The 57411-nt window shown below is 61.7% G+C and carries 52 protein-coding genes and 1 pseudogene (1 of these 53 cut by a window edge); 28 read left to right on the plus strand and 25 right to left on the minus strand.

Annotated elements, in window-relative coordinates:
- A protein-coding gene (kstD, locus tag AC1Q6C_RS23580; protein WP_197523639.1) for a 3-oxosteroid 1-dehydrogenase crosses the window boundary here: on the minus strand, nucleotides 1–1570 show its 5' portion. 155 nt of this gene lie to the left of the window's left edge; only the first 1570 of its 1725 coding nucleotides appear in the window; its start codon is at nucleotides 1568–1570; its stop codon lies off the left edge, out of view.
- Between the two features lie 115 nt (nucleotides 1571–1685).
- Between kstD and AC1Q6C_RS23585 the strand changes: the two genes are divergently transcribed.
- Genes AC1Q6C_RS23585 through AC1Q6C_RS23610 form a run of 6 tightly spaced genes read left to right on the plus strand, consistent with a single transcriptional unit; the run spans nucleotide 1686 to nucleotide 7265 of the window.
- Nucleotides 1686–3284, plus strand: a complete 1599-nt coding sequence (locus AC1Q6C_RS23585; RefSeq protein WP_064443102.1) for an FAD-binding protein — start codon at nucleotides 1686–1688, stop codon at nucleotides 3282–3284.
- Between the two features lie 3 nt (nucleotides 3285–3287).
- On the plus strand, nucleotides 3288–4073 hold the full coding sequence (locus AC1Q6C_RS23590; protein ID WP_042449395.1) for a 2-keto-4-pentenoate hydratase: 786 nt from the start codon (nucleotides 3288–3290) through the stop codon (nucleotides 4071–4073).
- A gap of 8 nt (nucleotides 4074–4081) precedes the next feature.
- The gene (locus tag AC1Q6C_RS23595) at nucleotides 4082–4984 is read left to right on the plus strand and encodes an acetaldehyde dehydrogenase (acetylating) (RefSeq protein WP_050655875.1); all 903 of its coding nucleotides are present in this window, start codon (nucleotides 4082–4084) and stop codon (nucleotides 4982–4984) included.
- Nucleotides 4981–6024, plus strand: a complete 1044-nt coding sequence (gene dmpG, locus AC1Q6C_RS23600; RefSeq protein WP_230359494.1) for a 4-hydroxy-2-oxovalerate aldolase — start codon at nucleotides 4981–4983, stop codon at nucleotides 6022–6024. The genes AC1Q6C_RS23595 and dmpG overlap by 4 nt, the downstream gene beginning before the upstream one ends.
- A 3-nt stretch (nucleotides 6025–6027) precedes the next feature.
- Nucleotides 6028–6780, plus strand: a complete 753-nt coding sequence (locus AC1Q6C_RS23605) for an SDR family NAD(P)-dependent oxidoreductase (protein WP_003945607.1) — start codon at nucleotides 6028–6030, stop codon at nucleotides 6778–6780.
- Entirely contained in the window at nucleotides 6777–7265 is a 489-nt protein-coding gene (locus AC1Q6C_RS23610) for a VOC family protein (RefSeq protein WP_007734086.1), read from the plus strand. Before AC1Q6C_RS23605 ends, AC1Q6C_RS23610 begins: the two co-directional genes overlap by 4 nt.
- Here AC1Q6C_RS23610 and AC1Q6C_RS23615 read toward each other — a convergent pair.
- Entirely contained in the window at nucleotides 7252–8859 is a 1608-nt protein-coding gene (locus tag AC1Q6C_RS23615; RefSeq protein WP_492666864.1) for an FAD-dependent monooxygenase, read from the minus strand. The genes AC1Q6C_RS23610 and AC1Q6C_RS23615 overlap by 14 nt on opposite strands.
- A 140-nt stretch (nucleotides 8860–8999) precedes the next feature.
- Between AC1Q6C_RS23615 and AC1Q6C_RS23620 the strand changes: the two genes are divergently transcribed.
- From AC1Q6C_RS23620 to AC1Q6C_RS23650, 7 genes are all read left to right on the plus strand, one after another.
- The gene (locus AC1Q6C_RS23620; RefSeq protein ID WP_162113958.1) at nucleotides 9000–9476 is read left to right on the plus strand and encodes an HIT family protein; all 477 of its coding nucleotides are present in this window, start codon (nucleotides 9000–9002) and stop codon (nucleotides 9474–9476) included.
- 171 nt (nucleotides 9477–9647) lie between these two features.
- Nucleotides 9648–10823, plus strand: a complete 1176-nt coding sequence (locus AC1Q6C_RS23625; RefSeq protein WP_003945652.1) for an alkane 1-monooxygenase — start codon at nucleotides 9648–9650, stop codon at nucleotides 10821–10823.
- Nucleotides 10820–10990: a rubredoxin gene (locus AC1Q6C_RS23630; protein ID WP_007734092.1), complete on the plus strand. Its 171-nt coding sequence runs from the start codon at nucleotides 10820–10822 to the stop codon at nucleotides 10988–10990. The genes AC1Q6C_RS23625 and AC1Q6C_RS23630 overlap by 4 nt, the downstream gene beginning before the upstream one ends.
- Nucleotides 10991–11020: 30 nt before the next feature.
- Entirely contained in the window at nucleotides 11021–11212 is a 192-nt protein-coding gene (locus AC1Q6C_RS23635; RefSeq protein ID WP_050655879.1) for a rubredoxin, read from the plus strand.
- The gene (locus AC1Q6C_RS23640) at nucleotides 11212–12468 is read left to right on the plus strand and encodes an NAD(P)/FAD-dependent oxidoreductase (RefSeq protein WP_058227280.1); all 1257 of its coding nucleotides are present in this window, start codon (nucleotides 11212–11214) and stop codon (nucleotides 12466–12468) included. Before AC1Q6C_RS23635 ends, AC1Q6C_RS23640 begins: the two co-directional genes overlap by 1 nt.
- Before the next feature lie 74 nt (nucleotides 12469–12542).
- A complete protein-coding gene (locus AC1Q6C_RS23645; protein ID WP_007734097.1) occupies nucleotides 12543–13169 on the plus strand; it encodes a TetR/AcrR family transcriptional regulator in 627 nt (208 codons plus the stop codon).
- A gap of 197 nt (nucleotides 13170–13366) precedes the next feature.
- Nucleotides 13367–14200 (plus strand): hypothetical protein, encoded by an 834-nt coding sequence (locus AC1Q6C_RS23650; protein WP_003945441.1) that lies wholly within the window; start codon nucleotides 13367–13369, stop codon nucleotides 14198–14200.
- Nucleotides 14201–14270: 70 nt separating this feature from the next.
- Here AC1Q6C_RS23650 and AC1Q6C_RS23655 read toward each other — a convergent pair whose 3' ends face one another.
- Both AC1Q6C_RS23655 and AC1Q6C_RS23660 read right to left on the minus strand, forming a co-directional pair.
- On the minus strand, nucleotides 14271–14642 hold the full coding sequence (locus AC1Q6C_RS23655) for a hypothetical protein (protein ID WP_003945499.1): 372 nt from the start codon (nucleotides 14640–14642) through the stop codon (nucleotides 14271–14273).
- A 2-nt stretch (nucleotides 14643–14644) separates the two neighbouring features.
- Nucleotides 14645–15805 (minus strand): 3-ketosteroid-9-alpha-monooxygenase, oxygenase component, encoded by a 1161-nt coding sequence (locus AC1Q6C_RS23660; protein ID WP_003945847.1) that lies wholly within the window; start codon nucleotides 15803–15805, stop codon nucleotides 14645–14647.
- A gap of 195 nt (nucleotides 15806–16000) precedes the next feature.
- Between AC1Q6C_RS23660 and hsaA the strand changes: the two genes are divergently transcribed.
- The 4 genes from hsaA to hsaB are packed head-to-tail and all read left to right on the plus strand — an operon-like array spanning nucleotide 16001 to nucleotide 19548.
- On the plus strand, nucleotides 16001–17176 hold the full coding sequence (hsaA, locus tag AC1Q6C_RS23665) for a 3-hydroxy-9,10-secoandrosta-1,3,5(10)-triene-9,17-dione monooxygenase oxygenase subunit (protein WP_039973406.1): 1176 nt from the start codon (nucleotides 16001–16003) through the stop codon (nucleotides 17174–17176).
- A gap of 10 nt (nucleotides 17177–17186) precedes the next feature.
- The gene (gene hsaD / locus AC1Q6C_RS23670) at nucleotides 17187–18065 is read left to right on the plus strand and encodes a 4,5:9,10-diseco-3-hydroxy-5,9,17-trioxoandrosta-1(10),2-diene-4-oate hydrolase (protein ID WP_003945808.1); all 879 of its coding nucleotides are present in this window, start codon (nucleotides 17187–17189) and stop codon (nucleotides 18063–18065) included.
- Entirely contained in the window at nucleotides 18065–18967 is a 903-nt protein-coding gene (gene hsaC / locus AC1Q6C_RS23675) for an iron-dependent extradiol dioxygenase HsaC (RefSeq protein ID WP_003945585.1), read from the plus strand. Before hsaD ends, hsaC begins: the two co-directional genes overlap by 1 nt.
- Entirely contained in the window at nucleotides 18964–19548 is a 585-nt protein-coding gene (hsaB, locus tag AC1Q6C_RS23680; RefSeq protein WP_003945677.1) for a 3-hydroxy-9,10-secoandrosta-1,3,5(10)-triene-9,17-dione monooxygenase reductase subunit, read from the plus strand. Before hsaC ends, hsaB begins: the two co-directional genes overlap by 4 nt.
- A 67-nt stretch (nucleotides 19549–19615) precedes the next feature.
- Here the strand turns inward: hsaB and AC1Q6C_RS23685 are convergent, their stop codons facing one another.
- Nucleotides 19616–20440, minus strand: a complete 825-nt coding sequence (locus tag AC1Q6C_RS23685) for an Abi-alpha family protein (RefSeq protein WP_003945623.1) — start codon at nucleotides 20438–20440, stop codon at nucleotides 19616–19618.
- A 2-nt stretch (nucleotides 20441–20442) separates the two neighbouring features.
- The gene (locus AC1Q6C_RS23690; protein ID WP_003945674.1) at nucleotides 20443–21717 is read right to left on the minus strand and encodes a DUF445 domain-containing protein; all 1275 of its coding nucleotides are present in this window, start codon (nucleotides 21715–21717) and stop codon (nucleotides 20443–20445) included.
- Between the two features lie 330 nt (nucleotides 21718–22047).
- Between AC1Q6C_RS23690 and AC1Q6C_RS23695 the strand changes: the two genes are divergently transcribed.
- A complete protein-coding gene (locus AC1Q6C_RS23695) occupies nucleotides 22048–22677 on the plus strand; it encodes an aminoacyl--tRNA ligase-related protein (protein ID WP_492666838.1) in 630 nt (209 codons plus the stop codon).
- Nucleotides 22678–22697: 20 nt separating this feature from the next.
- A complete protein-coding gene (locus tag AC1Q6C_RS23700; protein WP_492666839.1) occupies nucleotides 22698–23267 on the plus strand; it encodes an aminoacyl--tRNA ligase-related protein in 570 nt (189 codons plus the stop codon).
- Here the strand turns inward: AC1Q6C_RS23700 and AC1Q6C_RS23705 are convergent.
- Nucleotides 23264–23710: a MarR family winged helix-turn-helix transcriptional regulator gene (locus AC1Q6C_RS23705; protein ID WP_003945852.1), complete on the minus strand. Its 447-nt coding sequence runs from the start codon at nucleotides 23708–23710 to the stop codon at nucleotides 23264–23266. The genes AC1Q6C_RS23700 and AC1Q6C_RS23705 overlap by 4 nt on opposite strands.
- A 143-nt stretch (nucleotides 23711–23853) precedes the next feature.
- Here AC1Q6C_RS23705 and AC1Q6C_RS23710 point away from each other — a divergent pair, with 143 nt between their 5' ends.
- Complete coding sequence (locus AC1Q6C_RS23710) at nucleotides 23854–25050, plus strand: MFS transporter (RefSeq protein WP_492666840.1); 1197 nt, start codon at nucleotides 23854–23856, stop codon at nucleotides 25048–25050.
- A gap of 81 nt (nucleotides 25051–25131) precedes the next feature.
- Here AC1Q6C_RS23710 and AC1Q6C_RS23715 read toward each other — a convergent pair whose 3' ends face one another.
- The 3 genes from AC1Q6C_RS23715 to AC1Q6C_RS23725 form a co-directional block, all read right to left on the minus strand.
- The gene (locus AC1Q6C_RS23715; protein ID WP_492666841.1) at nucleotides 25132–27189 is read right to left on the minus strand and encodes a neutral/alkaline ceramidase; all 2058 of its coding nucleotides are present in this window, start codon (nucleotides 27187–27189) and stop codon (nucleotides 25132–25134) included.
- Nucleotides 27190–27284: 95 nt separating this feature from the next.
- A complete protein-coding gene (locus AC1Q6C_RS23720) occupies nucleotides 27285–28013 on the minus strand; it encodes an acetoacetate decarboxylase family protein (RefSeq protein ID WP_003945787.1) in 729 nt (242 codons plus the stop codon).
- A complete protein-coding gene (locus AC1Q6C_RS23725) occupies nucleotides 28010–28870 on the minus strand; it encodes an SDR family oxidoreductase (protein ID WP_492666842.1) in 861 nt (286 codons plus the stop codon). Before AC1Q6C_RS23725 ends, AC1Q6C_RS23720 begins: the two co-directional genes overlap by 4 nt.
- 139 nt (nucleotides 28871–29009) lie before the next feature.
- On the opposite strand from AC1Q6C_RS23725, the gene AC1Q6C_RS23730 reads away from it, so the two are divergent.
- Entirely contained in the window at nucleotides 29010–30215 is a 1206-nt protein-coding gene (locus AC1Q6C_RS23730) for a cytochrome P450 (RefSeq protein ID WP_007734124.1), read from the plus strand.
- On the opposite strand, the gene AC1Q6C_RS23735 is transcribed toward AC1Q6C_RS23730, so the two are convergent.
- Entirely contained in the window at nucleotides 30204–30638 is a 435-nt protein-coding gene (locus tag AC1Q6C_RS23735) for a cupin domain-containing protein (protein ID WP_003945598.1), read from the minus strand. The genes AC1Q6C_RS23730 and AC1Q6C_RS23735 overlap by 12 nt on opposite strands.
- A 125-nt stretch (nucleotides 30639–30763) precedes the next feature.
- Here AC1Q6C_RS23735 and AC1Q6C_RS23740 point away from each other — a divergent pair, with 125 nt between their 5' ends.
- Nucleotides 30764–30910 carry a hypothetical protein gene (locus AC1Q6C_RS23740; RefSeq protein ID WP_251014658.1) on the plus strand — a complete coding sequence of 49 codons (147 nt, stop codon included), beginning with the start codon at nucleotides 30764–30766 and terminating at the stop codon, nucleotides 30908–30910.
- On the opposite strand, the gene AC1Q6C_RS23745 is transcribed toward AC1Q6C_RS23740, so the two are convergent.
- The gene (locus AC1Q6C_RS23745; RefSeq protein WP_234550838.1) at nucleotides 30900–31079 is read right to left on the minus strand and encodes a hypothetical protein; all 180 of its coding nucleotides are present in this window, start codon (nucleotides 31077–31079) and stop codon (nucleotides 30900–30902) included. The two genes, AC1Q6C_RS23740 and AC1Q6C_RS23745, sit on opposite strands and share 11 nt — an antisense overlap.
- A 57-nt stretch (nucleotides 31080–31136) precedes the next feature.
- On the minus strand, nucleotides 31137–32081 hold the full coding sequence (locus AC1Q6C_RS23750) for an alpha/beta hydrolase family protein (RefSeq protein ID WP_492666843.1): 945 nt from the start codon (nucleotides 32079–32081) through the stop codon (nucleotides 31137–31139).
- Between the two features lie 118 nt (nucleotides 32082–32199).
- Between AC1Q6C_RS23750 and AC1Q6C_RS23755 the strand changes: the two genes are divergently transcribed.
- Nucleotides 32200–32799: a TetR/AcrR family transcriptional regulator gene (locus AC1Q6C_RS23755; RefSeq protein ID WP_007734129.1), complete on the plus strand. Its 600-nt coding sequence runs from the start codon at nucleotides 32200–32202 to the stop codon at nucleotides 32797–32799.
- Nucleotides 32800–32809: 10 nt separating this feature from the next.
- Here AC1Q6C_RS23755 and AC1Q6C_RS23760 read toward each other — a convergent pair.
- The 8 genes and pseudogenes from AC1Q6C_RS23760 to AC1Q6C_RS23795 all read right to left on the minus strand — a co-directional run.
- Nucleotides 32810–33049, minus strand: a pseudogene (locus AC1Q6C_RS23760) (ABC transporter substrate-binding protein); the annotation flags it as partial.
- 142 nt (nucleotides 33050–33191) lie between these two features.
- Entirely contained in the window at nucleotides 33192–34829 is a 1638-nt protein-coding gene (locus AC1Q6C_RS23765; RefSeq protein ID WP_492666844.1) for an amidase, read from the minus strand.
- Between the two features lie 236 nt (nucleotides 34830–35065).
- Nucleotides 35066–36406: a serine hydrolase domain-containing protein gene (locus tag AC1Q6C_RS23770; protein WP_256933402.1), complete on the minus strand. Its 1341-nt coding sequence runs from the start codon at nucleotides 36404–36406 to the stop codon at nucleotides 35066–35068.
- A 181-nt stretch (nucleotides 36407–36587) separates the two neighbouring features.
- Entirely contained in the window at nucleotides 36588–38195 is a 1608-nt protein-coding gene (locus tag AC1Q6C_RS23775) for an ABC transporter substrate-binding protein (RefSeq protein WP_218695538.1), read from the minus strand.
- A gap of 168 nt (nucleotides 38196–38363) precedes the next feature.
- Nucleotides 38364–39446, minus strand: coding sequence for an ABC transporter substrate-binding protein (locus AC1Q6C_RS23780; RefSeq protein ID WP_031332841.1), 1083 nt, complete (start codon nucleotides 39444–39446; stop codon nucleotides 38364–38366).
- Nucleotides 39447–39524: 78 nt separating this feature from the next.
- Entirely contained in the window at nucleotides 39525–40322 is a 798-nt protein-coding gene (locus tag AC1Q6C_RS23785; RefSeq protein ID WP_003945590.1) for an ABC transporter permease, read from the minus strand.
- On the minus strand, nucleotides 40319–41149 hold the full coding sequence (locus AC1Q6C_RS23790) for an ABC transporter permease (RefSeq protein WP_063315027.1): 831 nt from the start codon (nucleotides 41147–41149) through the stop codon (nucleotides 40319–40321). Before AC1Q6C_RS23790 ends, AC1Q6C_RS23785 begins: the two co-directional genes overlap by 4 nt.
- Entirely contained in the window at nucleotides 41146–41979 is an 834-nt protein-coding gene (locus tag AC1Q6C_RS23795; RefSeq protein WP_063315026.1) for an ABC transporter ATP-binding protein, read from the minus strand. Before AC1Q6C_RS23795 ends, AC1Q6C_RS23790 begins: the two co-directional genes overlap by 4 nt.
- Nucleotides 41980–42076: 97 nt before the next feature.
- On the opposite strand from AC1Q6C_RS23795, the gene recC reads away from it, so the two are divergent.
- The 3 genes from recC to recD are packed head-to-tail and all read left to right on the plus strand — an operon-like array spanning nucleotide 42077 to nucleotide 50544.
- Nucleotides 42077–45358, plus strand: a complete 3282-nt coding sequence (recC, locus tag AC1Q6C_RS23800) for an exodeoxyribonuclease V subunit gamma (RefSeq protein ID WP_492666845.1) — start codon at nucleotides 42077–42079, stop codon at nucleotides 45356–45358.
- A gap of 3 nt (nucleotides 45359–45361) precedes the next feature.
- Nucleotides 45362–48679 carry a UvrD-helicase domain-containing protein gene (locus AC1Q6C_RS23805; protein WP_492666846.1) on the plus strand — a complete coding sequence of 1106 codons (3318 nt, stop codon included), beginning with the start codon at nucleotides 45362–45364 and terminating at the stop codon, nucleotides 48677–48679.
- The gene (recD, locus tag AC1Q6C_RS23810) at nucleotides 48676–50544 is read left to right on the plus strand and encodes an exodeoxyribonuclease V subunit alpha (RefSeq protein WP_069146985.1); all 1869 of its coding nucleotides are present in this window, start codon (nucleotides 48676–48678) and stop codon (nucleotides 50542–50544) included. Before AC1Q6C_RS23805 ends, recD begins: the two co-directional genes overlap by 4 nt.
- A gap of 26 nt (nucleotides 50545–50570) precedes the next feature.
- Here the strand turns inward: recD and AC1Q6C_RS23815 are convergent, their stop codons facing one another.
- Nucleotides 50571–50939, minus strand: a complete 369-nt coding sequence (locus AC1Q6C_RS23815; protein WP_058039220.1) for a cupin domain-containing protein — start codon at nucleotides 50937–50939, stop codon at nucleotides 50571–50573.
- Between the two features lie 250 nt (nucleotides 50940–51189).
- Nucleotides 51190–51753: a TetR/AcrR family transcriptional regulator gene (locus AC1Q6C_RS23820; RefSeq protein ID WP_492666847.1), complete on the minus strand. Its 564-nt coding sequence runs from the start codon at nucleotides 51751–51753 to the stop codon at nucleotides 51190–51192.
- Between the two features lie 98 nt (nucleotides 51754–51851).
- Here AC1Q6C_RS23820 and AC1Q6C_RS23825 point away from each other — a divergent pair, with 98 nt between their 5' ends.
- Both AC1Q6C_RS23825 and AC1Q6C_RS23830 read left to right on the plus strand, forming a co-directional pair.
- Nucleotides 51852–53078, plus strand: a complete 1227-nt coding sequence (locus AC1Q6C_RS23825; protein ID WP_492666848.1) for a metal-dependent hydrolase family protein — start codon at nucleotides 51852–51854, stop codon at nucleotides 53076–53078.
- Nucleotides 53075–53947: an alpha/beta hydrolase gene (locus AC1Q6C_RS23830; RefSeq protein WP_020906257.1), complete on the plus strand. Its 873-nt coding sequence runs from the start codon at nucleotides 53075–53077 to the stop codon at nucleotides 53945–53947. The genes AC1Q6C_RS23825 and AC1Q6C_RS23830 overlap by 4 nt, the downstream gene beginning before the upstream one ends.
- A gap of 163 nt (nucleotides 53948–54110) precedes the next feature.
- Here the strand turns inward: AC1Q6C_RS23830 and AC1Q6C_RS23835 are convergent, their stop codons facing one another.
- A complete protein-coding gene (locus AC1Q6C_RS23835) occupies nucleotides 54111–55421 on the minus strand; it encodes an NAD(P)/FAD-dependent oxidoreductase (RefSeq protein ID WP_042920484.1) in 1311 nt (436 codons plus the stop codon).
- Nucleotides 55422–55678: 257 nt separating this feature from the next.
- Complete coding sequence (locus AC1Q6C_RS23840) at nucleotides 55679–57019, minus strand: MFS transporter (RefSeq protein ID WP_042920482.1); 1341 nt, start codon at nucleotides 57017–57019, stop codon at nucleotides 55679–55681.
- Nucleotides 57020–57411: the final 392 nt, after the last annotated feature.

Raw genomic sequence — 57411 nt, forward strand, 5'->3', positions numbered from 1 at the left:
CCGGAGCGCTCGCGTTGCCAGCCGCGTAGAGGCCGTCGATGACGCTTCCGTCTTCGCGTAGTGCTCGGCCGTTGACGTCGGTGCAGATTCCGCCCTTGGTGCCGAGGTCACCCGGAACCATCTTGATGGCGTAGAACGGAGCCTTGCTGATTTCGGCGAGGCTGGGGTTCTTCAGTCGGGGATCGCCGTAGTAAGCGTCGTAACCACTGTCACCGCGTCCGAAGTCCTCGTCCTTGCCGTTGCGTGCGAAGCCGTTGAACCGGTCGACGGTTTCGGTCAGCGATGCGACGGGAAGCCCTGTCTTCTCTGCCAATTCGGCGATGGTTCCCGCCTTGACCACGATGCCGGCCTTGAGCCAGCGGCCGGGGAAGGGGGAGCGGGGAGTGATACCGGCAAACGTGTAGCGGTTGCGGTAGCGCTGATCGAGAATCATCCACGTCGGGATGTTCTCGCCGGGGCCCTCGCCCTGACCGTACTCACCGCCGTACATCGCATGGGTTGCCTCGACGTACGGAGCCGCCTCGTTGCCGAAGCGCTTGCCCGACATGTTGACCATCATGCAGCCCGGGAGGGTGCGCTCGGAGAGAGCGAACCACGGTCCGCCGGTCAGCGGAATGGACGGGCCCCACCAGGCGTCGTCCATGAAATCGACTGCAGCGCCCACTTCTTGGCCTGCGCGGATACCGTCGCCGGTGTTTGCCTTCGCGCCGACGGTCCATTCGGTGCCGATAGGTGCGCGCTGGTACTTCTCACGCATTTCCTTGTTGTGCTCGAATCCGCCGGATCCCAACACGACTCCGTGGCGAGCGCGGATGACCTGATCCTCGCCGTCGACGATGACGTTGACGCCGCGAACTGCGCCGTCTTCGGTGTACAGGGAGGTCAGCGGGGTGTTCAGCAGGATGGGTACTCCGGCGGACTGAAGTCCGAGTCGAATACCGGCGACCAGTGCCTGGCCGCGAACCAGCAGATCCTTCTTGGTGGCCTTCGCTGCGAGGAATCGCATGCCGACCTTCATGGCGCGCAGGGGTCCGCGAGGATTGCGCATCAGCAGGTTGAGCCACTTGTAGTCGGCCTGGGTGATGACGAAGTTCTTGGGGGCCTTGACGTAGTCGGGCTCGAGGTTCTTGCGGTCGGCGCCCAACTTGTTGCCGTCGAACGGGGTGGGCTCGACACTGCGGCCACCGAGGCGTCCGCCGGGTGCTTCCGGGTAGTAGTCGGAGTAGCCGGGAACCCACTGCAGCTCGAGCGGGCTGTTCTTCAACACGAACGAGAGCATCTCGGGACCGCGCTCGAGATAGGTGTCGATGCGTTCGGGAGCGACAACGTCGCCGATGATGCTGTGCAGGTAGGAACGTGCGGCCTCCGGTGTATCGGTGACACCGTCCGCTTGAAGTGCCTCGTTGTTGGGGATCCAGACCCCACCACCGGAACGGGCGGTCGATCCGCCGTAGTGGGCGGCTTTCTCCACGATGACCACACTCAAGCCCTGGTGGGCTGCGGTCAAGGCCGCTGTCATACCTGCGGCACCACTGCCGACGACGACGATGTCGTATTCCTGCTTGCTCATGTAGAACACGTTATAGAATGATGGGGGTGTCAGTCCATGCTTTCTGCCAGGAAGTATTTCCGGACGTTGTCATTGATAACGAAACACGTTGCAGTGAGATTGAGGATGGTGCGGTGTGACCTGGGATACTTCGGTTGACGTCCTTGTGGTCGGGTTCGGTGTGGCGGGCGCCAGTGCGGCGCTCGAAGCGGTAGCGGCCGGTTCGTCGGTTTTGGCAATCGACCGAGCACTCGGTGGTGGTGCCAGCACGATTTCCGGAGGAATCTACTACGCCGGCGGCGGCACCGTGATTCAAAAGGAAGCCGGTGTCGAGGACAGTCCCGAAGCCATGCTCGCCTACCTGAACCGCGAGGTCGGTGACGCGGTGACGCCGCAGACTCTGCGCCGGTTCGTCGACGAGAGCCCGGCGTCGATCGACTGGCTGCGCAGTCACGGCGTGCCGTTCGAGGCCTCACTCTGTCCGTACAAGACGTCGTACCCGAGCAACAAGCACTACCTCTACTTCTCGGGTAGCGAATCGGCCGGCGGGTTCCGTGACATCGCAAAACCTGCTCCGCGTGGTCATCGCGCCAAGGGGCGTGGCACGTCGGGAAAGATGCTGTACGGCCCGCTCGCGAAGTCCGCGGAGGCGAAGGGCGTCCAGTTGCTCGGCCAGACGCGAGCGGACCGGCTGATCATCGAGGACGGCCGGGTGATCGGCGTCGAAGCACTGACGCTGCGTGACGCACCCGCCGGAGTTCGTCGCCGTCACGCGACGCTCGGGTCCTTGTCCTCCAAGCCCGGCGTCTACGCACCGCAGTTGCGCACGATTCTCGACGCACTGATCGCGAAGATCGAGAAGAAGCACGCCAAGCGGATTCGTATCCAGGCACGCGGCGGCGTGATCCTCAGCGCCGGCGGCTTCGTGTCCAATCGCGAGATGATGCGTACCCATGCTCCCGCCTACAAGGGCGGTATCCCGCTCGGCACCTCCGGGGACGATGGCAAAGGCATCAACCTCGGTGTCGAAGCCGGGGGAGCCACCGACAAGCTCGGCAATGTGTCCGCCTGGCGATTCATCGTCCCGCCGAGTGCTTTTCTCGGTTCCATTTTGGTGGGTGAATCCGGTGCGCGAATCGTCGACGAGTCCCGTTACGGTGCCGCTCTCGGTCAGGCGATGGCGGAGAAGAGCAGCGGAATCGGTTGGCTGCTGGCAGATTCCGAACTCGTTCGCGAAGCGAAATCGCAGATAAGTGACCAGTCGATGTGGTTCCAGCGGGTACAGACCACCGGAATGATGCGTACTGCATTGCGTGGCAACACCATTGCCGAGGTCGCCCGCAAAGCGGGGATAGACGTCGCCGGCCTTCAAGCCACCGTCGACGCGCACAACTCCGCTGCCGCTGCCGGACAACCTGATCCGATGGGTAAACCGTCGGACTTCGTCAGGCCGATACTGTCTGCGCCGTTCACGATGTACGACGTCTCGATCAAGCCCAACATGATGAATCCGTGCCCGATGCTCACGCTCGGTGGATTGGTGGTCGACGAATCGTCCGGCATGGTGAAAAACGAGGCCGGGGAGGGTATCCCTGGTCTGTACGCCGCCGGCCGTACCGCGGTCGGTATCTGTTCCAACTCGTATGTGAGCGGCTTGTCGCTCGCCGACTGCGTATTCTCCGGACGACGAGCCGGTCAGCACGCAGCCGCATTCTCCACAGTCGGAAAGGCCTGAACGATGCTCTCGACGCAGATCCGCGGCGAACTTGCCGACCATCTTGATTCGGCGGAACGGGATCGCGCTCCGATCAGCCCGCTGATCGCCACGTATCCGGACATCGACGTCGTCGACGCCTACGAGATCCAGCTCATCAACATCCGGCGTCGTGTTGCCGGTGGCGCAAAGGTGGTCGGACACAAGGTCGGACTCTCGTCACTGGCGATGCAGCAGATGATGGGCGTAGACGAGCCAGATTACGGTCACCTGCTCGCCGAGATGGAAGAGTTCGAGAACCGTCCGGTCGACACGTCGCGCTTCTGCTTCCCGCGCGTCGAGGTGGAGGTCGCCTTCATTCTGGGAGCAGATCTGCCGGGCGCCGGGTGCACCGAACAAGACGTCATCGACGCTACTGTCGCCTATGCGCCGTCCATCGAGTTGATCGACAGCCGGATCAAGGACTGGAAGATCGGCCTCTCGGACACCATCGCGGACAACGCGTCCTCCGCCGGGTTCATCCTCGGCAAGGAACGAGTTCGCCCGTCGGACATCGACATCAAGGCCATCGACGCGGTGCTGACCTGCAACGGGGAGCGGATTGCGGAGGGGCGCAGCGATGCGGTTCTCGGTAACCCGGTCACCGCTGTCGCGTGGTTGGCGCAGAAGGTCGACACGTTCGGAGTTCGGCTCAAGGCCGGCGACATCGTTCTGCCGGGTTCGTGCACGCGAGCGATCGACGCTCATCCAGGCGACAACTTCCGAGCCGAGTTCAGCGGCCTCGGTTCCGTCTCTCTTCAGTTCACGTAGGAGTAGTCATGACCAAGGCAAGTGTGGCGATCGTCGGATCGGGAAACATCAGTACCGATCTGTTGTACAAATTGCAGCGTTCCGAGTGGCTCGAACCGCGATGGATGATCGGAATCGATCCCGAGAGTGAAGGATTGGCGCGCGCCCGCAAGATGGGACTCGAGACCTCCGCCGAGGGCGTCGACTGGTTGCTCAGCCAGGCGGAGAAACCGGACCTGGTCTTCGAGGCGACGTCGGCATACGTGCACCGCGAGGCAGCACCACGCTACGAGGCCGCCGGTATCCGTGCCATCGACCTGACGCCGGCCGCGGTCGGCCCGGCTGTGGTTCCGCCCGCGAACCTGCGTGAGCACCTGGACGCACCCAACGTCAACATGATCACCTGCGGTGGGCAGGCAACCATTCCGATCGTCTACGCGGTATCACGTGTCGTCGACGTGGCGTACGCCGAGATCGTCGCCTCCGTTGCATCGTTGTCCGCCGGCCCGGGAACTCGCGCGAACATCGATGAGTTCACCAAGACCACCAGCCGCGGTATCGAGACCATCGGCGGCGCACAGCGCGGCAAGGCGATCATCATCCTCAACCCCGCGGACCCGCCGATGATCATGCGCGACACAATCTTCTGCGCTATCCCCGAAGACGCCGATCAGGCCGCGATCACCGACTCCATTCACCGCGTCGTCAAGGACATCCAGCAGTACGTGCCCGGCTACCGGTTGCTCAACGAACCGCAGTTCGACGAACCGAGCGTCGTTTCCGGTGGCTATGCAACGGTCACCACGTTCGTCGAGGTCGAAGGCGCAGGCGATTTCCTGCCGCCGTACGCGGGCAACCTCGACATCATGACGGCAGCAGCCACCAAGGTGGGCGAGGAAATCGCCCAGAAGCTTCTGAGTGTGAAGGCATGAGCGACATGATTCATTTCGATTCGAGCTGGGACATCCGCGTCACCGACACATCGCTGCGCGACGGCTCCCACCACAAGCGTCATCAGTTCACCGTCGACGAAGTACGAGCCATCGTCGGTGCCCTCGACGGAGCCGGAGTGCCGGTCATCGAGGTCACTCACGGCGACGGTCTCGGCGGATCCTCCTTCAACTACGGCTTCTCGAAGACTCCCGAGCAGGAACTGATCAAAGCTGCAGTCGAGACGGCGACCAACGCGAAGATCGCCTTCCTGATGCTGCCCGGGTTGGGCATCAAGGACGACATCGTCATCGCACAGGACAACGGTGCGTCCATCTGCCGCATTGCAACTCACTGCACCGAGGCAGACGTATCCATCCAGCACTTCGGCCTCGCGCGTGAGCGTGGACTCGAAACAGTCGGATTCCTCATGATGGCTCACTCGATTCCGCCGGAGAAGCTGGCCAAGCAGGCTCGCATCATGGCCGACGCGGGTTGCCAGTGTGTGTACGTGGTCGACTCGGCCGGCGCGCTGGTACTCGAGCAGGTATCCGATCGCGTCGAGGCGCTGGTTCAGGAACTCGGCAACAACGCTCAGGTCGGCTTCCACGGCCACGAGAACCTGGGCCTGGGCGTCGCCAATTCCATTGCGGCAGTTCGTGCGGGAGCCAAGCAGATCGACGGTAGTACCCGTCGGTTCGGTGCCGGCGCCGGCAACGCCCCGGTCGAGGCGTTTGTCGGTGTTTGCGACAAGATCGGCGTCAAGACCGGTATCGACTTCTTCGCCATCGCCGATGCAGCCGAAGATGTTGTGCGCCCGGCAATGCCGCAGGAATGCCTGCTCGATCGTCAAGCACTGATGATGGGCTACGCCGGCGTGTACTCGAGCTTCCTCAAGCATGCCGAGCGTCAGGCCGAGCGGTACGGAGTGTCGTCCGCGGAGCTGTTGGTGCGCGCAGGTAAGCGCAAGTTGGTCGGCGGACAGGAAGATCAGTTGATCGACATCGCGCTGGAACTCCAGCGCGAAGCAGCGGCTTCCTAGGTCATGGCAGACGTACTGGCCGGAAAAGTGGCCTTGGTGACCGGCGCGTCCTCAGGGTTGGGGCGCGCGGTGGCCGAGATACTCCACCGCAGGGGCGCACAGGTTTTCGGTATCGCCCGCGACAAGGAAAAGCTGCGACAGTCGATGGTCGAGGTGGTCGGCGCGGATGGAGAGCGTCGTTTCGCGGCGACGGACGTCTCGGATTCCGCTCAGTGTGATGCGGCCGTGCAGGCGTGCGTCGACGAACTCGGTGGTATCGACATCCTCGTCAACGTGGCGGGATCGCACTCGCTTCGTCATACGGCGGATATTGCGGATTCCGAATGGGCACATGACCTTGCGGTCAATCTGAACGGACCGTTCTTCCTTTCCCGAGCAGCACTGCCGCACTTGCTGGAACGGGGCGGCAACATCGTCAACGTCTCCTCGATCGCGGGACTGGAAGGGCAGGCGTACTCGGCTGGATACTGTGCTGCCAAGCACGGACTCATCGGACTGACCCGAGCGATGGCGATGGAGTTCACCGGAAAGTCTCTGCGTGTCAACGCAATCTGCCCCGGCGGCATGATGACTCCTCAAGTCACCGGATTCACCTTCCCCGACGGAGTCGACTTCGACCTCGTCATGAAGGTTGCCTCGCCGCGTGGCTTGATGGAAGCCGAGGACGTTGCGAAGATGGTGGCTTTCGTCGCCTCCGACGACGCCTCGGCGATACACGGGGCCGTCTACTCGGTGGACAACGGAAAAATGGCATGACCCCGTTGGTCTCGGGACCGATCTTCCAGATCTGCTGGGTGGTCGAGGAGATCGAGGCCGCCGAACAGGAGTTCACTCGGCAGTGGGGAGTGGAGCGATGGCTACGTATGCCAGACATCGCCTTTGGTCCCGAGACCACAACGTATCGAGGTGAGCCCGCGGACTATGTCGTTCACGTGTCGATCGGATATGCGGGCAGCCAACAGCTCGAGTTGATCCAACCAGTGTCCGGACGCAACCTGTACACGGAGTTCCTGGAGACTCACGGCGTCGGAGTTCATCACCTGGCTTGGGTTCCAGGCGATTACGAGGCGACGTTGCTCGAGGCCGAGCGTCGCGGAATGTCGGTGGTGCAACAAGGTCGGGTAGAGGGCGTCGGCATGGAGTTCTCCTACCTCGATGCCGGGCCGTTGGGTGGATACGTCGAGTTGATGAAGCTCTCGCCCGAGATTCGGTTGATGTTCGCTTCGCTCATTCCTGATTGACGGCAAATACTTTCGTGAAGTAGTCGGAAACGTTCTCCGGGTGACCACGGAATCCGAGGTAGCCGTCGGGGCGAATGACCAGCGCCGCCGTACCTTCGACCCCATACGCGGCGCACAGTTGCGAGGCGTTGTCCTCGATGATCGGCACCAGCGAGTCGACGGTCACGGTTCCCGGTGGCACTATCGCGTAGACGTCCAGCAAGCCGTGCGCTGATCGAATTGCGGCGTCGGCGACCTTCTCCAAGCTGTTGATGCTCTCCGCGGATCCGTCCGAAGTCAGCAGTAACGTGTGGTCGACTCCGGACAGCAAGTCGAACAACCGAATTGGATACTGCACACCGTCTCGGCGCATTCCGCGTGCATCGGGTGCACGCTCGCCCGGTTGAACGTGTGGACTCGAAGAATTACGCCCGGTGTTCAGCGGACTCTCCGAGTAGTCGATCAACAATTGAGCCTGGCGCCGCATTGCCGTGTCGATGGAGGACTCTCCCGAACCGATTCCTTCTCGAGCATTTCGGACCGTCATTCCGACGACTTCTTCACCGACCGGCCGCCTTTCGGCGTCGTAGGTCTCGAGAAGATCCGCTTTCGCAACACCTTTGACGGCGAGCGCTATCTTCCACGCAAGATTGTGGGCGTCCTGGATCCCGGTGTTCATGCCCTGCGCGCCAGTCGGGGGATGGATGTGCGCGGCGTCGCCGGCGACAAAAACCCGTCCGCGACCGTAAGCGTCGACGATGCGGTGGCTGATGCGGAAGACCGAGGACCATCGCAGCATCGAGGCGGTTGTCGGTTCTGGGGACAGTCTGTCGAGCACGGCCTGGATGTGATGGAGTTCCGGTGTCTTGCCGGTTGAAAAACCGTGTTGTACAGCGGCTTTGTTCGACGATTCGTCCGGCATCAAATCGTCCGGAACGAGCATCGACATGCGGTACCGCTTGTGTCCGGGAAGTGGGATGCAGACGAGTAGATCGTCGGTGGTTCCGTCGTCGGTGGTGTGGTTGGCGCGGACGGAGTAGCCGCTGGGGATCGACCAGTCGACTTCGACGTCACCGAGCATGTAGCTTTCCGCAAACGCGCCGCCCTCGAAGCTCAGGCCAAGCCCTTTGCGGACCACGCTGTGCGCGCCGTCGGAACCCACCAGGTACCGGGCTGTCACAGTGCTGCCGTCGCTGAGGGTGCAGGTGACGGCGTCGTCGGACTGTTCGAATGCGGTGAGGCCGACTCCGCGTTCGACGGTTGTTCCCAACTCGGTGAGGCGCTCGGTGAGGATGCGCTCCGTCGAGTACTGAGGCAGGCAGAGAAACCAGTAAGGAACGTCGTCGGGGAGGGTGAGGTCGACGCGGCCGACCTCGACGCCGTTCGTGTACATGATCTGACCGCGCATCAATGTCGAGGCGTCGAGTGCCTGGCGGAGCACCCCCATGTTCTCGAAGAGTTCGAGAGTGCGTGGCTGAATCCCGACGGCTTTCGCGTATTGCCGCGGTTCGTCGAGGGGGTCGACTATTCGACAGGAGATACCGCGTCTGCGCAGCTCGATCGCGGTGGTCAATCCGATCGGGCCGGCGCCCGCTACCAATACGTCGGTATCCATGAGGACCCACTCACGTCGGGGACAGTCGGTCATTTCAGTATGGGTACGCGAACTTTTGTTTTGGGGAAATTCGCGCAGATCGGGCATTTTGGGGCTTTCCACACGGGTCGCAGACGTTGAGGTCGTGGGAAGATCGCGACGTGAAGGCAGGCGAGTTGCATCATGAGCCGCCGGGGTACCGGTGCCCGTTCTGTCGCTTCGCGCTGGGCGAGTTCGACGAGCACAACGCGTCGACCGACCTGGTTGCTCGAACCGACCACGCAATCGCTCGGATTTCCCCGAAGTGGTGGCCGGGCAACCCCGGCCACGTACTTGTGTCACCGATCGAACACTTCGAGAATCTCTACACTCTGCCGACGGCTGTCGGGCACTCGGTGTTCGACTTGGTTCAGGCTGTGGCTGTTGCAATTCGTGAAGCCTACGGCTGCGACGGCGTCTCGACCCGGCAGCACAACGAACCGGCGGGCAACCAGGACGTCTGGCACCACCACGTCCACGTATTTCCGCGATACGAGGACGACCACCTGTATTCCCGGCATGGCGAGGCGGCCTACGTTCCGCCTGAGGCGCGAGCGCCTTTCGGCGCACTTTTGCGCCCTCGATTCCTTGAACGCTGATCTGCCGCCACATCCTAGTGATGTACAAATCTGCGTGTTTGTAAAACTTTTACCTCAAAAATCGTTGACAAAACGCCATCATTTGTCCACCCTCTATACATAGATGTTGCTCGTGTCGCGGATTACCGCGCAGGACGCACTCACTGATCCGAACGAGAACTGGAGAATTCGATGGCGGCGTTGGTGTACACCGAGCCAGATGGTCGGCTCGCAACTTGGAGAGACCGGAAACGCTACTTGTGGCTGCTGGCGCTGATTCCGTCATCGGCAACTTTCATCGCCGTGGGGCTTGTTACCGCCACCGGATGGAATGTCTTCTGGTGGACCGGCCCACTGATCGCTTTTGCTCTCATTCCCGTCATCGACATCCTGGCGGGTGAGGACGGGAAGAATCCGCCCGACGAGGTGATCGACGAACTCGAGAACGACCGCTTCTACCGGTGGTGCACCTACGCCTATCTGCCGCTGCAATACACGGCCTTCTTCCTGTCCTGCTACATCTGGGCGCGTTGGGATTTGAGCGTTCTCTCCAATATCGGACTCGCAGTGACGATCGGTGTGACGGCCGGAATCGGCATCAACACCGCCCACGAACTCGGGCACAAGAAGGAGAGCGTCGAGCGCTGGTTGTCCAAAATCGTTCTCGCGCAGAGCGCTTACGGTCACTTCTACCTAGAGCACAACCGTGGCCACCATGTGCGAGTGTCGACTCCGGAAGATCCGGCGACCTCGCGCTTCGGTGAGACCCTCTACGGTTTCTGGCCGCGCAGCGTCGGCGGGGGATTGAAGTCGGCGTGGCATCTCGAGAAGACCCGCTTCGAGCGTTTGGGCACCACGCACTGGAGCATCAAGAACGACGTGCTCAACGCCTGGCTCATGTCGGTTGTTCTGTTCGGTGTCGCGCTTGCAGTATTCGGGATCGGCATCGCGCCGTACCTCGTGATCCAGGCGTTCATCGGGTTTTCGCTGCTCGAAGCGATCAACTACCTCGAGCACTACGGACTCCTGCGTCAGAAAACCGCAAGCGGACGGTACGAGCGATGCACGCCGGCGCACAGCTGGAACAGTGATCGCATCTGCACCAACGTCTTCCTTTATCACTTGCAGCGGCACAGCGATCATCATGCGAATCCGACACGGCGCTACCAGGCGCTTCGCAGTATGGAAGAGGCCCCTCAGCTCCCGAGCGGCTACGCCAGCATGATCATGCTCGCCACAGTTCCGCCCCTGTGGCGCAAGGTGATGGACCACCGCGTTCTCGAGCACTACCGAGGTGACATCACCCAGGTCAACATCGCGCCGAAGAAGCGGGCCAAGATCCTCGCAGCCTACGGGGTGAACGCATGAACGCCTACATCTGCCCGATCTGCGACTACACGTACACCGAATCGACAGGTGCTGCGCGAGAAGGCTTTCCGCCCGGCACGCCGTGGTCGAGTATCCCGGACGACTGGTGCTGCCCCGACTGCGGCGTCCGCGAGAAGGTCGACTTCACCCTCGTCACGCAATCCTGATCGAAATACCCACCGGTGAAAGGAAAACCGATGTCCGAGACTGCCACTGCTTACAAATTGTTCCGCTGCCTCCAGTGCGGGTTCGAATACGACGAAGCGATCGGCTGGCCCGACGACGGTATCGAGCCGGGTACTCGCTGGGACGAGATTCCCGAAGACTGGTCCTGCCCTGATTGTGGTGCCGCCAAAGTCGATTTCGAAATGGTGGAGGTGAACCGCTGATGACAGCGGTCAGCGAGCCCGACACACGCACCGTCGTGATCGTGGGCACGGGCATCGCCGGTTCCGGTGCCGCGCAGGCCCTGCGCAAGGAAGGGTTCGGCGGCAGCATCATCCTGATCGGCAGCGAACCTGAGGAGCCGTACCGCCGCCCGGCGCTGTCGAAGGAGCTACTGTCCGGGAAAGCGTCGTTCGATCGGGTTCGGTTGCGGCCGTCGACTTTCTGGACCGAGCAGAGTATCGATCTTCGGATCGGCGCAACTGTCACGAGTATCGACACAGATTCCCGCACAGTACTTTTAGCCGACGGTGACAGCATCGACTACGACGTTCTGATTCTTGCCACGGGTGGACGGTCCCGACGGTTGGAGAACGAAGATTCCGAGCGTGTTCACTATCTTCGAGATATCGCAGACATGCGACGCTTGCAATCCCAGCTGATCGAAGGATCCTCGCTTTTGGTGGTCGGCGGTGGCTTGATCGGATCGGAGGTGGCGTCAACGGCACGCGACTTGGGTTGCAGTGTGCAGGTTCTCGAAGCGCAACCGTTGCCCCTGTCCAGGCTGCTTCCACCGTCGATAGCGGAGAAGATCGCCGCGCTGCACGCCTTGGCGGGCGTCGACTTGCAGACGGGAGTCGACCTCGAGACGCTGACGACAGGTGCCGACGGTGTCACCGCACGCGCGCGTGACGGACGCGAGTGGACAGCGGACTTGGCCGTCGTCGCAATCGGATCCTTGCCCGATACCGATGTGGCTGCTGCGGCGGGTATTGCGGTGGACAACGGGATTTCGGTAGACCGATACCTCCGGACCTCCGTCGTTGATGTGTACGCGATCGGCGATGTGGCCAACGTGCCCAACGGTTTTCTCGGCGGCATGCACCGTGGTGAGCACTGGAACACCGCGCAGGACCACGCAGTTGCAGTTGCCAAGACCATCGTCGGGAAGGAAGAACCCTTCGAATCCGTCCCTTGGAGTTGGTCGAACCAATTCGGCCGCAACATTCAAGTAGCTGGTTGGCCAGGCGCGGACGACACCGTAATAGTTCGAGGAGACTTGGACTCCTATGACTTCACTGCGATCTGCATGCGCGACGGAAATATCGTCGGTGCTGTGAGCGTGGGCCGGCCGAAGGACATTCGTGCCGTGCGAACCCTTATCGAACGCTCCCCGGACATCAGCGCCGACGTACTCGCCGATACAAACAGGGATCTGACCGAACTTGCGGCGGGTCTTGTCGCCTCACCGGTGCTCTGAGTGCACTCGTGACTTCTGTGGCTTGCGTGTCCACCGTTTTGACACCGAGCACGGGCGATGGAAATCTTCCCGATATGTCCACCGCTCGTGCCCGTGTCCCGTACCACGAGGCAGCTCGTCAACTCCTCCGTGCGTCAGCGCTCGACGCCACACGCGAACTCTTGACCGAGAAATCGTGGAACGACATCACGATGGCGCATATCGCGGAAGCTGCGGGCATGAGCCGGCAGACGTTGTACAAGGAGTTCACGTCCCGCCAGGGATTGGCGTCCGGATACCTCATCCGTTTCGTTGACGAGTTCCTCGAAGAGGTGGAACGCGAAGTAACGCTCCATCATTCGGATCCGCGGGGCGCGGTCTCGGCAGCCTTCCGTGCCTTCTTCGACGCCGGTGCCCGGGATCCGATGGTGGTCAGCATTGTCGGTCCCCGGCCGCAGCACGACCTGCTGAGCTTGGTCACCACTGACGGGACTCCGCTGCTCGAACATGCGAGCGCGAGGTTGGCCGAGATCTTCATGACCAGTTGGGCGAACGTCGACCGCATCCATGCCGAGATGTTCGGCAGCACGATAGTGCGTCTGGCGATCAGTCACGTGACGTTGTCTTTCGGTACCCCCGATCAGATCGCCGAGAACCTGGGGGAGATGTTCGGGCCGTTCCTCGATCAGGTCATCGGTTCGGGCACAGTCGAACCGAACTGAGCCGACAGGATCGATACGGTTTCCGGGCTAGGACGGAAGTTCGATCGAGCGTGATCGCCGTAGTTCTTTGGTGGGAAATATCGTCGTTATGTGTGAATCCGCGTCTCACTTCTCGGTAGCGTGCCGGGCGTAGATCGAGGTGCGATCCGCAGGGGGTGGCTCTCGTGAATTTCCGTCAACGGTGGAGGAATTCGAAGATGAAGAGCCGCAACAAATCTCGAGTGATGTCGACAGTCGCGCTAGTTGCAACATTTGTCATGGCCGGTGCAGGTGTGGCAATTGCCGACGAATCATCGTCAGGGTCTTCCGGCAGCGGATCGCTCGGTTCCTCCGGTGCGGCAGCGGTTGATCCGTTGACCTTCGACGGTTGGGGCACGTGCCCGATCGAGGATCTCGAGGTGACGACGTGCGCCAGCGTCGTAGTTCGCGGAGGGACCATGAAATTGGGCGCACTTTCGGTGCCGATCCCGGACGGAAGCCTCAAGGTTGCGGGCGGAGTGAAATACGCGACCCAGCCGGACAACAGTTTCATCGAGACGTTCGTCGCCAAGCAGGACGGGTCCAACGGGGTCTATTCCAATCCGATTTCGGTACCGGGAGGTGCTCTCGGGATCGATACTCCGCTGGGACTGACTCAGATCAGCGCGACGGTGGAATCGGTGGGAGTGCCGGATCTGAAGGTTCTCGAGCAGGAACTCACCATGCCTGTTCGATTGAAACTGTCTAATCCCTTGCTCGGTGACGATTGCTACATCGGTTCGGTTTCGAATCCGATCAACCTTCACCTGACCACAACCGGAAACCCTCCGTCGGAACCTATCGGTGAGTTCCCCGGTGCAGTGTTCCCGGCAGTCCCACATTCGGATGCGGTGTTTGCGGCGCCGGGAGCCAGCGGGTGTGGACCGCTGGGTGCGCTCAACTGGGCCGTGAATCTACGCGGGGGAGTGCCGGCGGCCAGCGGAAAGAACTCTCTCACCACGTCGAGCGACGTCTACGCGGTGGCTGCACGAAAGGTGCGACCGCCTGCCTGACGGACGCGCGGGCGCTGGAACGTAAAACGAGGGCCGACCCGTGGGTCGGCCCTCGTTCTACACAATCAGGTCAGCTGACCTCGGGATCACGCACCGTGATGGTGCCGTCCCTAACCGCGTCGGCGATGCTGTCGTGCAGTTTCGGGCATCCGTCTTTCAATGCCGACGACTGCCCGGAAGCAATTGCCTCTTTGAAGGTGTGGCAACGCAGCGCCGGGTCGGAAGTCCACTGAACGCTGGTGTGTTTGTACGTGTTCTTGCGAACCAGTACGCACGCGCCGCATGCCTTGCAGTCGACTTCCTGCAGACCCGAGTCGAGGTATTCGTGCTTGTCCTCGATCGTCTGGGCCGCGATCGCCTCGAGCCGTTCCGTTTGCCCGGCAAAGTCCGGTGCCTTGGCCCAACGAGCCCACCGTGCGTCGGTTCCGATCGAGGCGCTCACGACTAGACCTCTGCTTCCTTCTTTGCCGCTTCTGCTGCAGCTTCCTTCTCGGCCTTCTGGCGTGCGAGGTTTTCCTCGACCTCGGCGTGCCAGGCTTCGTTTGCCTTGGTGGTGTCCACCTCGAACTCGAAGCGCTGCGTCATCTTCTCGGTGACGTCGGCCTTGTCCACGTAGAACTGCTCGTACCAGCGTCGTAGCTGGTAGACGGGGCCGTCTTCTTCGCAGAGAAGGGGATTCTCGATCTTGGTCTTGTTCTTCCAGATCGCGACGTCCTGCAGGAATCCCTCGCTGATGCCCTCGGTGAACTTGCCGGCCAACTTGTCGGCCATCTCGTCGGAGACACCCGTCGGCTTCTTCACCGTCACGCCCCACTGCAGCACGAACGAGTCCGGGCTGATCGGGTAGTGGCAGTTGATCAGAACACTCTCGACCTCGTATCCGCTGTAGCTGTTCCACAGGGGATTGACCATGTACGACGGTCCGTAATACGCAGCTTCGGAGCGAAGCAGCGTGTCGCCGCCGTACTGGGAGGCCATTCCGATGTCGGGACGGCCCGTGGTGTTGAGGTACTGAGTGGCGATCTCACCTTCGAAGACGTTCTTGAAGTACGTCGGGAAGGCGTAGTGGATGTAGTAGAAGTGCGCCATGTCGACCACGTTGTCGATGATCTCGCGGCAGTTGGACCCCTCGATGACCATGGAGTTCCAGGTCCAGTCGGTCCATTCGTCGCTGTACGCGCCCTCGATACGAGGAATCACGATCTCTTCGGGCGGCGGATTGCCCTCGGGGTCGTTCCAGACGAAGAGCTGACCGTTCTGCTCGAGGGTCGTCCACGCGCGGGTGCGTGCGAGCGGAGGCACGCGGCGGGCATAAGGAATGCCGGTGCACTTGCCGTTGCCGCCCCAGCGCCAGTCGTGGAAGGGGCAGGCGATGGAATCGCCCTTGACCTCGCCTTGTGTGAGGTCACCACCCATATGACGGCAGTATCCGTCGAGAACTTTGATGTCGCCCTTGCTGTCGGCGAACACCACGAGCTTCGTACCGAAAGCCTCGATCGCGTGCGGTTTGCCGTCCTTGAAGGTCTTCAGTAGACCCAGGCAGTGCCAACCGCGGGCGAAACGAGTTTGCACCGTTCCGACGTCGATCTCGCGAATCTGCGCCATTGTGACCTCACATCCCTTCTAGCTGTTAGTAGAACACGTTATAGAACTCGATCCGGTTCCGCCAGATTTTGGGGGCACTTGTTACAGCATTGCGGCCACAAACGGGACCTTTGTCAGCGTCTCGACAGAAAAGAGAACGTGTTCTAGTCTCAAGTGTAAGTGAACCAACCGATCGAGGAAGACGGGAGCGTCGAAGTGGGTAACCATGACAGCCACGAGGTGATGCAGAGGCTCGACGCACTACTGCCGGCACTGCGCGAGCGCGCACAGGAGACCGAGGATCTGCGTCGTATCCCCGACGAGTCCATCAAGGCTCTTCAGGAAACAGGTTTCTTCCGCTTGCTGCAGCCGAAGCAGTGGGGCGGATACGAAGCCGATCCGGTGCTGTTCTACTCCGCGGTCAAGAAGATCGCCAGCGCGTGTGGTTCCACAGGGTGGGTCTCCTCGATCATCGGGGTACACAACTGGCACCTCGCCCTATTCTCTCAGCAGGCACAGGAAGACGTGTGGGGCAACGACACTGACGTTCGCATCTCGTCCTCTTACGCCCCGATGGGTATGGGTGAAGTAGTCGAGGGTGGATACAAAGTCAACGGTGCGTGGGCGTGGTCTTCGGGTTGTGACCACGCCAGCTGGGCCGTTCTCGGTGGTCCGGTGTTCAAGGACGGCCGCGCAGTCGATTTCGTGAGCTACCTGATTCCTCGCGAGGACTACCAGATCGACGACGTGTGGAATGTGGTCGGTCTGCGTGGAACCGGCTCCAATACCGTCGTGGTCAAGGATGTTTTTGTTCCCAAGCATCGCGTTCTGAGCTTCCGGGCGATGAGCGAACTGACCGCCCCGGGCCTCGAGAACAACACCGCGCCGGTCTACAAGATGCCGTGGGGAACCATTCACCCCACGACGATCTCGGCACCGATCGTCGGAATGGCTTACGGAGCTTACGAAGCGCACGTCGAGCACCAGGGCAAGCGTGTGCGCGCTGCGTTCGCCGGCGAGAAGTCGAAGGACGATCCGTTTGCCAAGGTGCGCATCGCCGAGGCGTCCAGCGACATCGACGCCGCGTGGCGTCAGCTCTCCGGCAACGTCGCCGACGAGTACGCGTTGATCCTTGCGGGCGAAGAGGTTCCGATGGAACTGCGGCTGCGCGCTCGACGTGACCAGGTGCGCGCCACGGGCCGCGCGATCGCCTCGATCGACAAGCTCTTCGAGAACTCCGGCGCCACGGCGCTGCAGAACGGCACTCCTATCCAGCGTTTCTGGCGCGATGCTCACGCTGGTCGCGTCCACGCCGCCAACGATCCCGAACGCGCCTACGTCATGTTCGGAACCGGCGAATTCGGTCTGCCGATCACCGACACGATGGTCTAGAGGAGGCTCAGTGACAACCACCGAAGAAGCCCTCACCTACGAGTCCACTTCACGGTTCGCGCAAGTGCGCCCCGATCTGAAACTGCACTTCCACGAGGCGGGCGTCGGAAACGACAAGACCATCGTGCTGCTGCACGGCGGTGGCCCAGGCGCGTCGTCGTGGTCTAACTTCGCCCGCAACATTCCGGTGTTGGCGAAGAGCTTTCACGTCATCGCGGTCGATCAGCCCGGTTACGGGCAGTCCGACAAGCCGACGGAGCATCCGCAGTACTTCGTGCACAGTGCGTCGGCGCTCAATGATCTCCTGGACACGCTCGAGATCACCGGTCGCGTTGATCTGCTGGGCAATTCGCTCGGTGGTGGCGCTGCTGTTCGCTTTGCGCTCGACTACCCGGACCGTGCGGGTCGCCTCGTTCTGATGGGCCCCGGCGGTCTGAGTGTCAACCTGTTTGCGCCGGACCCCACCGAGGGCGTCAAGAACCTCGGAAAGTTCAGCTACCAGCCCACCCGAGAAAACCTCGAAGCATTCCTGCGGATCATGGTCTTCGATCAGAAGCTGATCACGCCGGAACTCGTCGACGAACGTTTTGCTGCCGCCAGCACTCCCGAGTCGCTGGCTGCGGCCAAGGCGATGGGTAAGTCCTTCTCCAGCGGTGACTTCGAGCTCGGCATGCTCTGGCGCGAGGCGTACAAGCTTCGTCAGCGTGTGTTGCTGATCTGGGGCCGTGAGGATCGGGTCAACCCTCTCGACGGCGCACTGGTCGCGCTCAAGATGATCCCGCGCGCGCAGCTCCACGTCTTCGGCGGTTGCGGTCACTGGGCGCAGCTCGAGAAGTTCGACGAATTCAACCGGCTCGCAACCGACTTCCTGCTCGACGGAGGTAAATGATGGGTATTCGATCTCTGGCGTACATGCGCATCGGGGCCACCGACATGGCTGCGTGGCGCGAATACGGACTCAAGATCCTCGGAATGATCGAGGGCAAGGGCGTCGACGCGGAATCGCTGTATCTGCGTATGGACGACTTCCCGGCGCGTCTTGTCATCGTTCCGAACGACACGGACCGTCTGCTCGTCTCGGGTTGGGAAACCGCGAATGCCGCTGAGCTGCAGGATATCCGTGACAGGTTGTCGGCAGCCGGTGTTCCGTTCAAGGAAGGCACGGCGGAGCAGCTCAAGGACCGTCGCGTCGTCGAGATGATCGCGTTCGAGGACACCTCGGGCAACTCCCTCGAGGTGTTCCACGGAGCTGCTCTCGAACACCGCCGGATCGTGAGCCCGTACGGGCACAGGTTCGTGACGGGTGAGCAGGGCCTCGGCCACGTCGTGCTCACCACCGATGACGACGATGCTTCGCTGCGGTTCTACCGCGACGTACTCGGATTCAAGCTTCGCGACTCGATGCGTCTGCCTCCGCAGATGGTCGGCCGGCCCGCGGACGGCGACCCGGCGTGGCTGAGGTTCCTCGGCTGCAACCCGCGTCACCACAGCTTGGCGTTCCTGCCGTTGCCCAACCCGACGGGCATCGTGCACCTGATGCTCGAAGTGGAGAACTCCGACGACGTCGGACTGTGCCTCGACCGGGCACTGCGCAAGAAGGTCAAGATGTCGGCGACTCTCGGTCGCCACGTCAACGACGAGATGCTCTCGTTCTACATGAAGACTCCAGGCGGGTTCGACATCGAATTCGGTTGTGAGGGGCTAGAGGTCGAGGACGAAAACTGGATCGCGAGGGAAAGCACGGCCGTGAGCCTGTGGGGTCACGACTTCACGGTGGGAATGAAGCCGTGAGTTCGCCCGACGCGTCGGTGAGTGCGGAGCAGGCGATCGATCCACGCCAGTTCCGCACGGTTCTCGGGCAATTCTGCACGGGCATCACCATCATCACGACAGTCGACGACGGTGAGCCTGTCGGGTTCGCATGTCAGTCTTTCGCGGCCCTGTCACTCGACCCGCCTTTGGTGTTGTTCTGCCCCACCAAGGGTTCTCGGTCGTGGGCGGCAATCGAGCGGACCGGTAAGTTCGCCGTCAACGTGTTGGCGGAGGAACAGCAGGCGGTGTGTGCTCGTTTCGGGTCACGTGAGCCGGACAAGTTCGCGGGCATCGATTGGACGCCATCGCCTCTGGGCTCGCCGATCATCGACAAGTCCCTTGCACACATCGACTGCACGGTGGAAACCGTCCACGACGGCGGCGATCACTACGTCGTCTTCGGTCGGGTGTCGTCGATGAGTGAGATCAAGACCGAACGCCCGCTGCTCTTCTATCGCGGGCAGTACACGGGCATCGAGCCGGACAAGACTGTTCCGGCTACCTGGCGTGACGATCTGGAAGCGTTCCTGACGACCACGACAGAAGATACCTGGCTGTAGGGGGCAAGCCCCCTGTGCGCCTTTTTGGTAGTGGTAACTACCAAAAAGGCGCACAGGGCCGGAGGCCCTACAGAGAAAAACAGGTATGACAGAAGTCGTCACCGAACGGCGTCAACAGGATGCTACGACGCACTATCTTGTTCGATCGCCCGGCGCGCTTGACCGCCTCGATCACCGACGGCTGCACCTCGACCACCTGGTACCGGTCGGCCTCGACGGGCTCGCGTGAGAACGCCACCAAACCGAGCCGATGCAGGTTGTTCAGGTAGGCGCTGATGCGGTCCAGATGTCGACATCCCGCCAGTTCTCCGATCATCGACAGACCCTCGTCGATCATCTCCGAGCCGACTCCGAACGGCCGCGCCGTGCGCACGTCGACGCTCGGTTGTGCGCCGGAGGTGGCCAGCAACCGAAGAATTCGAGCTTCGTCTGGTGCGATCTCGTCGAGGATCCGGTCGTAAGCCGGGTGCAGATCGTCGCGATCGGTCACGTCCGCGGAACGATCCAGCAACCTGTCGCCACGTGCCCGCAGCGCCGCGAGAGTGGCCTCCACGCTCTGCTTGCGATTGGTACGAGTTGCCATTGCTGCCCGTAGGTTCTCGGTCCGCGAGCCGTCTCCGTTGGAGTTCTCGGCCCGACGTTCGGATTGAACATTGGCCGATTCAGCGGCCTCTGCCGCGGCTTCGGCGGCAGCCTGAACGATCTGCCGCGTCGCCTCCTTCGCCGTTCCGAAAGCCCACCCTGTCAGCTTGATCGACGTGAGCGTCGTCGTGGCGGTCAGCCCGACGAGGCTACGGATCAGACGCTTTTCGACGGATTCGACCGGCGTGATGTCCGCAGCCCAGTCGTACGATTCCGCTTCGACGATCATGCGATGGTCGTGCTCACTCATGCTCATACTCCGAATATTGCGAGGTGTAGGAAACCGGCAAACGAGCCCAGCACGGCCCCGTGTACGAACAACAGCCACTCGTCCTGCTTGACGGCTGAGCGTAGTAGTTCGCTGAAATCTTCCGGTGAAAGGATGCTCATGCGTTCGGTGACGAAGACACGAATCTTCTCCGACTGGTTCTCGGCGAACTCCGCGTCCTCGAAGACCCTTGGGTACAGGTCGAGCACTTCGGTGGTGGCCAGTCCGGGCAGACGCTTGTAGCTCTGCGAACCGACGGTCATCTTGACCACCGACTTTGCCCAGCCGGCTGCGTCGTCGACGGATTCGCGCAGTACCTGATCGAGCATCCGCCGCGTTCGGTCCGAGCGGGGACCTTCGAGGAGTTCGGTGCCGATGTTCTCGAGCGTCACGACGTGATCGGCGAGGGTTTTTGCGTACCCGGCGATGATCTCGGTGCGTCGCTTCAGGAAGAGCCCCTGTCTCCACGGCACCCAACGGTTGGGGGTGATCGGCTCGAAGATCATGGTGATGCCGAGGTAGTTCACGATGTATCCGATGATCACACCGCCGATGGGAAGCACCCACCACTGCGGAACCAGATGGAGGATTCCGACGAGCACGAAGCCCATCGGGAACCCGAAGTAGAAGCCGAAGTTCTGCATGAACCTGAGCTCTTTGTTGCCCATCGTGCGGAAGATGTCGTTGAGCAGTTTGGGGTGCGAGGAGAGGTAGCGGATCACCATCAGCTTCGCGTCGATGAACTCGTCGATGTCCTCTTCGATGCGGTCGGTGATCATGCGCACGCTGGCCGGCAGATCGTCCTCCACCTTGCGGAAGACGGCCTCCTTCACCGACGTCGGAAGGTTGTGCCAGAGCTGAGGATTCTCGGCCGTCATGATTCTGGTGACCACGCCGCGCACTTCACTGCGGGAGATGTTCACCAAGTGCTCGGCGATGCTGTCCGGGTCCAGGACGCGATAGAAATCGGCGATGCTGCCGACTTTCGCGAGGGATTTGTCGACGGCGATCGACGCCATCTTCTCCGCCCGCGAGGGGACGATGCCTTGCCAACCGAATCTGCCGTCGCTGGTGATCGCGGGGATCACCTGGACGCGTCGGGGGAGGAACGGGAAGAGCAGTTTGAGGCCGGGCACTTTGATCCCGTGGAAGTTGATCGGCGCAAACAGCATCAGGACGCCCGACCAATTGGTGATGTACCCGATGATTCCGGTGAACAAAGGAATGGTGATCAACTGTTCGAGCAAGTGGTCCGGCACCGTCGCACATCCTCCTCATATCCGAGAACCTCACGTTCGGACATGATTGCCGAAACTTCGCTCTTCGTGGGTGTTTCGTTGGCTACTGCTGCGCCTTCCCAGTTGCGTCAGCATAGAGGCCCGACAATTCGGGCTGTAGGTGGGTCGGAAGTTGATGTAACCTCACGTACATGGTCAGTATTGCGCACAACACGACGACGCCGGTTCTCTTCCGGCGCATCGTTTAGGAACTGCTGACCGAACCCTTTCAGCCCCGGGAGTTATCGCCCCGGGGCTTTCCTGTTTCGTCGCTCCGTGTGCGTCTCCCCTTGAACGATTTGGAGACCTCTCATGAGCGTTGACCACCGCGAACTCGGGCGCGACCTGGAGTTTTTCGCCACCACCCCCACCGTCGGGGCCGGCCTCCCACTCTGGTTACCGGACGGCGCGATCATCAGGAACGAACTCGAGAAGCTCGCCGCCGAACAAGCAGCGCGATCCGGATGCCGGGGTGTCTATACCCCCGTTATGGCGAAGAAAGAGTTGTACGAGAGATCTGGGCATTGGTCCAAGTTCTCGGACGACATGTTTCCCGAAATGAAGATAGGCGGAGAGTCATTTCTCCTTCGTCCGGCTAACTGTCCTCATCACGCTCAGGTATTCGCCGCTCGCGGTCGTAGTTATCGCGAGCTACCTTTCCGCGTTCGTGAACTCGGCTCGATGTTCCGTAGCGAACTCTCCGGTGTTCTCAGCGGATTGAGTCGAGTCAGACAGATCAATCTCGACGACGCGCATGTCTTCTGTAGTCGCGAACAAGTGCAAGCGGAAGTGATCGTCGCGCTCGACGCGATCGAGCGCTGCTACTCGACTCTGGGGATTGCCGAACGGAAGTACCGCCTCTCGATCAGAGGGGAGAGGGGCAGTACCTCGGCACCGACGAGCAGTGGGCGGACGCCGAGGATCACCTTCGCGGGGCGCTGAATGCACGCTCGATCGAGTACGTGGAAGCGAAGGGGGAGGCAGCGTTCTACGGTCCCAAGATCGACGTCCAGGTGCGAGACGCGCACGGCCGCGAGGAAACACTCTCGACCGTGCAACTCGACTTCAATCAACCGGAGCGGTTCGACCTCGAGTACACCGCAGAAGACGGATCCAAGGCTCGCCCCGTCATGATCCATCGGGGCTTGCTCGGATCGATGGAACGCATGACTGCGCTTTTGATCGAAAGGTTCGAAGGGCGGATGCCGCCGTGGCTGGCACCCAACCAAGTCTCGATTCTGCCCGTCGGCGACCGGCACCAGGTTGAGGCCGAGCGTTTGCGGGCCGATCTCGAGGCTCGCGATGCTCGAGTGGCGATCGCGCCTGACGGATCGTTGGGACGTCGCATCCGCGAGGCACGCACTCACCGTGACCCGTACATCGCGGTGATCGGAGACAACGAGGTGCACGGCGGCACCGTCGACGTTCTGGTCCCCGCGCGTGGTGGGCGGGTGGTCGTCGATGCGAGTGTGTTTGTCGCTCAGGTGGTCTCGGGCATCAAAGAGCGTGCCCTGCTTCCGGCAGACTTCTAGCCGACGGGAAGCTCGTGGAGGGCGCGCACCAGTGGCGCGAGTTCGGGTGTCTTGCATGCCTCGTCGAGCGCGGCCTCGAGGGTGGCGTCGTGCGTCGGCCGTGCGCTTTCGAGAAGCTCGCGGCCGGCCGGCGTCAGCTCGGTGTAGATGCCTCGACGGTCGTCGGCGCACAGGATGCGCGTCAATAGTCCTCGATCTTCGAGTCGATTGACCAAGCGCGTCGTGGCGCTGCTGCTCAGTGCGGCAGCGCGAGCCAACTGAGCCATCCGCATGTGCCAGCCATCCTGGCGGCTCAGTGCGTCGAGCACGGTGTATTCGACGACGGACAGTTTGTGCTCACGCTGGAGCGCGCGTTCCAGTTCGGTGTCGAGGGCGCCGTGCAGTGCTGCGAGCGTGCGCCACCCTTGCGAACGGATTTCGACGGCGTCGTCGGCGATCCCCATGTGATTCTCCTTGTCCGTTTCCTGCGCCTCCAGGTTACCAGCTTGCGCATGTAGCGCGCGCGTGCAACTATTTATAGCGCGCCTGCAACTAATGCACACGCCCGCTAACGGCTTACGCGTAAATCTGTGAAAGGAACATCGAGATGCCATTGGGTCTCATTGCCCTCGCTATGGGCGGGTTCGGGATCGGCCTCACCGAATTTGTCATCATGGGCCTCCTGCCCGAGGTCTCGGCTGATTTCGAGGTCACCGAGTCCGTCGCGGGCTACCTGATCTCGGGCTACGCACTGTCGGTGGCGATCGGCGCGATCCTCCTGACCGCTGCCGTCACCCGCTTCGAGCGCAAGAAGGTCCTTCTCTCGCTCATGGTGCTGTTCATCATCGGCAACCTGATGTCCGCGCTCGCTCCCTCCTACGAGGTCATGATGGGCGGACGCATCGTCGCGGCGCTGTGCCACGGTGCGTTCTTCGGAATCGGCTCGGTGGTTGCCGCCGACATGGTCGCGCCCAACAAGCGCGCCGGCGCCATCGCGATGATGTTCGCGGGCCTGACCATCGCCAACGTTCTCGGCGTTCCGTTCGGCACGCTGCTGGGCCAGCAACTCGGATGGCGCTCGACGTTCTGGGCCATCACCGTTATCGGCGTCATCGCCCTGATCGGAATTGCAGCACTCGTCCCGACGACACCCGCCAGCACGACCGGCGGCGGATTGCGCGGAGAGTTGGGGGCGTTCCGCAACAAGCAGGTATGGCTCTCGATCATCATCACCATCCTCGGCTACGGCGGAATGTTCGGAGCCTTCACCTACATCGCCTTCACCCTCACCGAGGTCACCGGCTTCGCGACGTCCAGCGTTCCGTGGCTGCTCATCCTCTTCGGCTCGGGCCTGTTCGTCGGTAACTTCCTCGGCGCCAGGGCGGCCGACCGCTCGCTGACGAAGTCGCTGGTCTGGATTCTCGCGATCCTGACCGTCGTTCTGATCGTGTTCGCCGCCACCGCCGAGAGCAAGGTCATGACCGTGATCTCACTGTTCTTCATGGGCGCCTTCGGTTTTGCGACGGTGCCCGGGTTGCAGATGCGGATCATGAACTACGCGTCGGCCGCACCGACCATGGCGTCGGGTGCAAATATTGCCGCCTTCAACGTCGGCAACGCGCTCGGGGCATGGCTGGGCGGAATCACCATCGCCGCGGGACTCGGCTTCACCTCCCCGATCTGGATGGGGGCGGCGGTCACCGTCGCCGGTCTGCTGGTCCTGATCGTCGCGGCGAAGATCGACCGCCCGGCAGCGTCAGAGCAGTCGACGATGAGCACCTCGCTGCACCCGACCGCCGCCTGAACCTGGCCATTGCGCTCTGACCCCATCGCGTGAACGTATCGCTCCCCTTGTCCAACAAGGGGAGCGATACGTTCACGCGGGTCAGGTGAGGCGGAATTCGGACGTCAACCCGGAGAAGGGCGTGATCGCGCCGCTACCCCGAGCCTTCGACGCACCGAAGTGTTGGACTCGATACGTACCCGCCGGAGTATCGGCCGGAACATCCCACGTGATGCGCACGACGGAACCGTTGCTCCCGACCCGGCGCCAGTGCAGTTTGGTGGACCAGTCGTTGTCGTCGGCGACCCGTGTCCAGGATCCGCCGGTATTGCGCTGGATCTCGTAGAAGGTCCCGTTTCGGTGAGTGTCGTTCTTGGGGTGGCCGGTGACGAACTCGACGGCAACCTGCCCACCCGGTGAGGTGTCGCCGGGTTGGACGGTTGCGTCGCCAAATTGTGTTCCCGGCAAGGGCTCGTCGAAGTCGACGCCAGGTCCGAAGCTGGGTTGGAACCCGGACAGGTCGGCCGGAGCGGGGCCGCGAGGAGGTTCGGTGCCGTCGCGCATCGCGGCTGCAAGGGCGGCATACCCCTGCTGATAGGCCGGCAGTGTGTAACGACCGAACATCGTCGAACCGCCCTCGTACTGCTGCGAATCGTATTCCTGTGGTGTGGTGCAGTAGCTCGAGTACGAGTTCGCGTATCCCTGGAAGATGACGTTCTCGAGGGGAACCCCAAGCTCCTCGGCGACGGTTCGACGCACTCGTAATCCGGAGACGATGGTGAATTCCGCAGGGCCACCGACGATGTAGAACTGACCGATCCGCAGGATCTGGATCTTGAGTACGTTCGGCACCCATCCTCCCGGTGGCAGCAGGCCGACCGGAACGACTACGAGTTTGGGCGCCTGTGCGTCCTGAAGCCATTGAGGCACAGGAGCATCCATACCGCCCAGGGCGTCGATCATGGGGTTTCGGGTGCCCTCGGGGAAGATCGGGATTGCCGGTCCGTCCTCGACGCTTCCGGCGCTCATTGCCGCGCCGATCGCGGCCGGAGCGGTGCGGTGCTCGCGTCCGTCGGGGGTGAATCTTCCGCTCACCACCTGATTTGCCATGTCCAGGTACATGATCCGACTGTCGACGCCACCGGTGACGGTGTCGGACGCCGCGTCGAAGGCAGTTCGAGCTGCCGCTACCTGGCGCAGCCCGATGATGCGTGCGTTCTCGAATTCGTCCTCGGTCGGTCCGCGTCCGGGCTCGAGGAAGAGGTTGGGTGACATGTCGCCGCTGTTGGTCTGCGGAAACGCAGCAATGAAGCTGGTGTCGCCGTCGAGGTAGCGCACGCCCTGGTCGTCGTGCTCCCAGAAGTACGCCGCGGCGCCCTTGTTGTCCCCGGAGATGAGATGGTTCTCGTTCGTGAGCGAGGCGCAGTGGGTGGCGAACCAGTTGATCGCTCCGATGTCCCTGCTGCCCCGACTGATCCGCATGACACGCATGTGGTGGTCGTTGCCACCGGGGTAGTAGGCCTTGTCCTCTTCGGGGTTGAGGTCGAACGCCACTCGCGATCGGTTGACGCTGGCGTCGGTGAGATCGGACCGCCCGAAACGGACCGTGCCTGGCGCCAGGTTCTCGTGCGCAGCGCTGATCGCCTCGACCATGCCGTTGACCTCGGCTTCGAACACCTGCAGTTCGAAGCCGAGAACTGCGAGGTTGTACGCGTAGTTGTGCGAGGCCCCACCACATGCCGCGTGTGAATGGATGGCCGTCAACATGACGTTGCGTTCGGTGTAGATGTCACCGAACCTCCCGGCCAGTCGGCGCAGGACCTCGTCGTGAACGGACTGGAAGATCATGCAGTTGTCGACGCACACGTAGGCGACCCGCGACCCGCCGGACTCGAAGATGAAGGCGCGTGCGCGCATTCGCTGGTGCAGGCCTTCGGCGCGTTGATCGAAGCTCGAGTAGCCCATCATGCCGACTTCGGCGACCGGTCCGGTCACGTCAGAAATTCCGACGCCCACCTGCAGTGACGCCGACGACTTGTCGGTGCGTGCGGGTGAAACGGTGCGTGCCGGCGAAGCTGCGACGGCCTGGTTCGTCGACAGAGCGGCGAGCGCAGGTGCGGCGGCAGCGCCTGCCAGTACGGTGCGTCGGGTGATCTGCACGAGTGTCCTTTCGGGCGGTCTGACGCGAGTTGGTCAACCGTCCAGGAGTGTAGCCCGAGTCACACGTGACCGAAAGGGGTGCCGTCGGCCGACACTCAGATTGTTGTGGCCTCCCCGAACGTCATCGCCAGGTTCTTGATGGTCGTGGTCATCAGGGCCCGGCGGGGGAGTCCCAGTTTCCGAAGCTCCGCCGCCATCGGGTGACTGCCCAGTTGAACCTCGGCTCCACCAGGGCGCGATTTGACGCCGGTCGGTGCCATGTCCCACGACGTGCACCTGGTGGCGCCGTCGAGATGTGAGTACGCGGCCAACGACATGTTGGCTCCGCCGCCCGGCACGCTGACGCCGGATTTCACACTCAACTGTGTGATGAGTTTGCCGTCGCGAGAGACCGATCCGCGCTTTACCGAGCCGACGTGCTCGGTGTCGAACTCGGCGAGCACCTTCGGGAATCCCCAGATTTCCCGGCCGGCGGCCTTGGTGAACTCGCCGTCCACCGGCAACTCGTGAATGAGTGCCCCTGCAGTTCCGGCAGCGAGCGAACGTAGATCTCCCAGCACCGAGGTTTCGGGAGGCGCAGTGTGGCTGCGCACCATGTACGTCACTCCGAATTCGTTGTACGGCCCCAGATCCCCGTCGATGTAGTCGACAAAAACCAGGCCGCACAGCGCCCGGCCGGGACGGTACTGGAGCACGGTCAAGCCGGTGTAATCGATGATCGACTGCGCGGTTGTGCTGGGTACCGAGTACAACGCCATGAAGGCAGACGCGGTGCGAACTTCGACGGGCATCTCGACCTTCTTGCCCAGAATCGTGTAGCTCATGGCGCCACCACCCCGCGGAGTCCGTCGGAGCCGTAGACGGGTTCGAGCATCGAGCGGAAATCCGGTCCGCGGCGCAGCATTTGGCCTCCGTCGACGTTGATGATCTGCCCGGTGATCCAGGTGGAGTGCGGTCCGAGGAGGAAGGAAGCGAGTCCGGCGACGTCCTCGACCTCGCCGACGCGTTCGAGCGGCGTGTTGGCCAGGTAGTCGTCCAGGATGGGGCCACCGTCGGTGATGAGCGCGACCAGATCCGTTCGGGTCAGCCCCGGGCGGATCGCGTTGACACGAATGTTGCTGGCGCCCAGTTCGTCTGCTGCCAACTGCACTAGGTGGTCGACGCCGGATTTCGAGACTCCGTACGCGCCGAACCAGCGATGTGTGTTGCTGCTGGCGATCGACGAGATCGCGACGATGGATCCACCGCCTCCTGCCACCAGTGCCCGCGCGCCGTGCTTGATCGTCAGCATGGTCCCCGTGACGTTGAGGTCGACGGTGCGGCGCCAGGCGTCGACGTCGAGTTGCGTGACCGGTGCGATGGTTTCGTTCCCGCCGGCGCAGGCCACGACTCCGTCGAGCTTTCCGGTGACGGACACCGCCGCGGCGACAGCGGCGACGACGTCTGTCTCGATCGTGACGTCGGCGGGGGAGACGCTGACCGATCCTGCGGCAGTCGACTGCCGGATCGATTCGGCGGCAGCATCGAGTTTCTCCTTGTTGCGTCCGCAGATCGTGACGTGAGCGCCGGACCCAACCAGCGAACGAGCGATGCCCAGGCCGATGCCACTACCGCCGCCGGTCACCAGTATCGATGTGCCGGCGAAAGTGGGTATGCCCGCTGAGGCGGTGTCGTCGTCCATGCGTGTCTCCTGGTCGTTGCTCCGGCGGGCTCGCGTGCTGCTTCTGGAGGATTTCCGGTCCGGCTTCGGTGAAAACGCCCCACGCTATATAGGAACAGGTTCTACTTATTGAGGCAAGGGTTGTGCGAGAGGTGGAGTGATGGCTACCAGACCGACCTTCGATTTGATCGACGGACGCTTCTACAGCGGAGACCTCGGGAATGTGCGCGACGCATACGCCTGGATGCGTGATCACGAGCCCGTGTACCGAGACGACGCCAACGGAATCACCGCGGCCGCGAGTTACGACGCCGTCGTCGCAGCCGAGCGGGATCCCGAACTGTTCTCCAACGCCGGTGGCATCCGCCCCGAAACCGGTCCATTGCCGCAGATGATCGACATGGACGACCCGCAGCACCTCACACGTCGACGCTTGGTCAATGCGGGTTTCACACGTAAGAAGGTCGAAGCCAAGGCCGGCCGTATCCGGGAGATCTGCGATCAACTGATCGACGCCGTCTGTGAGAAAGGAGAAGCCGACTTCGTCGCAGACCTGGCGGCACCGCTGCCGATGGCCGTCATCGGCGACATGTTGGGTGTCCGTCCGGAGGAACGCGCGTTGTTTCTGCGGTGGTCGGACGATCTGGTGAAGGCATTGGGAAGCAACGCTTCCCAGGATCAACTGCAGGCCATGATGGTTGCGTACGTCGATTTCACCGCGTACATGATGCGAACCATCGCCGAGCGGAGGAGCGACCCGGCCGACGATTTGGTGAGCACGTTGATTCACAGTGCGGTCGACGGCGAAGCCCTCTCCGATCAGGAAATCGTCAACGAATCCCTGCTGATCCTGATCGGCGGTGACGAGACCACACGGCACGTGCTCAGCGGCGGCATGGAACAGCTACTGCGCCATCCGGACCAGCGCCGGGAGCTAGTCGACGATCCCGATGCCATTCCCTTGGCAATGGAGGAGATGCTGCGGTGGTCCTCGCCGATCAAGAACATGGCTCGAACCCTGACCCGTGACACCGATTTCTTCGGCGCGCAGCTGAAGGCAGGTGAGAAGATGCTGCTGCTCTTCGAATCGGCAAATTTCGACGAGTCCGTGTTCCTGAACGCCGAACGGTTCGATGTCGGCCGCACACCGAATCCGCACGTGGCCTTCGGCTTCGGAACTCATTTCTGTCTGGGCAATCAGCTGGCCAGGTTGGAGGGACGGATCATGTTCGAGCAACTCTTCGCCAGGCTGCCGGACATGGAACTTGCCACCGACGCGCCGTTGCAGCGGCGTGCGGCCAACTTCGTGTCCGGGCTCGAATCGATGCCGGTGCGGTTTAACTCTTCTGCCCCGTCAGCCGGGTAGTTGGCAGTTAGGAGGCGCAGCATCTTCGGAGAGGGGGCTGCCCGCCGGATTGACGTAGACGACCTCGAGCACCAATGGTGTTGTCTGCGAGTTGTTTCCGATGTGCACATGATCTGAACCGCTCGGTTCGATCAAAGTATTTCCGGCGCTGTAGATCCCGTCGACGGAGCAATCGGATCGGTAGTGGCTCAACGTGCCCTGCGCGATCAGCGCGTAGAGCGTCCCGTCGTGGAAGTGCCAACCGGTGGAACCGCCGGGGTCGATGGTGATCTGGCGCAGGATGTAGTCCTTGCCGTCGAAAGTCACCTGCCCGAGGATTTCTCCGTGTACTCCCGTGCTCGGTGTTGCCGACGCATTGATCGGCGTCAGCGACAGTCCGATCGCTGCGGACACTGCAAGCAGAACCTGATGGCGTTTACGCATGAGCGGCCCTCCCAGACGGATGTGCTCCTGAGTGTCCTCCGACAGTGTCCGATTTATCCCGGTTTTCGTGGATCTTGCAGGGTGAAGGCAGAGGTATGCCCTTGAGAGGCGGTTACGCTCGTGTCATGCAGCAAGTCGCGACGAGGCGCCGGAGCCAGCCGCCGCCTGCGCGCTTCATGTTCGAGGCATTGATCGATCCGTACCGCCAGCCCGCCCGGCACTGGCTGGAACTTCTCGAGAGCGAGATCTCACCGGAGATCGTCAGGCTGTAGAACCGGAGCTGGTGATCTGGACGTCGATCTGGCCGGACCGACCCGACGCCGTCATCCGATTCGACATCGAGGCGGTCGGAAACAGCACGATGCTGCGTTGGACGCTCTTCTTGGACGATCCGATACCGCCCGAGGCAGAGGTTGTCAGAATGCGAAAGCGGCTCAACACTTTGATAAATGCGAATCTCAGGTTCAACTTCGGCCAATAAGTTGGATCACTGCCGCATTACTTGGTGTCGACTCGGCCGATCGGGTCGGCGTTGTCGCTGAACGCGGCCCGGGCCGCTGGCCAACTGGTCTCATCGATGCGCAACGCGGTCCGAAGGTAGGCAGTACTCATCCGTTGGATGGCGGCGACCCGCTCTGGGTTCTCGTCGGTGGTCTCGGCGACTTCGTATCCGACGATTCCACCGAGTGCGTGCTCGGCACCGTAGAAGGAAAGGAGGTCGGTGGCTCCGGGGCTGTGCGTGTAGGCGTCGGTGAACCAGTCAGGTCCGCGGCTGGACATCTTGGACTGGTCGTGGTCGCCCGCGACGACGAGTGTCGGCGTCGTCAGTTCCTGGAACGAGGGGTGCATGAACGGGAAGTTCGCCTGCGCGAACGGATGCAGGTTCTCGCCGCCGAGACCGGTTGCTGCGAACAGGATTCCCGCGGTGACGCGACTGTCGGACATGTCCTGGCCGACCTGGCCGGCCTCGTCGAAGATCCTTGCTCCGAGGAGCGACTGAGCGGTTTGCCCGCCCCAGGAGTGACCAGTGGCGGCAACTCGACTGCGGTCGATGCGGCCGGCAAGCCCGGGCACGGCAAATTCGATGGTGTCGAGCTGATCAAGGATGCGTGTGAGATCCGCGATCCTCTCGGTCCAGATCGTCGGGAAAACCGGGTGGTCGAACCCGAAACCGTTCCGGCGCGAGTCCAGATGTGTCGGCTGGATCACCACGAATCCGTGGGATGCCCAGAATGCCGTGAGTGGCGAGTATCCATCGAGGTTCCAGCCGTTGCCGTGGGAGAACACCACAACGGGGAGGTTCGTGCCTGCTGCCGGAGCAGACACACGTACTTCCAGCGGGACAGGTCGATCGGGGGCGAACAACTCGACGGGGGCAACGGAGACGACCGGGGCGCCGGCGCCGATGATGCCGTTCAGAGTGTCGATCATTGATGAGGTCATGGCAAGTTCCTTGCTGAGGCTGCACCCTGCGATACTGTTTATCGGAGCGTCGCTCCGCAACATTACGGAGCGTTGTTCCGTAATGCAAACATATGTTGTGAGTCAGCGAGGAGTGCACATGGCTGATGCCCAGGACGAGCAGTCGCGCGTCGCCTCTCCCAAGCAAGTCGGTCGCCCACGTCGAAGCGAGCAGGCGCTGCTCGACGCGGCGGCAGCAGTGTTCGTGGAGTCCGGAGTCGACGCTCCGGTGCGGGAGATTGCGGCGAAGGCCGGCGTCGGCATGGGGACGATCTACCGCCACTTCCCGACGCGTCCCGAGTTGGTGGTCGCCGTATACCGACACCAAGTCGAGGCGTGTGCGGACGCGGGCCCACAGATGCTCGCGGAGAGTGCAACGCCCGAGGCGGCTTTGCGGGCATGGGTGGCTTTGTTCGTGGAGTTCCTGGTAACCAAGCATGGGCTCGCCGGTGCACTGCAAGGAGACAGCGCCGGGTCCGACGCTCTGCATATCTACTTCGTCGACCGCCTCGTTCCGGTATGTGACTCCCTCCTCGCGGCAGCGCTCGAGTCCGTTGGCACTGCTTCGCGGGTCGATGCGTACAACGTGCTCAAAGGCATCGGGAACCTTTGTATCGGTGCTGGGTCCGATGACCGGTACAAGGCCGAGGTCCTTGTACAGCTATTCATCTCGGGCGTACTCGCGCGGGAGGTTCGCTGACGCTCGGCAGTCAGATCAGCTCCGGATTCTCGGCGTACACCTCTTCGAGGATCGACATGTCGAACAGTTGCTCCGCCGTAATCTCCAGCCCCGCTTTCGACAGTGCCGCGATGTTCTGTTCGATCAGTTGGGGTGTCATCGTGAACAACCCGTTGGCTTTGGTATCTGCCGACACCACCAGATCATTCTGTGCGGTGGCTTCCTTGATCTGTTCTTCGAGTTCCATGTTCTGGTCCTTGTTCTTCAGCTCAGGGCCCTGCCACCGTCAGCATCCCTCGAAACGAACTCCACTGCACACGGGGCCGATGACGAACAATTCTTGTTCCTTGGCAGAACACAGCACCGGGCACGGCTGCCCGGTGCTGTGTTGGAGGCGTACGTTCCAGAGTCGGCTACGGGAGGGTCGGAAGATAGCTCGGCGATTTCCGGATCTGGGCAGCGTGCTCGTACGCGTAGGCGAAACTGATCAGTTTTGCGTCGTCGAGGCGTGTACCGAGGAATGAAAGACCGAGAGGTAACTCTTCGCGCGCGTATCCGGAGGGGACGGTCACCATCGGGTAGCCGGCGAGCGCTGAAGTGCGGGTTGAACTGGCAAATTGTGGGCCTTCGCCCCCTCCTCGGTAGTCGATACCTGGGGCCGGCAGTTCGGTAGGCGTGACAATCGCATCCAGGTTGTTGTCGACAAGAGCGTCGTCGATTGCCGTTTGTGCGCGTCCGGTCGCGGCTTCACGGTGGGCGCGGTACGTGGGATCGGAGAGGTTGCCATCTGTCTGATCGGCCATTTCAAATAGCTCTTGCCCGAAACCCGTCAACTCTTCCTGGGCATTTTGGCGGTTGTATTCGATCAGGCCGGTCAGGTCTCCGGGGTGTTCGCCGGGAGTATTGGCGAGATATTGGTTGATGTCATGTTTGAACTCGGTGAGTACTGCGGGGAGCAAATGTTGTGAGACGACGTCGGCGTCGGTGGTGATGTTGACCTCGACAGCGGTGGCGCCGAGATCTTGTAGTTGTTCGACGGCGGCATCGAAGGTTCTGTCGACGTCAGGATCGATCCCGGCCCGGCCCTCGCGCCATATTCCGATACGTTTGCCGCTGAGCGAGTTTGGGTCGAGCATGTTCTGAAAATCTGCGGGTAGGGAACCGGCGACGTCAGCACTGTCCGGATCGGACGGATCGGACCCATATATCACCGACAATGCGAGTGCTGCATCTTCCACGGAGCGCCCCATCGGGCCGGGACTGTCATGTCGTGAGGTGATCGGCACAACTCCGGAACGGCTCACCAATCCGAGGGAAGGTTTGATGCCGACCGTTGAGGTGACACTTGCGAGGCACGCTATCGAACCGTCGGTGTCGGTCCCGATAGTGACGGCGGCCAAACTGGCCGCAGCAGCGACGGCCGACCCGCTCGAGGATCCACAGGGGCTGCGGTCGAGAACGTAAGGATTGTGTGTTTGGCCGCCAGTCGCACTCCAACCGGCGATCGCCATCGGCGATCGGAAGTTCGCCCATTCAGACATGTTCGTTTTTCCCAGGATTACAGCGCCTGCTTTACGCAGTTGATCGACGAGAAATGCGTCGTCGGATGGACGTGAGTTGAGTAGCGCAGTCGAACCTGCTGTGGTCGGTTGGTTGTCGGCAGTGTCCATATTGTCTTTGAGCAGAACTGGAATTCCGTCCAAAGGGCTGAGAGGACCGTGGTCTCGGCGCGACTGATCGCGGGATCGCGCGATATCGATTGCATCCGGATTCACCGTGACAACCGCACCAAGTTGTGGATCGAGAGTCTCGATTCGTTCCATGTACGTCGCGGTGAGATCTTCGGACGTCAGGCGGCCTTCGTCGATTGCGTTTTGCAGATCGACGATTGCGGCGTCTTCCACATCGAATTCTTCGCGGTCTGACCGGGTGGCCGAGGCAGCCGTTGCTGGCGAGTTTGTTGTCTGAGTGGAATGGCATCCAGAGGTCAGACCTATTGCAGAAGAAACAATTACGGTGCTCAGTACGAGTATTCTGGCCGATCTCAGCATGAGTTCTCTCCTTGGGAATGCCTTACGTTGTTGTGAACTCAATTATGAAAACCACAGCCGTGGAATGGGATACAGCTGGACCCACCGTTCTTTGGTGTAGATGGGTATACCTCGATCATGCTTCGCCAGGTGAAACTCCGAGGCATTCCAGGCTATGTGGAGACCGGCGAAGGTGGACGAGGCGGCCACGCTCAGTTCAATCGCATTTGATCGAGACCGCCCTGCCCGTTTTCATGTCAAGCCACTCGCTTGGCCGTGCGGCCGCGGAATTCGAGCATCACTGCGCGACCGGTGTCGTCGGTGACGAAGCGGCCCAACGTCCGAGTGGTGTCGGCGCGAGCAGCGAAGTCACGGTCGTTGAGGAAGACGATCGGGATCGCCGGCGGCCAGACGATGTCCTCGTATTCACCGAGATCCTGCGCGCTACCCATCCGGACGCCGATTCCCTCGTCACCGGGGGCAACGGTCATCATCAGGTCTCCGGCCCGGTACTTACCCAAGACCGCGTCGACGGCAGCCGGTTCGGGCTCGACCACGTCGAGGGATGCCGGCGCGGCCAACTCAGCGAGATTGTCCATGCACCAGTCGACGATCTTCTCACCGATACCGCCACCGAGGGCGTTGGTCAGCACGGTGACGGCGAAGTTCTTCTCGGGCACTGTCATGAACTCGGAGACCTGGAGGTTGCTCACGTTTCCGCCATGCCGTACTACCTGCGTGGTTCCGTACCGAGTCAACAGCCATCCCAGGCCGACTTCCTCGAACATCATCGCGGCGGGACGCTGCGGCTTCTGCATCAACAACCGGGTGGACTCGTCGAGCGGCTGTCCTTCGCCGGGGTGTTCGCCAGACAGTGCGTAACGTGCCCAGACGAGTTGGTCTCGCACCGAGGACCACATTCCGCCGCAAGGGATCATGCCGCGGTCCAGTCCGGTTTCGTTGGACACGAACGGCACACCGTCGCGGATGTAGTGACCGAGTGCGAACCGGTGGGTCATCACGTCCCAGGGCAGGAAGGCCGAGTTCTTCATGTCGAGGGGGTCGAGCACGCGCTGCTTGACCAGCTCTTCGAAGGTCAGTCCGCTGATCTTGGCCACGACATGTCCGGCGAGAACGAATCCGGAGTTGCTGTAGGAGAAGACTTCTCCGACGGGGAATTCTTGTCGCAGTTCGTTCAGCCGTGAAACCGAGCGTCCCAGGGCGTCTTCGCCCCAGCCTGCCGAGAAGCCGGCGTCGCCGGTGAATCCGCCGGTGTGGGTGAGGAGATGACGCATCGTGACTGTGCGCGTGGCTGTTTCGTCGGCGAAGGTCAGGTCGGGGACGTACTCGACCAACGGGGTGTCGAGATCGAGTAGGCCGTCCTCGACGAGTGCCATCGCGGCTGTTGCGGCGAACACCTTTGTGGTGGAGCCGATCATGAACATCGTCTTGTCGGTGACCGGGAGTTGGGTTTCGACGCTCTCGATGCCACTGGTGACGACGATGTCCTTGTCGCCGTGAACGATGCCGACCGAGACGCCGGGGATGTTCGCCTCGACCCTCCACTGATCGACGAGCTTTTGAAGTTCATTTGTCATCGATTTTTATCCTCGCGTTTCCTGAAAGCGTGACGACGTGAATGTCGCCCGGTAATCGGATGAGATTCGGACTGGAATGTCGGGAACGCACGTTTGACGGGCACCAGCGACGGCTATTGGCCCGTCTGTCTGCTATTGCAGCAATTTACGCACGGTCTTTTCGTAATCTCATGCAGCGCAGCTATCTCAGTACTCGTACACCGGCGCCGACGAGGATGCCGCCAGCCGGTGCGTACAGGGATGTTGCGCCGTTGAAGTACATGTAGTTCGGTGAGACCGATATCGGCACTACGTCGAAGTCCGCAAAGAGCGCTTGCTCGGCGTCCTTCCAGACAGGACAGGATTGCTGCCCCGGCAGTACCGAGGCGGCGGCGGCGAGTTCGGCGTACTTGGGGTTGTCGATGCCTGCAAAGTTGGCCCCGGCCGGGGGCGTAGGGCCGGAAAAATATGGAAGGAATGTACTAGGCGCACTACTTTGAACGGCAAGTCCAATCGAGATGTCCCATGATGTGGGGTCCTTGGCGCCGTAGGTTTCCGAAATGACGAAGTTGTTGTCACCACCGCGTAGCTCGACGTGTGCACCTAGTGCCTCCCACCGATTCAACACGTATTCAGCGGCTGCCGAAGACGTGTCTCGAGAGTTGTTGAACACCACATCGAGTACCAGCGGGTTGCCGTCCTTCGCCAGGATTCCGCCGCCGCCAGACCGCCAACCAGCGTCGTTCAGTCTCTTTTTCGCTGCCTCTACGTCAAAGTTCGGCAGGACGCCGGTCACACTGTCGTAGTCACACGACCGCGGCTCGCTTACAGCCAATGCTGTTGCACGCGAGCCTTTGCCTCCAGTATTGATCGCCGTGTAGTCCTCGAGGTCAATCGCTTGAAGAAGTGCAGCTCGGACTTCTTTGTCTGAAGTCGGCAACGCTGCATTGTTGTTGAAAATGAACTGACCCGACAAACTCGTATAGTCCATCGAGTCGAGGCCGACTGATTCGACTCGGTCGCGATCGGGCCCACCTATTGCTGCTGCGTTCACGGATCCAGTGAGGACGAGATTGGCGGTGGTTGCGGGATCAGAGACAACCTTGATTGTGACTGACTTGGGCACTCCTAGGGTATCGGAGGTGGTTTCCCCGTTAGGTCCCCATTCGTATCCCTCACGCCGTTCGAGCATCACGTGATCATTGGCCACCACTTCGGTCACTTGGAACAGGCCGGTTCCATTGCTGCCGTTCCGGATGCTCGACGGATCGTCCAGCGCTGCCTTGCACACGAGTTTGAGTCCGCCGATCCGCTCGAGAAGAAATGGAGCGGGCTCTGCGGTCGTGACTGTTAGGACGTCACCGTCGGCCGTGGCCGCAGTCGATTCAGGCACGGATACGCCCAGCCACGGGGAACCATTCTTGGGATCTGCGATCCAATTGATGTTGTCGGCTGCGGTCTGCGCAGTGAACGGCGTCCCGTCCTGACAGGTGATGGACTTCTCGAGCGTGAAAGTCAGAGACGTTCCTGCGTCTGACCACGTTTCCGCGAGGTAGGGGCCAGTCGCACCTGTCTTCGCATCAGTAGCCAGTAATGAATCGTTTGTATAGGAGTTGATCGCCTGACCAGAGATCGAATTGGTGAGCAGGGGGTGAAGATTGCCGGGATCGGTGCTCACGACCGTTGTGAAACTGCCGTCCTTGGCGTAGTCGGTGGAGGATATGCCGTTGGGTAATGTGTTCCCGCATGAGGCAAGTGAGAGCAGGCCGAGCGTGACCAGAATGATGGTGGGCACTGAACGAACTTCCATCTGATTAACCTTTTGGGTTGAAGGATGCTTGTTCGTCAATGTTGCGGTATCAGTGTGGCTCCGGTCTCGTTTGATCTTCTCATTTTCAACAGCCAGATATGTTCGGACGTCACTTCCAACAATGGGTCGGATAGTTCACAATTGGCCGATTCAAATTCGGCCGTAGTGTCAGATCAACTCCGGATTCTCGGCGTACACCTCCTCGAGGATCGACATGTCGAACAGTTGCTCCGCCGTAATCTCCAGCCCCGCTTTCGACAGTGCCGCGATGTTCTGTTCGATCAGTTGGGGTGTCATCGTGAACAACCCGTTGGCTTTGGTATCTGCCGACACCACCAGATCATTCTGTGCGGTGGCTTCCTTGATCTGCTCTTCGAGTTCGAGGTTCTGGTCCTTGCCGTAGACCTCGACGGCAAGCCGTGCCGACTCTGCCGGATCGGCGACCGCATCCTTCCATCCTTGGATCTCGGCCTTCAGGAATGCCTTGAGTTTGTCCCTCTCGTTGTCGATGGTGGACTGGAGAACCGTGAACGATTCGGCGACCAACGGCAGGTTGTAGTCCGCGAAGAGGAAGTGGGCGTTGGGGAAACCTTTGGCGGCCAGTGTGATCGGCTCGTTGGTCACGTAGGAGACCCAGCCGTCCACCTCGCCGTTTGCCAGGGGGCTCGGATCGAACTGCGCGGGCACGATCGTCATCTGGCTTTCGGTCAGGCCGTTTGCTGCCAGGAGAGCTCCGAAGACGAGCTGATTGGAATCCTGGACGCCGATCTTCTTGCCGATCATGTCCTGCGGTGAGTTGATCGGTGCCGCAGCGGAACTGACAATCGCAAACGGATTCTTCTGGAACGTGGCCCCGACGATCTTCGCCTCCAGTCCGTCGAGCACAGCGGGGGCTGTGAGCTGCGGTGCGGACATTCCGATCCACACCTTGCCGGTGTCCAAGCCGGCTTCGACGCCGGTACCGGCTGCGCCACCTGCCACCAGGTCTACATTCCCGAACCCGGCATCCTTGTAGTACCCCTTGTCGAGAGCGAAGTACTCGCCGGCGAACTCGATGTTCTTGATCCAGGACAACTGCACTGCAACTGTTCCGAATTCGGAACCGTCGTCCGTGGTTCCGCCACTCGAACTGCTGGAGTCACTGCTACACGCGAGCAATGACGCACTACCGGCGACTGCGATGCCGGTCAGCGCGGAGTAGCGGAAGAAGGCCCTGCGGTCCAGCTGGCGGACGGGCTTGAATGGCGTCATGAATCGGAACACTAGGGCCAGTCGGTTTCGTTCAGTTTGCTTGGGAGAGAGAGTTTGTTGAGGTCGTGTTAACAGATGTCACGACTTGCCCGCCGAAGGACCGAAACGAGACAGAGCGATGCTTTCGAAGATCCCGACCACGGCGTAGAGGACGATCGACACCACGGTGATCACCACGATAGATGCCCACAATTCGTTGTACTGGTAGCGCGGAATGGCTTTGATCATGCTCGAACCCAAGCCTTGACCGCTACCGAGCCATTCGCCGATCAGTGCTCCGATCAAAGCGCCGGGCACTGACACCCTAGCGGCGGCGAACACCGCCGGAAGTGCGGACGGTACGGACACCATTCGCAATGCGGTCCAACGACTCCCGCCGTACGCAGCGATGAGGTCTTGTGCCTGAGCTGGAGCGGCGCGCAGACCGACCATGATCATGACCAGGGCCGGAAAGAACACCACTATCGCAACCATGACCGTCACACCCACGATTCCGCGGCCGAATATCAGGACGATGATCGGGGTCATCGCAACGAGAGGAACAGATCGTAGAAGCATTGCAACGGGCATGAAAGTCTGTTCGACAGTGCGGGAAACGACGAAGATCGATGCCACCACGAGCGCGGCAGTCATTCCGACGGCAAAGCCGACACCGGCGTCGCGCAGAGTGATGAACAGGTTGTCGATGATGCCCGAACGAGCGTCGGCGGATTTTGGGCCGGAGAACAGGTACTCCCAGACGTCGGCCGGCGTCTTTCCCACACGCGGGCCGACCTGGGGGAAGGCGTTGAGGAAGACCACCCAGATGACAAGCAACAGCGCCGAGGCGATGGCAATCGGGGCGAGGAATCTCAATGTTCCTCGTACCGCGGTCATTTCTGTGCTCCCGGAGCGCTCGTCCACGGGGTGACGAGCCGGGCGATCGCTGCGACGACGGCGTACCCCAGACCGGCGAGCAAGGCGGCGGCGATAGCCATTCCCCACGTTCGCGGGACGTTGTACGACGTCTGAGCGGCCGTTAGTGCGACGCCGATCCCGCTGTCCACCCCGCCGAGATACTCACCGAGAATTGCACCCAGTACGGCCGAAGGTGCAGCAATCTTGAGGGCAGCAAAGGTGCTCGGAAGTGCGCTCACAAGTTGAACTTTGGTGAACTTCTGCCAACGCCCACCGCCGTAGGCGGCGACGAGATCGAGGCTCGTCTTGTCTGCCGATCTCAGGCCGGCGAGTGTGCCGACCATCGTGGTGAAGAAGCAGTACATCGCGGCGAGAAAGATTGTGGGGGTCCGGCCGCCGAAGACGACCAGGATGATCGGGCCGAGCGCCAACAGCGGTGTGCAGTAGCTCAGGATCGCCAATTGCGTGGCCAATCCCTCGATGGGCGGAATGAGGACGACAAGCACGGCAAGCGTGATCGCCAGCAGGTTTCCCCAGAGAAAGCCCTGCAGCGCACCGGAAGCCGTGACGGTGAAATTGGGTCCGTACAGCGACCAACCGTCGTCGAACATCGTCGAGACAACCACCCACGGCGTCGGAATCGTGCCTCCCGCAACACCGGCCGCCGCCAGAATCCACCAGAGCACGATCAGTCCGCAGATACCGACTGCACCGCCGAACCACGTAGGACGCCTAAATCGGATCCGGCGCGGTACAGATGGCTGCGCCGCCGCGGTCGCGACGTTCTCGATATCGGTAATTGTCATGCGACGCCTGCTTTTCCGAAGAGCAGTCCGGAGAGGTAGTCGTGGATCTCGTGGAACTCGGGTGTACGCATCATCTCGGGTGTACGCGGGCGCGGCAGGTCGATCGGCACGACTTCGAGGACGCGTCCGGGCCGCGGCGTCATGACGGCAACGACGTCGGAGAGGAACACGGCTTCGGCGATTCCGTGAGTCACCATCAACGTGGTCGCCGGTTTCTCGGTCCAGATCCTGAGCAATTCGATGTTGAGTCGTTGTCGGGTCATGTCGTCCAGCGCGCCGAAAGGCTCGTCGAGTAGCAGGACACTCGGCTTGACCACGAGCGATCGTGCGATCGACACACGCTGACGCATACCGCCGGACAATTGAGCGGGCTTGGCCTTCTCGAATCCTTCGAGGCCGACGAGAGCGATCAGGTCGGCTATCAGTCCGGGGTCGGGATCGATGCCGGCAACCTGAAGGGGCAGTTTGATGTTGGAGGCCACTGTTCGCCACGGCAGCAAAGCCGAATCCTGGAAGGCGATTCCGAGTTCGCGGCGCTTGCGTAACTCGGCGGGCGACTGCCCGTTGACAAGGGCCGTTCCCGACGTCGGATTATCGAGGCCCGCAAGGATGCGAAGAACGGTGGACTTCCCGCATCCGGACGGCCCGAGCAGAGACAGGAAAGAGCCTTCGCTGGTTTGAAGGGACACGTCGGTCAGCGCGGTCACCGACCGACGACCCATCTCGAAGGTCTTGCCGAGGCCGGAGATGTCGAGACCGGTTCCAGCGGGGCGAGGTGTGGTGACGGGACTGGTCATTCCCGCACAGTACGAACGTCCGGTTGCGGTCATGTTGCCTGCGCGTCACCGCTGCGTGAGGCTGGTTCGGCGTCTCCTGTCACAGCGCCGTGGTGAGATGGACGTCTGGACGGAGTGAGGGGAGCGAAGATTGCTGAAGTTGTACCGGGCCGAGCGTTCGGACACCTTGGTCTCGGCGTTGGCCACGCTCCTCCGTACCCCGCTGTCGGATCCATTCGCCCGGGAAACTGTTGCGGTGCCGGCCAAGGGCGTCGAGCGTTGGCTCAATCAGCGGCTGTCCTCCCAGCTAGGCACGTCCGGACCGTCAGCAGTGGACGGAATTTCTGCGAACATCGCGTTTCCGTCACCCGCGCGCCTGGTCGCGGAGTCCGTGGCCGCGGTCAGTGGAATCACGGCTGACGACGACCCATGGTCGCCGACGCGATTGGTGTGGATGGTTCTCGATGTGATCGACGAGTCCCTCGGCGAGCCCTGGTGCGGAGTCCTGGCGAAACATCTCGAAGGCCATCGTGAAGGTCGACGGTTTGCCTCCGCCACACATGTCACCGAACTCTTCCGCAGTTATGCCGCGCAACGCCCGCAGATGCTGATCGACTGGGCCGCCGGGCGGTTGACCGACGGACACGGATTGGCGCTGTCGGAGGATTTCGAATGGCAGGCACGTCTGTGGTGCATCGTCGCGGACAAGATCGACGTTCCGGGGCCCGCAGAGCGACTGGGGCAAGTGAGCCGCGCGCTGGTCGAGGACCCGGCCTTGGTCGACCTACCGGAACGTCTGTCGGTCTTCGGGCCGACCCGGCTGCCGGTCGATCAGCGAATGATCTTGAGCGCACTCAGTGCGAATCGGGACGTGCACATCTGGCTCCCGCATCCCAGCCCCGCGCTGTGGACCAAGATGAGCTCGCGCATACCGCCTCGAAGTGAGAGCACGATCCGACGTTCGGAAGACGGGTCAGCGCTGATATCCGCCAATCCGTTGCTGTCGAGTCTTGCTCGCGACGTTCGTGAACTTCAGATCAGCCTCGGTGCCGCCGAGTTCGAGTCGGTGCATCTTCCCGAACCAGCCGGCCCGAAATCCCTCCTGGCGACGGTCAAGGCCGATGTCATCGCAGATCGTGCTCCCAGGGTTGCAGCGGAACCGGATGGGACAGTTCAGGTCCACGCTTGCCACGGGCCGGCACGGCAGGTCGAGGTGCTCCGCGAATGTCTGCTCCGATTGTTCGAGGACGACCCGACATTGCAGCCGCGCGACGTACTCGTGATGTGCCCGGACGTCGAAACGTACGCACCTTTGGTTCGTGCTGCATTCGGGCAAGGCGTCCATGGCCACCCGGGGCATCTCCTTCGAGTAAGGCTGGCAGACCGCGGATTACGTCAGACCAATCCTGTCCTGGCCGTTCTCGGCTCTCTCCTCGAATTGGCCGACGGCCGGGCCACAGCCAGTGAGGTTCTCGACCTGGCCGCGACCGAGCCTGTCCGCACACGTTTTTCGTGGGGCGACGACGAGTTGGAAAGACTGCGGGAATGGACGACGGAAGCGGGTGCTCGCTGGGGAATCGGTAGTCGGCAGCGTGCCACGTTCGGCCTCGATGCATTTCCGCAGAACACCTTCAACACCGCCATGGACCGAATCTTGTTGGGGGTCAGCGCGGACGAATCGGAAAATGCCTGGCTGGATCTCGCGCTACCACTCGATGACGTGGACGGCACAGACATCGACCTGACTGGACGTTTCGCAGAGTTCGTCGATCGCCTGGCCGTCTCGCTTCGCGATCTTGCCGGCCCACATTCACCGGCCGAATGGCTTCGTGTGCTGATGCGGGCCCTGGATCTGCTGACCGACACAGCGCCCGCAGATTCCTGGCAGAGCGCGGGGGCCCACCGCGAACTGGTAGCTGCTGTCGAATTCGGCGGAGAGACGGTGTTACGTCTGGCCGATGTTCGCGCGATGCTCTCGCGCAGCCTCGCGGGCAGACCGACGCGTGCCAACTTCCGAACCGGCGAACTGACGGTGTGCACGATGGTTCCGATGCGTTCGGTACCGCATCGCGTGGTCGTGCTGATCGGACTCGACGACGAGGTGTTCCCTCGAACCGGTGGAGTCGACGGCGACGACATCTTGTCACGTGATCCCGTTGTGGGGGAGCGCGATCTGCGCAGTGAAGACCGGCAACTGCTTCTTGATGCCGTGATGTCTGCGGGCGAGCATCTGATTCTGTTGTATACCGGTGCCGATCCGGTCACCGGTGTCGTCAGACCACCGGCGATCCCCCTCAGTGGCCTTCTCGACGTACTCAGTGCGACGGTAGGTCCGGACGCTGTGAACGGGGTGCTGACACGGCATCCGTTGCAATCGTTCGACAATCGAAACTTCGCGCCGAACAAGCCGTTCAGCTTCGACACGGCAGCGCTGGCCGGTGCGAGGGCTGCCTCCGGAACACCGGTCGAATTGCCGACAGTCTTGTCGGCCGAGCTACCCGAGGTGCATCCGAAGGAAGTGAACCTCGCCGACTTGGTGAACTTCCTGGTACATCCCGCGCGTGGTTTTCTGCGCCAACGCCTCGGCGTCCGGGTACCGGAACTCGACGACGACATCGCGGATTCGCTGGCAACCGAGCTCGATCCACTGTCCACCTGGGCTCTGGGTGACCGAATGCTTCTCTCGCGCTTGGCTGGACGCAGCTCTGCGGATTTTCGTGCAGCCGAGTGGCGCCGCGGCACTCTGCCGCCCTACAACCTGGGCGCTACGGTTCTGGGCAACGTCGAATGGGTGGTCGATCAGATTGCCGGACTTGCCTTGCCGCACTTCGACGGAGACTCCGAAGCTGTCGACGTCGACATAGACCTCGGTAACGGGCGTCGTCTCACCGGAACGGTAACCGGTGTGCACGGCAATTCAGTGGTGCGAGCGTCGTATTCCTCACTGGCGCCTAAACATCGGATGACGGCCTGGATCAATCTCCTCGCCTTGAAATCACACGGACGACCCGGTCCGCTCGATGCAGTCTCGATCGGACGGGGTCGGGGAAAGATCGCAGCGGCACGGTCGGTGCTCGATGCGCCGGGCAATGCGGTCGAGATACTGCAGCAATTGGTGGACCTACGGGAGCGGGGGCTGCAGCGCCCGTTGCCGATGTGGGCCGCGACTTCAGCCGAATATGCGCGCCGACGCTTTGGTGGCGAGTCGGTCGACGATGCGACAAACGGTGCGGACACCCAGTGGACCGGGCAGTACGGCGAGATGATCGATCCAAGCAACACTTACGTTTTCGGAGAAGCTCGAACACTGGCGGAGTTGGCTGCGGATCCGCCGTCGGACGACGAATTCGTCTGGGCCGAGGAACCGACTCGATTCGGAGTTCTCGCCCGACGACTGTGGGATCCGTTGCTGACCAACGAAAGAGCGGAGTAACCCGTGGACTTCGATCTTCTGGGGCCACTGCCGACCGGCACTACGGTGTTGGAAGCGAGCGCCGGAACCGGCAAGACCTACGCGATCGTCGGACTTGCGACCCGTTGTGTAGCCGAAGGTCTCGCCGACATATCGCAAGTTCTGCTGGTGACATTCAGCAGGGCCGCCACTCAGGAACTTCGTGAGCGTGCCAGGGAGAGGTTCGCGGGAGTGTCCGCCGCTCTGGTCGACCCGGAGTCGGCGAGGCGGTCGGATGATGATCTGGTGGCATACCTCGCCACAGTTGACGACGAGGAGATCGGCGTGCGGCGTCGCCGACTCCTGCGCGCTCTCGCGGAGTTCGACGCCGGCACCATCACGACCACCCACAGTTTCTGTCAGAGGATGCTCGACGGACTCGGCATCGCCGGGGAACGTGAGCCGGACACAACTTTTGTGGAGTCGGTCGACGACCTGATCAGTGAAGTCGTCTCGGATTTGTACCTCAGCCGCTACAGTCGGACGGACTCGTCTCCACCGTTCTCCACGAAGGACGCGCTGGCCATCGCCCGAAGCGCAGTCGGCGATGGTCAGGCAATTCTCGAACCCGACGGCGAGGAGGAGACCGCACCCGGTCAGCGCGTCCTCTTCGCGGCTGCTGCTCGCCTCGAGGTCGAACGACGTAAGCGGACCAAAGGAATTCGCGACTTCAACGATCTCCTGACGCTGCTGCACGGCGTATTGACCGATCCGGAATACGGTCCCGTCGCGTGTCGTCGGGTGCGCGAAAAGTTCAAGGTCGTGCTGATCGACGAGTTCCAGGACACCGATCCGTTGCAGTGGGACATTCTGCGGTTGGCCTTCCACGGACACACCACCCTGGTCCTGGTCGGTGATCCCAAGCAAGCCATCTATGCGTTCCGCGGGGCAGAAGTCCTGAGTTATCTCGATGCGGTCGATCAGGCGGATGCGCACCAGGAGTTGACCACCAATTGGCGTAGCGACCCAGGGTTGTTGGCGGCACTCGAACACCTCTACGGTGGTGCCGCACTCGGCAACGAAGGCATCGTCGCGCATCCAGTGGAGGCTTCGCACAAGAAGTCTCGGTTGTTCGGCCCGGTGCCGATGCGTGTACGCCATCTGCCCCGTACCGGAGCCGGCCCGCTCAATCGTTCGGGATTTCCGGCCGTAGGCAGACTTCGCAGTCGCGTCGCGGACGACGTCGCAGCAGACGTGGTCGCCCTCCTGGGCGGCGATGCCCGCTTGGCAGTCGACGGTGATCCACGCCCGGTCGAACCAGGAGACGTCGCGGTGTTGGTGCGCACCCACAAGCACGTGGCGATGATCCGCGATGCTCTCGATGCCGTCGGTGTACCTTCCGTATTGACCGGAGGGTCCAGTGTTTTCGCGACACCCAGTGCGACCCAGTGGCTGTGGCTGTTGCAGGCGATCGAGCAGCCCCATCGCTCCGATCGTGTCCGGTTGACGGCCCTCTCACCAATTTTCGGGCGCACCTCCGAAGAACTGGACAAGGACGGCGACAACGTCGTTGCAGAACTTGCAGGTAAACTGCGCTCCTATTCCGGGCTGTTCGCACGCGTCGGGTTTGCGGCTGTGTTCGAAAGAATCTCTGCCGAAACAAATCTGGAGAAGCGTGTACTCGCGGCCCCGTCCGGCGAACGAGATTTCACCGATCTGCGGCACGTCGCACAACTCCTCGGTCGCGTCGCGACCGAGGAAGCGTTCGGGTTGAGCGCACTGGTTCGCTGGCTTTCCGACCGGATCAAGGATCCGACGTCCGGGAGTGCGACCGACAGAAGCCGTCGCCTCGACAGTGACGCTGCCGCAGTGCAAATCGCTACGGTGCATGCCACCAAAGGGCTCGAGTTCCCGATCGTCTACGTCCCGTTCAGTTGGGAGAGCGTTGGCGGCTTCAACTCGCCGACGCAGCTGTTGCACGACCCGGAGGGACGCCGCATCCTCGACGTCGGCGGGCAGGAAGGCCCGGGGTACAACGCCAGAAAGACTGTTGCGGAGGCCGAAGAAGCGGGCGAAGAACTGCGGCTGCTGTACGTGGCGCTGACCCGGGCGCAGTGCCAACTCGTGCTCTGGTGGGCACCCAGCTACGGGACCTCCCGCTCGCCGCTGCACCGGTTGATGCTCGGACGTACACCCGGCATCGCCGAACCTGCTCGGGTAGTGAAGGTGCTCGACGACGGTACAACCGCAGCACGGCTCGCAACCTGGCCGGCAGCAGCTTCCGACGTGATCTCGGTGGAACCTGTTGGTCCCCATCCGCCCTCGCCCGTCCACTGGTCCAGAGCGGCTGCGGACGTGACCGAACTGGCCGCGGCGCGTTTCGATCGAGACCTGGACACTCTGTGGCGTCGTACGTCGTACTCGGCACTCACCGCCGGAGCGCACCACGCGGTCACGACCACGGGCAGTGAGGTCGAGGATCCCGAAAAAGACGACGAGCCAGAGGATTCCGTAGACCTCGGGAGCATTACCCCCTCGCCCCTGGAGGCGTTCCCTTCACCCATGAACGGACTTCCCGCGGGCGCCGCATTCGGCACGCTGGTGCATGAGGTGCTCGAGGTGGTGGACACGGCTGTGGCAGATCTGAGAGCGGAACTCGGGATGCGTTGCGCCGAGGCGGTCTCGGTACGGGCGGCCGAGGTCGACTCCGAAGCACTCGCGGATGCGCTGTATCTGGTGATGCAGACTCCCTTGGGATTCGGAACCTTGGCCACGATCGCGCCGAAAGATCGTCTTCCCGAACTCGATTTCGAACTCCCACTGGCCGGTGGCGACGATCCGGTGTCGATGAGTGTCACACTCCGCGGAGTATCGGAACTGTTGAGGCGCCACCTTTCCTCCGACGACATTCTGGCGTCGTACGCCGACTATCTGGACCGTGTCGAGACGTCACCGATGCGCGGATTCCTGACGGGCAGTATCGACGCAGTCTTGCGGATCCCGGGCCCGTCGTTCGTGATCGTCGATTACAAGACCAACCGGATCGGTCGCGGCGATCTGACGGCTGCCAACTACACGCGTGAACTCATGGCGACGGAGATGATGCGCTCGCACTATCCGCTGCAGGCACTGCTGTATTCGGTTGCACTGCATCGGTATCTGCGGTGGCGCCTGCCCGACTACGATCCGCACCGTCATCTCGGGGGCGCGCAGTATCAATTCGTGCGTGGGATGCTCGGCCCGGACAGCCCGCCGGAATGCGGTGTCTTCGAATGGAAACCGCCTGCTCAGCTGACGGTTGAACTATCGGATCTGCTGGCCGGTCTTGATGCGTCCCACACAGTAGGGGAGAAGATTCGATGACCGAGGCGCAATTGGCGCAGCGCGCCAAAGGGATCGTGCGAATCTTCAACGAAGCCGGGGTTCTGGTTGCCGCCGATGTTCATGTCGCGACGAGAGTGTGCAGCCTGGGCGGTGAAACTTCCGAAGAAGTGATGCTGGCCGCGGCGTTGGCAGTTCGGGCCGTGCGATCAGGTTCGGTGTGCCTCGATCTACGACGGATGCGTGATGTGAGCGTCGACAATGCGACGGAGGAGGAACTTACGTCGTTGCCGTGGCCCGAACCGTCGGAGATCGTTGCCGCCCTTCGGCTGAGCCCTCTGGTGATCGGCGGAAACGCCGGACCTCTCAGACCGCTCCGGTTGGTCGACACGGACGACGGTGAACTCCTCTACCTCGATCGATATTTTCTGCAGGAGCAGACGATTCGGCGAGTGCTCGACGAGCGGGCGTCCACGTGGCCGCCCGCCGACCTGAAAGCGGTCCGATCGCGGCTGGATTCGCTGTTCGTCGACGAGAACGGGCCGACCATCGCGCCGGATCGTCAACGGATAGCAGCTGCTCTCGCCGCGACACAGTGGACCACCGTCATCGCCGGTGGGCCCGGAACCGGCAAAACCCATACGGTCGCACGTATTCTCGCTCTCCTGTCGGAGGAATTGGGTTCGAATGCTCGCATCGGTCTGGCCGCACCGACGGGTAAAGCCGCAGCACGGCTGCAGGAGTCCGTACGTGAGCAGACCGCGAGCCTTGGCCTTCCCGAAGAACTCGCGGCCATGACCCTGCACCGCCTACTCGGTTGGCAGCGGGGGAGTTCGAGTCGTTTCAAATACAATGCGACCAACAGACTTCCCTACGATGTGGTCGTCGTCGACGAGACGTCGATGGTCTCCCTCACGTTGATGGCGCGCCTGCTCGAAGCCGTTCGCCCCGATGCCCGGCTACTGCTCGTCGGCGATCCCGATCAGTTGACCTCAGTCGACGCGGGCGCTGTTCTTGCTGATCTTGTCGCCCGCCCGGTAAAGGTCAGTGGAAATCCGACGCTGACACAGTTGGTGGGTGACGATCTCACGGCCACTGGTTCCGAAGAGGCATTGAGTGCGGATGAACAGGATCGTCTGCGGGGCGGGATCATTCAACTCTCACGCGGGCGCCGCTTCGACGGAACCATCGCGTCGTTGGCCAGGGCAGTTCGAGCGGGAGATTCCGCTGAGGTTCTGCGTATCCTGCGCAGCGGTGATCCAGCCGTCTCCTTCCATTCGCCCGAGGATGTTGACGCATTGCGCGCCGACATCGTTGCGAGTTCAGAGGTGGTGACGGCGTCGGCCGAGGTGGGTGATGCGATCGGCGCGCTGAAAGGCTTGGAATCGCACCGCCTTCTGTGCGCCCACCGTGACGGACCGTACGGTGTCGGGAGGTGGGCGCAGCAGGCGATGGAGTGGGTCGGCACGGCATCAGGGCAGTTTCTTGACCCGACGCGGTGGTATCCGGGCCAACCCCTGTTGGTGACGGCCAACGACTACGAGGCGAAGATCTACAACGGGGATGCCGGGGTGATCGTGCAGCGTGAGGATGGCGTGCCTATTGCCGCATTCCAGCGGGGCAGTGATGCGTTTCTGATTCACCCGAGCCAACTCTCGTCGGTCCAGACGGTTTACGCGATGACGATTCACCGGAGCCAGGGCAGCCAGTACGACACCGTATCGGTGATGTTGCCGGCCGAGGCGTCGTCACTGCTGACTCGGGAGTTGTTGTACACGGCGATCACTCGCGCCAGAAACCATGTGAGAGTAATCGGCACCGAGGATTCCGTGAGGGCGGGAGTGCAGCGACAGGTACTCAGGGCAAGTGGGCTGCGTCGTGAGATCCGTCCGTACGACGGGCCGTGAAAGTCGGATGTTGCGGATTCTCTCGGTCATACGTTGTATACGACGAACACCTTGCGTACGGTCTCGGTGACCGTCCACGTACCCTTCCATCCGATTGGGAAGATTGCACTCGTACCGGCAACGAGATGTACGGGATCGCCGTCGTCCTCCTCCACGGTCATGGCGCCGGAGACGATGGTGATGATCTCGCCGCGGGTGAGGAACTCCCACCGCGACTTTCCCGGTTCGCTCTCCCAGACTCCGGATTGAATGCGGCCGTCGTCACTGGTGAACTCGACATCTGCACGAGTGATGATGTCTCCGCCGAGTGGCTCTGCACTGGGTTGGCCGAGCAGTGCTTGCTGGAAGATCCCACTTGCGCTGTTCAACTCTGCGGCACGGAAGGCAATGGTCACAATTCAATCCTGACTTTCGAAACTCATGTGAATCATCGGACTTGTCGATGATGTCGTGTGTCTGCTGAGCCGGGATACATTCACTTGTCGCATCTTTCGGCGTTTCGCTCGTACAGATGTCGAACGGGTGATCGACCATCATTCAACCGGGGCTCAGGGAACCGTCTCACGCCGAAACATGCCCGAGCCCAGGGAAAACGCCCCCGCGCCGGTGATCTCGAACGGGGGTGATCGGTTGTGTATGAGGGGTTTACGTGGTGGACGCTGTCAACGAGGTGATGAAGCGCTCGGCTGCCGCGTCGACCTCGGCGTCGGGGGTGAGCAACCTCTGTAGCAACAGTCCTCGCAGACATGCGGTTGCGATGATGCTCTGCTGCTTTGCGTCCACCATTGTGAACCCTTCGCGGAGGGCCGCCGCTTCGAGGAGGTGCGCCAAATCGTCGAGGTCGGCGGCGAAATCTTGAAATGCTTTGTGCTCGTAAACCGCAAGTCCGGCCAGGTGAAAAAAGGTGCGGCTTCGATCTTCGTGCTCGGCGTTCGAGTAGAAGATCCAGATCGCCCTGCACAGGGCCGCGAACCCGAGATCCTTGCCCATCGCGGCGATGACGAGGTTGTCACGGCGGCGAGCTTCCGACAGCACGGCGCTGAGGAGCCCCGGTCGTGATCCGAAGTGATAGGTCAGCAGCGTGTGGTGCACTCCGAGTCGCTCCGCTACTTGGCGCATCGACAGCTTCGGGCTTGGGCCGGTTTCACCGAACTCGTCGAACAGTGCCTGTAACAGTCGCTCTCGACCCTCCCCAACCGGCGATCTCACGCTACCTCCATTGACGGGTTCACCACTGTTGAGTACGGTACCGCATATCGAATTCACCAGTGTTTAGGAGAGTGGTTTCCAATGCTCGGGAGGTCCCTTTGACTGACGTATGGTTTGCCGGCGGCATGGTCGCGGATGGATCGGGTACCGACCCGGTCGAAGTCGACGTGTGCGTGAGTGACGGCATTGTCACCGCGATCGGACAGGCGCCGTCGGGTTCGACGACAGTTGACTTGGACGGCATGCTTCTGACTCCGGGGCTGATCGATGCTCATGTCCACCTGGGTATTTCGAGTCCGATCCGAAGGCAATTCGGGTTTGAGCTCTCGGCAGCCGAACTGGCTGCGGGCATCTTCGCCACCGCGGGCGATGCCCTCGACGCGGGCTTCACCACGGTGCGAGACGTCGGTGGCATCGACGGCGGAGTCGTCGACGTTATTGCGAGCGGCAAGGTGCGTGGTCCGCGTGTCCTCTCGTGCGGTCCTGTGCAGTGCCAGACCGGTGGACACGGCTACTACGGGGCCGCATGGGAGCCGACCGAGCTGTGGAACATGCACCACATTCCAGGGCTCTGCGCCTTGTCCTTGATGTCGGGTAATGCCGACGAGCTACGACGCAACGTGCGCGAGTCGTTCCGCCGAGGCGCAACATTTCTGAAACTGTGCGTCACCGGCGGTGTCGTCGGAGGCCATGACAGCCTCACCGACACACAGTTCACCGTCGAGGAAATCTCCGTGGCAGTGGAAGAAGCAGCGTCGCGCGGCACCTACGTCACGGTCCACGCGCACAACAATGCGGGCATTCGCAACGCGGTGCGGGCCGGCGTCCGGTGCGTAGAACACGGCACCGACATCGATGCGGAGACGGCCCAGCTGATGCGGGAACATGACGTGGCACTTGTCCCCACCTTCGCCGTGGTCGAGCAGTTGGCGGACACCGAAAGCATGGACCTGGACCCGGCAATACGAGAGCGTGCAGCCGGAGTGCGTCAACGCATGGCCAGAGCGCTCGAGGCCTCTCGCGCAGCAGGCCTGAGGATCGGCCTGGGCTCGGACCTCATCGGGCCGCACCAAAAGCGCCGAGGTGAGGAGTTGCACTTGCGCGCGGAGTTGGAGTCGCCGATGCATGCACTCGTTTCGGCCACCAGCGTCAATGCCGACATTCTCGGTATCGGGGAAAGCGTCGGAACTATCCGCGTCGGAATGCAGGCGGACATGGTCGCCTGGCAGCAAGACCCGCTCCACGACGCCAAGGTGTTCGCCGATCCGGACATGGCTGTTCTCGTCGTGAAGGCCGGCCACGTAGTGAAGGGAGAGGTTCGATGAGCGCAATGCTGCACGGATGTTTTGCAGACACGGAGTACTTCGAAATAACGGCGAAGTCGGGGTACAGCTACGGCATCTGGGTGACCACACCCCCCGGCTACGCGGACTCCACGGATCCCTTACCGCTGATATACGTGATGGACGGCAACTGGGCTGTAGGTCTTACCGCCCCGCTCATCGTCACGCAGGCAGACCCGTATCTGACGATCGCCCCGTACATCCAGGTCAGCGTCGGTTATGCCGGTGAAGAAGCTGCCAACTGGGCACGACTACGCAACCGCGATCTCGTGCCGCCCGGGGAACCGGTAGGCGACGAAATGACGGCCACTCTTGCCGCTGCTCGCGACTCGGGTGCAATGACCCAGGAGTATGTGGACGCCTACCTCGAGGAGCTGGCAGACACCCACGCGGACGTCTTCCTCGACTTCCTGACCAACGAACTCCACCCTCGCCTGTACTCGTCGGAGCTACGTGTCAGCGAGTCCGGGCACGGACTCTTCGGGTACTCGTACGGAGGCCTTTTCGCCCTCTACGCATGGCTGCGCGACGCGCCCCCATTCGCGACCTTCGGTGCGGGTAGTCCCGGAGTTGTGAACGCCGACAGCCAGATCCACACACTGGTCGAGGCACTGCCCGAGCGTGGCGTGGGCTCAGTTGTTCCGCAGCTGCACGTCACGCTGAACGAAGCCGAACTGACTGGACCCATTCCGATCTATCGCGGACTGTCACGCAACGTTCTCGCCGTCGTGGAGCAGTTGCATGGCAAGGGACGGTCGCAGGATGTTTCGACCGCGTTGTTGCACGAGACGCACGTAACCGGGCTGCAGGCATCGTTCCTGAGCTACTTGAAGAGCTGCCATGCACGTTAGCTCTCCGTCCCGGAGGCGATGTGCCGCTGACACGTTCTAGGGCGATTTTCCGTAGACGCCGTTGAAGGAGAAGTCGGCTGTGGGTGTCCACCACGTAGCGGACACCCACAGCCGTGTCTATTCAGTTGTCGCGGCTATCGATTCTCCAAGCCGGACAAGACTTCTAACCCATGACCGTCCCGGTCGACTCGGCATTGGGTGCCCGAAGGCGGGAGAATGCGCCGAGGTCGATTTCGAGCCCGGTGTGCATCCCGACATAGGTCAGGGGATCAGCGTCGTGATCGTGTCCAGCTTCCACCTGGTCGATGATCCTGGACATGAGGCGCCCAGCGATGGGCGCATTTTTGAATTGGTTCCCGCTGGTGCCCATGGCGACGTAGAAACCTTGCCTGTCTGTCTTGTCATAGATCGGGGTCCAGTCGGATGCTGCGTCGTACACGCCGGCAATACCTTTCGGTTGTGACGGGACCTCCAGGGTGGGGAAACGCCTGGCGGCGCGGAAAACCTGCGCTTCGAACCGGGCAACAGTGCGATTCGGGTTGGCGGTATCAGGGTCGTCGATCCACTCGAGCGGATCGCAATCCGGTTCGGTTCCGCCGACAAGGAAACCGTTTCCAGGTTCGGCTCGCATGTAGGTTCCGAGATCCAAATCGGCGATCATCGGGCCGAGGATCTCGTCGTCGTTGTAGCCAGTGGGTGCGGTGACGTGATGAACTTCCTGGCGCAAGGGCCGAACCGAAACCTTGAAGTCGGCCCCGACGTTCGACAGCTTGTTGAACGCTCCTGACCAGGGGCCGGCGGCATTGACGACAATCTTGGATTTCACACTTTCCCCGTCGTCGAGCCCTAGCTGCCAGATGCCGTCAGGCAACTGCTCGACTGCCAATACACGCGTGTTGTATGCGAAAACCGCACCGTGCGAACGTGCTGCCGAAGCAAGATTCGCGGCAGCCAGTTGCGGGTCGTCGACGAACCCCGCCTGAGGTGTGTACAGCGCGCCGAGCGTGGTTTCGGCATCTGCGAAGAAGGACTCCGAGTCGACTGGCTTCGGAGGATAGTATTTGCCGGCGTCGATACCGGGAATCTTCTCGACGAGTGTCGTTGCGTCCCAAAGCTGGTAATCGATTCCTATCTTCTCGAATAATCCGATCGTGCGCGCGTGGGGCGCGACGTCGACATCGAGCAGTGCCATCCCGCATTGCCGAAACTTCGCAAGCGCGCCGTCGACTGTCGCGTTGAGATGCTCGCTCCAGTTTTGCCAGCAATGCAGCGACTCCCAAGCCGCAGCCATACCGTCGAATGTGGAGTAGTTGAACCGGATAACCGCACTGGATGCACTGGTCGAGCCGTAGCCCGGACCACCAGACTTGTCGATGACCAGGACTTCGTAGCCTCGAGCGGCCAGTTCGTAGGCGATGGAGCTGCCGATCACTCCAGCTCCGACCACAACTGCATCGGTCTTGTCGGTAGGCACTTTCGGCCTCTCTTTCTACTGATGGCTTCGCCGGATCGAAAGCACAGCTGTTCGATCCGGCAAGCTTGGGTTCTGGTAATTCCGACGCCGTCGACTTCCTCTGGAGAGCTTCATCCCGACTTCTCGGATTCGGCTCTGCCTTAATGAATTTGGCACCTGAAAGTCCAGAGGTGTTCGTCGTCCTCAACTCTCTCGTGGCGGCCATCGGAACGCTATCGACAGCTGCGCAAATAATTACAGCCGTGGCGCGTCCGTTGTCAGAAATGTTTCGTCGGGCTGCCCTGAGTGGCAGACCAGTTTTTCGTTTCCGGAATCCCTCGCCACAGAATGGGAAGCGCGATCAAAGCGATGGCGGTCGCATAGAAGGCAGGCGACAGATCGCTTCCAGTGGCGTTGACCAGTGCTGCGCACACCAGAGGAGCGGTCCCTGCAAAAAGTGCATATGCGATGTTGTAGGGGATTGCCGTGCCGGTGAATCGAGCATGCGTCGGCATCATTTCGAGGATTACGAGCAAAGCGGACGCGAGTAGGGAAAGCGCGATGACCAGAGCAGCCAGTGCAACGGCAATCGCGAAAATGTTTCCGGTGCCGATGAGCATGTAGCTGGGCACCGAAACGAAAACTGACATCACCATGCCGATTCTGACGAGAGGTCTCCGGCCGATTCGGTCGACCGTGGCGCCGAAGAAGATGAACAGCGGGACTGCGAGAACCAAAGCGCCGGTTGTCATCAGCAGTGCCACCGTGCTCGAAACGTCGGCTGAAAGAATCAGAAATGTCGGCATGTAGCCGAGCAGCATATGAGTAACGACACCGAGCGAGGCGAAGTACACGAAGGACGTGAGCAGAGTCCGCCAGTGATTGCGGAACAGATCTGCGAGTGGGCGGGTTGGAAGGGAATCGTTTTCTTGCATTTCCTTGAACGCCGGAGTCTCCTCGACGGCAAGCCTCATGAACAGGCCCACCATGGCGACAACGCCTCCGATGATGAACGGCCAACGCCATCCTCCGTCGGCGAAGTGCTCAGCGCCGACCGAGCTGAATGACAAGACTGTGACCGTGGCCAAGATGCTGCCGACAAATGACGAAGAGCTGATTATCCCTGCGTACAAGCCTCGGCGGTGGGACGGCGCATGCTCGACGACGAAGGTGGCAGCTCCGGTGTATTCGCCCCCGGCCGAGAATCCTTGAACCAATCGGCACAGCAGCAGCAACAGCGGTGCGGCAACACCGATCGAAGCGTACGTCGGTAGGAGACCGATTGCCGCCGTCGAGCAGCCCATGAGCGTAATTGCCAGGGACAGTGACCTCCGTCGGCCGAGGCGGTCACCCAGTCTTCCGAAGAATATGCCGCCGGCAGGTCTGGCCAAGAATGCGACTCCGTAAAGAGCGAAGGTGGCAAGCAGTGCGCCACTGCCGAACTCCGGAGGGAAGAACACTGTCGCGAGAACTGCGGCAGTGAAACCGTAGATCGTGAAATCGAACCATTCGACGATGTTGCCTGTCGCGCCGGCAATCAGGGCCCTACGGCGTGCCGATCGAGGTCCGGGTGACGTCTCGGTTTGATGCTCTACAGGAGCATTTGCTGTGCCGGTCATGATGATTCCTCTCGGGATGTGCTGAATGGCAACGGCTTTGCGATATCACGGTCACCGATGTCATTCGAGGTATTCGACATTGAAAGAGGTCGGTGGGATTCGATGTTGAACTGGCGACCGAAGGTCGTTTGTCGATTTCGGGTCGGAGGCGACTTCGTCTGAGGGAGATCGTGCCGGCCGGCCTCGCTCCCCATTACGCAAATCCCACGGCTGCAACAGATCTCGTCGCTGCCACTTCTGCCGGTTTGCGGACCGAGTGAAGACGTCACGGGTCTCGGGTGCTTGGCATGAAGCGAGCCTATGGTGCAAAAGTTAGTTGCATCACTGTCATGTGTTCAATTTTCTACGTAGAAGTTTGGGCATATGTTGCAAACCGGAGAGGGGGCTCGTAC

It is taken from the genome of Rhodococcus sp. MT28, from assembly GCF_058792695.1.

What these genes read in the sequence shown, in the direction of transcription:
- AC1Q6C_RS23590 (WP_042449395.1), top strand. Translation starts at nt 3,288, where the DNA reads ATGCTCTCGACGCAGATCCGCGGCGAACTTGCCGACCATCTTGATTCG.
- AC1Q6C_RS23595 (WP_050655875.1), top strand. Translation starts at nt 4,082, where the DNA reads ATGACCAAGGCAAGTGTGGCGATCGTCGGATCGGGAAACATCAGTACC.
- dmpG (WP_230359494.1), top strand. Translation starts at nt 4,981, where the DNA reads ATGAGCGACATGATTCATTTCGATTCGAGCTGGGACATCCGCGTCACC.
- AC1Q6C_RS23605 (WP_003945607.1), top strand. Translation starts at nt 6,028, where the DNA reads ATGGCAGACGTACTGGCCGGAAAAGTGGCCTTGGTGACCGGCGCGTCC.
- AC1Q6C_RS23610 (WP_007734086.1), top strand. Translation starts at nt 6,777, where the DNA reads ATGACCCCGTTGGTCTCGGGACCGATCTTCCAGATCTGCTGGGTGGTC.
- AC1Q6C_RS23615 (WP_492666864.1), bottom strand. Translation starts at nt 8,859, where the DNA reads ATGGATACCGACGTATTGGTAGCGGGCGCCGGCCCGATCGGATTGACC.
- AC1Q6C_RS23625 (WP_003945652.1), top strand. Translation starts at nt 9,648, where the DNA reads ATGGCGGCGTTGGTGTACACCGAGCCAGATGGTCGGCTCGCAACTTGG.
- AC1Q6C_RS23630 (WP_007734092.1), top strand. Translation starts at nt 10,820, where the DNA reads ATGAACGCCTACATCTGCCCGATCTGCGACTACACGTACACCGAATCG.
- AC1Q6C_RS23635 (WP_050655879.1), top strand. Translation starts at nt 11,021, where the DNA reads ATGTCCGAGACTGCCACTGCTTACAAATTGTTCCGCTGCCTCCAGTGC.
- AC1Q6C_RS23640 (WP_058227280.1), top strand. Translation starts at nt 11,212, where the DNA reads ATGACAGCGGTCAGCGAGCCCGACACACGCACCGTCGTGATCGTGGGC.
- AC1Q6C_RS23645 (WP_007734097.1), top strand. Translation starts at nt 12,543, where the DNA reads ATGTCCACCGCTCGTGCCCGTGTCCCGTACCACGAGGCAGCTCGTCAA.
- AC1Q6C_RS23650 (WP_003945441.1), top strand. Translation starts at nt 13,367, where the DNA reads ATGAAGAGCCGCAACAAATCTCGAGTGATGTCGACAGTCGCGCTAGTT.
- AC1Q6C_RS23660 (WP_003945847.1), bottom strand. Translation starts at nt 15,805, where the DNA reads ATGGCGCAGATTCGCGAGATCGACGTCGGAACGGTGCAAACTCGTTTC.
- hsaC (WP_003945585.1), top strand. Translation starts at nt 18,065, where the DNA reads ATGGGTATTCGATCTCTGGCGTACATGCGCATCGGGGCCACCGACATG.
- AC1Q6C_RS23685 (WP_003945623.1), bottom strand. Translation starts at nt 20,440, where the DNA reads ATGAGTGAGCACGACCATCGCATGATCGTCGAAGCGGAATCGTACGAC.
- AC1Q6C_RS23695 (WP_492666838.1), top strand. Translation starts at nt 22,048, where the DNA reads ATGAGCGTTGACCACCGCGAACTCGGGCGCGACCTGGAGTTTTTCGCC.
- AC1Q6C_RS23705 (WP_003945852.1), bottom strand. Translation starts at nt 23,710, where the DNA reads ATGGGGATCGCCGACGACGCCGTCGAAATCCGTTCGCAAGGGTGGCGC.
- AC1Q6C_RS23710 (WP_492666840.1), top strand. Translation starts at nt 23,854, where the DNA reads ATGCCATTGGGTCTCATTGCCCTCGCTATGGGCGGGTTCGGGATCGGC.
- AC1Q6C_RS23720 (WP_003945787.1), bottom strand. Translation starts at nt 28,013, where the DNA reads ATGAGCTACACGATTCTGGGCAAGAAGGTCGAGATGCCCGTCGAAGTT.
- AC1Q6C_RS23725 (WP_492666842.1), bottom strand. Translation starts at nt 28,870, where the DNA reads ATGGACGACGACACCGCCTCAGCGGGCATACCCACTTTCGCCGGCACA.
- AC1Q6C_RS23730 (WP_007734124.1), top strand. Translation starts at nt 29,010, where the DNA reads ATGGCTACCAGACCGACCTTCGATTTGATCGACGGACGCTTCTACAGC.
- AC1Q6C_RS23735 (WP_003945598.1), bottom strand. Translation starts at nt 30,638, where the DNA reads ATGCGTAAACGCCATCAGGTTCTGCTTGCAGTGTCCGCAGCGATCGGA.
- AC1Q6C_RS23740 (WP_251014658.1), top strand. Translation starts at nt 30,764, where the DNA reads ATGCAGCAAGTCGCGACGAGGCGCCGGAGCCAGCCGCCGCCTGCGCGC.
- AC1Q6C_RS23750 (WP_492666843.1), bottom strand. Translation starts at nt 32,081, where the DNA reads ATGACCTCATCAATGATCGACACTCTGAACGGCATCATCGGCGCCGGC.
- AC1Q6C_RS23755 (WP_007734129.1), top strand. Translation starts at nt 32,200, where the DNA reads ATGGCTGATGCCCAGGACGAGCAGTCGCGCGTCGCCTCTCCCAAGCAA.
- AC1Q6C_RS23765 (WP_492666844.1), bottom strand. Translation starts at nt 34,829, where the DNA reads ATGCTGAGATCGGCCAGAATACTCGTACTGAGCACCGTAATTGTTTCT.
- AC1Q6C_RS23770 (WP_256933402.1), bottom strand. Translation starts at nt 36,406, where the DNA reads ATGACAAATGAACTTCAAAAGCTCGTCGATCAGTGGAGGGTCGAGGCG.
- AC1Q6C_RS23775 (WP_218695538.1), bottom strand. Translation starts at nt 38,195, where the DNA reads ATGGAAGTTCGTTCAGTGCCCACCATCATTCTGGTCACGCTCGGCCTG.
- AC1Q6C_RS23780 (WP_031332841.1), bottom strand. Translation starts at nt 39,446, where the DNA reads ATGACGCCATTCAAGCCCGTCCGCCAGCTGGACCGCAGGGCCTTCTTC.
- AC1Q6C_RS23785 (WP_003945590.1), bottom strand. Translation starts at nt 40,322, where the DNA reads ATGACCGCGGTACGAGGAACATTGAGATTCCTCGCCCCGATTGCCATC.
- AC1Q6C_RS23790 (WP_063315027.1), bottom strand. Translation starts at nt 41,149, where the DNA reads ATGACAATTACCGATATCGAGAACGTCGCGACCGCGGCGGCGCAGCCA.
- AC1Q6C_RS23795 (WP_063315026.1), bottom strand. Translation starts at nt 41,979, where the DNA reads ATGACCGCAACCGGACGTTCGTACTGTGCGGGAATGACCAGTCCCGTC.
- recD (WP_069146985.1), top strand. Translation starts at nt 48,676, where the DNA reads ATGACCGAGGCGCAATTGGCGCAGCGCGCCAAAGGGATCGTGCGAATC.
- AC1Q6C_RS23830 (WP_020906257.1), top strand. Translation starts at nt 53,075, where the DNA reads ATGAGCGCAATGCTGCACGGATGTTTTGCAGACACGGAGTACTTCGAA.
- AC1Q6C_RS23840 (WP_042920482.1), bottom strand. Translation starts at nt 57,019, where the DNA reads ATGACCGGCACAGCAAATGCTCCTGTAGAGCATCAAACCGAGACGTCA.